This is a genomic window from Streptomyces sp. NPDC012637 (assembly GCF_042954805.1).
Taxonomy (GTDB): domain Bacteria; phylum Actinomycetota; class Actinomycetes; order Streptomycetales; family Streptomycetaceae; genus Streptomyces.
In genome coordinates, this window is the sequence record NZ_JBIBDS010000001.1 from 1,752,305 (window position 1) to 1,807,896 (window position 55,592).

Annotated in this window: 45 protein-coding genes (1 of these 45 cut by a window edge); 18 read left to right on the forward strand and 27 right to left on the reverse strand. The window is 74.6% G+C overall.

The window, feature by feature from the left end:
- The 11 genes in view from ACFY8W_RS07830 to ACFY8W_RS07880 are tightly spaced (at most 53 nt apart) and all read right to left on the reverse strand, a layout consistent with a single transcriptional unit that may run on beyond the window.
- Positions 1 to 277: the 5' end (the start) of an amino acid adenylation domain-containing protein gene (locus ACFY8W_RS07830; protein WP_391101508.1), read on the reverse strand. It extends 1,352 nt beyond the left edge of the window; the window shows 277 of its 1,629 coding nt (coding positions 1–277); it begins with the start codon at positions 275 to 277; its stop codon lies off the left edge, out of view.
- Positions 270 to 1,373, reverse strand: a complete 1,104-nt coding sequence (locus ACFY8W_RS07835) for an HAD-IIIC family phosphatase (RefSeq protein WP_391101511.1) — start codon at positions 1,371 to 1,373, stop codon at positions 270 to 272. Before ACFY8W_RS07835 ends, ACFY8W_RS07830 begins: the two co-directional genes overlap by 8 nt.
- A 2-nt stretch (positions 1,374 to 1,375) precedes the next feature.
- Positions 1,376 to 2,365 carry a 3-oxoacyl-ACP synthase gene (locus ACFY8W_RS07840; protein ID WP_391101513.1) on the reverse strand — a complete coding sequence of 330 codons (990 nt, stop codon included), beginning with the start codon at positions 2,363 to 2,365 and terminating at the stop codon, positions 1,376 to 1,378.
- Positions 2,362 to 3,489 (reverse strand): acyl-CoA dehydrogenase family protein, encoded by a 1,128-nt coding sequence (locus ACFY8W_RS07845; RefSeq protein ID WP_391101516.1) that lies wholly within the window; start codon positions 3,487 to 3,489, stop codon positions 2,362 to 2,364. The genes ACFY8W_RS07840 and ACFY8W_RS07845 overlap by 4 nt, the downstream gene beginning before the upstream one ends.
- Positions 3,482 to 3,754 (reverse strand): phosphopantetheine-binding protein, encoded by a 273-nt coding sequence (locus ACFY8W_RS07850; protein WP_391101518.1) that lies wholly within the window; start codon positions 3,752 to 3,754, stop codon positions 3,482 to 3,484. The genes ACFY8W_RS07845 and ACFY8W_RS07850 overlap by 8 nt, the downstream gene beginning before the upstream one ends.
- Positions 3,751 to 4,644, reverse strand: a complete 894-nt coding sequence (locus tag ACFY8W_RS07855; RefSeq protein ID WP_391101521.1) for a 3-hydroxyacyl-CoA dehydrogenase NAD-binding domain-containing protein — start codon at positions 4,642 to 4,644, stop codon at positions 3,751 to 3,753. The genes ACFY8W_RS07850 and ACFY8W_RS07855 overlap by 4 nt, the downstream gene beginning before the upstream one ends.
- Positions 4,641 to 8,114 carry a thioester reductase domain-containing protein gene (locus ACFY8W_RS07860; protein ID WP_391101524.1) on the reverse strand — a complete coding sequence of 1,158 codons (3,474 nt, stop codon included), beginning with the start codon at positions 8,112 to 8,114 and terminating at the stop codon, positions 4,641 to 4,643. Before ACFY8W_RS07860 ends, ACFY8W_RS07855 begins: the two co-directional genes overlap by 4 nt.
- Before the next feature lie 17 nt (positions 8,115 to 8,131).
- Positions 8,132 to 8,482, reverse strand: coding sequence for a phosphopantetheine-binding protein (locus tag ACFY8W_RS07865; RefSeq protein ID WP_391101525.1), 351 nt, complete (start codon positions 8,480 to 8,482; stop codon positions 8,132 to 8,134).
- On the reverse strand, positions 8,479 to 11,535 hold the full coding sequence (locus ACFY8W_RS07870; RefSeq protein WP_391101527.1) for a condensation domain-containing protein: 3,057 nt from the start codon (positions 11,533 to 11,535) through the stop codon (positions 8,479 to 8,481). The genes ACFY8W_RS07865 and ACFY8W_RS07870 overlap by 4 nt, the downstream gene beginning before the upstream one ends.
- Positions 11,532 to 13,385: an amino acid adenylation domain-containing protein gene (locus tag ACFY8W_RS07875; protein WP_391101530.1), complete on the reverse strand. Its 1,854-nt coding sequence runs from the start codon at positions 13,383 to 13,385 to the stop codon at positions 11,532 to 11,534. The genes ACFY8W_RS07870 and ACFY8W_RS07875 overlap by 4 nt, the downstream gene beginning before the upstream one ends.
- 53 nt (positions 13,386 to 13,438) lie before the next feature.
- Positions 13,439 to 13,564, reverse strand: a complete 126-nt coding sequence (locus ACFY8W_RS07880; RefSeq protein ID WP_391101533.1) for a hypothetical protein — start codon at positions 13,562 to 13,564, stop codon at positions 13,439 to 13,441.
- Between the two features lie 379 nt (positions 13,565 to 13,943).
- Between ACFY8W_RS07880 and ACFY8W_RS07885 the strand changes: the two genes are divergently transcribed.
- The 9 genes from ACFY8W_RS07885 (at position 13,944) to ACFY8W_RS07925 (ending at position 25,220) form a co-directional block, all read left to right on the forward strand.
- The gene (locus ACFY8W_RS07885; RefSeq protein WP_391101535.1) at positions 13,944 to 14,501 is read left to right on the forward strand and encodes a GNAT family N-acetyltransferase; all 558 of its coding nucleotides are present in this window, start codon (positions 13,944 to 13,946) and stop codon (positions 14,499 to 14,501) included.
- Between the two features lie 417 nt (positions 14,502 to 14,918).
- Positions 14,919 to 17,216, forward strand: coding sequence for an RNA polymerase recycling motor ATPase HelR (helR, locus tag ACFY8W_RS07890; protein ID WP_391101537.1), 2,298 nt, complete (start codon positions 14,919 to 14,921; stop codon positions 17,214 to 17,216).
- Positions 17,217 to 17,517: 301 nt separating this feature from the next.
- Entirely contained in the window at positions 17,518 to 18,558 is a 1,041-nt protein-coding gene (locus ACFY8W_RS07895; protein WP_391101539.1) for a questin oxidase family protein, read from the forward strand.
- Positions 18,559 to 18,646: 88 nt separating this feature from the next.
- Entirely contained in the window at positions 18,647 to 19,894 is a 1,248-nt protein-coding gene (locus tag ACFY8W_RS07900) for a GNAT family N-acetyltransferase (RefSeq protein ID WP_391101541.1), read from the forward strand.
- 84 nt (positions 19,895 to 19,978) lie between these two features.
- On the forward strand, positions 19,979 to 20,395 hold the full coding sequence (locus ACFY8W_RS07905) for an STAS domain-containing protein (RefSeq protein WP_391101544.1): 417 nt from the start codon (positions 19,979 to 19,981) through the stop codon (positions 20,393 to 20,395).
- A gap of 73 nt (positions 20,396 to 20,468) precedes the next feature.
- Positions 20,469 to 20,861: an anti-sigma factor antagonist gene (locus ACFY8W_RS07910; RefSeq protein WP_391101546.1), complete on the forward strand. Its 393-nt coding sequence runs from the start codon at positions 20,469 to 20,471 to the stop codon at positions 20,859 to 20,861.
- Entirely contained in the window at positions 20,858 to 21,487 is a 630-nt protein-coding gene (locus ACFY8W_RS07915) for an ATP-binding protein (protein ID WP_391101548.1), read from the forward strand. The genes ACFY8W_RS07910 and ACFY8W_RS07915 overlap by 4 nt, the downstream gene beginning before the upstream one ends.
- A 90-nt stretch (positions 21,488 to 21,577) precedes the next feature.
- Positions 21,578 to 22,057, forward strand: coding sequence for an ATP-binding protein (locus ACFY8W_RS07920; protein WP_391101550.1), 480 nt, complete (start codon positions 21,578 to 21,580; stop codon positions 22,055 to 22,057).
- 40 nt (positions 22,058 to 22,097) lie between these two features.
- Positions 22,098 to 25,220, forward strand: coding sequence for a HAMP domain-containing protein (locus tag ACFY8W_RS07925; protein WP_391101553.1), 3,123 nt, complete (start codon positions 22,098 to 22,100; stop codon positions 25,218 to 25,220).
- A gap of 154 nt (positions 25,221 to 25,374) precedes the next feature.
- On the opposite strand, the gene ACFY8W_RS07930 is transcribed toward ACFY8W_RS07925, so the two are convergent.
- Both ACFY8W_RS07930 and ACFY8W_RS07935 read right to left on the reverse strand, forming a co-directional pair.
- Positions 25,375 to 27,795: a SpoIIE family protein phosphatase gene (locus ACFY8W_RS07930; protein WP_391101555.1), complete on the reverse strand. Its 2,421-nt coding sequence runs from the start codon at positions 27,793 to 27,795 to the stop codon at positions 25,375 to 25,377.
- Between the two features lie 290 nt (positions 27,796 to 28,085).
- Positions 28,086 to 30,884, reverse strand: coding sequence for a LuxR C-terminal-related transcriptional regulator (locus ACFY8W_RS07935; protein ID WP_391101557.1), 2,799 nt, complete (start codon positions 30,882 to 30,884; stop codon positions 28,086 to 28,088).
- A 159-nt stretch (positions 30,885 to 31,043) separates the two neighbouring features.
- Here ACFY8W_RS07935 and ACFY8W_RS07940 point away from each other — a divergent pair, with 159 nt between their 5' ends.
- Together ACFY8W_RS07940 and ACFY8W_RS07945 are read left to right on the forward strand one after the other, a co-directional pair.
- Positions 31,044 to 31,373 carry a VOC family protein gene (locus tag ACFY8W_RS07940; RefSeq protein WP_391101799.1) on the forward strand — a complete coding sequence of 110 codons (330 nt, stop codon included), beginning with the start codon at positions 31,044 to 31,046 and terminating at the stop codon, positions 31,371 to 31,373.
- Positions 31,373 to 31,825, forward strand: coding sequence for a pyridoxamine 5'-phosphate oxidase family protein (locus ACFY8W_RS07945; RefSeq protein ID WP_391101559.1), 453 nt, complete (start codon positions 31,373 to 31,375; stop codon positions 31,823 to 31,825). The genes ACFY8W_RS07940 and ACFY8W_RS07945 overlap by 1 nt, the downstream gene beginning before the upstream one ends.
- 49 nt (positions 31,826 to 31,874) lie before the next feature.
- On the opposite strand, the gene ACFY8W_RS07950 is transcribed toward ACFY8W_RS07945, so the two are convergent.
- The 3 genes from ACFY8W_RS07950 to ACFY8W_RS07960 form a co-directional block, all read right to left on the reverse strand.
- The gene (locus ACFY8W_RS07950) at positions 31,875 to 32,582 is read right to left on the reverse strand and encodes an alpha/beta fold hydrolase (RefSeq protein ID WP_391101561.1); all 708 of its coding nucleotides are present in this window, start codon (positions 32,580 to 32,582) and stop codon (positions 31,875 to 31,877) included.
- A gap of 364 nt (positions 32,583 to 32,946) precedes the next feature.
- On the reverse strand, positions 32,947 to 33,564 hold the full coding sequence (locus ACFY8W_RS07955) for a phosphoribosylanthranilate isomerase (protein WP_391101563.1): 618 nt from the start codon (positions 33,562 to 33,564) through the stop codon (positions 32,947 to 32,949).
- 144 nt (positions 33,565 to 33,708) lie between these two features.
- Complete coding sequence (locus ACFY8W_RS07960) at positions 33,709 to 34,815, reverse strand: hypothetical protein (RefSeq protein WP_391101565.1); 1,107 nt, start codon at positions 34,813 to 34,815, stop codon at positions 33,709 to 33,711.
- Positions 34,816 to 35,218: 403 nt separating this feature from the next.
- Between ACFY8W_RS07960 and ACFY8W_RS07965 the strand changes: the two genes are divergently transcribed.
- The 3 genes from ACFY8W_RS07965 to ACFY8W_RS07975 all read left to right on the forward strand — a co-directional run bounded on the left by ACFY8W_RS07965 (position 35,219) and on the right by ACFY8W_RS07975 (position 38,125).
- Positions 35,219 to 35,632, forward strand: a complete 414-nt coding sequence (locus ACFY8W_RS07965) for an SAV_915 family protein (protein ID WP_391101568.1) — start codon at positions 35,219 to 35,221, stop codon at positions 35,630 to 35,632.
- Between the two features lie 14 nt (positions 35,633 to 35,646).
- Positions 35,647 to 37,053 (forward strand): diaminopimelate decarboxylase, encoded by a 1,407-nt coding sequence (lysA, locus tag ACFY8W_RS07970; protein ID WP_391101570.1) that lies wholly within the window; start codon positions 35,647 to 35,649, stop codon positions 37,051 to 37,053.
- A gap of 97 nt (positions 37,054 to 37,150) precedes the next feature.
- The gene (locus ACFY8W_RS07975) at positions 37,151 to 38,125 is read left to right on the forward strand and encodes a PhzF family phenazine biosynthesis protein (protein WP_391101572.1); all 975 of its coding nucleotides are present in this window, start codon (positions 37,151 to 37,153) and stop codon (positions 38,123 to 38,125) included.
- A 65-nt stretch (positions 38,126 to 38,190) separates the two neighbouring features.
- Here the strand turns inward: ACFY8W_RS07975 and ACFY8W_RS07980 are convergent, their stop codons facing one another.
- Positions 38,191 to 38,901, reverse strand: coding sequence for an esterase/lipase family protein (locus tag ACFY8W_RS07980; RefSeq protein ID WP_391101575.1), 711 nt, complete (start codon positions 38,899 to 38,901; stop codon positions 38,191 to 38,193).
- 193 nt (positions 38,902 to 39,094) lie between these two features.
- Between ACFY8W_RS07980 and ACFY8W_RS07985 the strand changes: the two genes are divergently transcribed.
- Both ACFY8W_RS07985 and ACFY8W_RS07990 read left to right on the forward strand, forming a co-directional pair.
- The gene (locus ACFY8W_RS07985; protein WP_391101578.1) at positions 39,095 to 40,549 is read left to right on the forward strand and encodes a glyceraldehyde-3-phosphate dehydrogenase; all 1,455 of its coding nucleotides are present in this window, start codon (positions 39,095 to 39,097) and stop codon (positions 40,547 to 40,549) included.
- Positions 40,550 to 40,671: 122 nt separating this feature from the next.
- Entirely contained in the window at positions 40,672 to 41,052 is a 381-nt protein-coding gene (locus ACFY8W_RS07990; RefSeq protein ID WP_391101581.1) for a hypothetical protein, read from the forward strand.
- 296 nt (positions 41,053 to 41,348) lie between these two features.
- Here ACFY8W_RS07990 and ACFY8W_RS07995 read toward each other — a convergent pair whose 3' ends face one another.
- Positions 41,349 to 42,365, reverse strand: a complete 1,017-nt coding sequence (locus ACFY8W_RS07995) for a LysR family transcriptional regulator (RefSeq protein WP_391101583.1) — start codon at positions 42,363 to 42,365, stop codon at positions 41,349 to 41,351.
- Between the two features lie 143 nt (positions 42,366 to 42,508).
- Positions 42,509 to 43,057, reverse strand: a complete 549-nt coding sequence (locus ACFY8W_RS08000; protein WP_391101585.1) for a carboxymuconolactone decarboxylase family protein — start codon at positions 43,055 to 43,057, stop codon at positions 42,509 to 42,511.
- A gap of 130 nt (positions 43,058 to 43,187) precedes the next feature.
- Here ACFY8W_RS08000 and ACFY8W_RS08005 point away from each other — a divergent pair, with 130 nt between their 5' ends.
- Positions 43,188 to 43,778 (forward strand): TetR family transcriptional regulator, encoded by a 591-nt coding sequence (locus ACFY8W_RS08005; protein WP_391101588.1) that lies wholly within the window; start codon positions 43,188 to 43,190, stop codon positions 43,776 to 43,778.
- A 79-nt stretch (positions 43,779 to 43,857) separates the two neighbouring features.
- On the opposite strand, the gene ACFY8W_RS08010 is transcribed toward ACFY8W_RS08005, so the two are convergent.
- The 7 genes from ACFY8W_RS08010 to ACFY8W_RS08040 form a co-directional block, all read right to left on the reverse strand.
- Positions 43,858 to 45,564, reverse strand: a complete 1,707-nt coding sequence (locus ACFY8W_RS08010) for an AMP-binding protein (RefSeq protein ID WP_391101590.1) — start codon at positions 45,562 to 45,564, stop codon at positions 43,858 to 43,860.
- Positions 45,561 to 48,833 (reverse strand): FAD/NAD(P)-binding protein, encoded by a 3,273-nt coding sequence (locus ACFY8W_RS08015; protein ID WP_391101593.1) that lies wholly within the window; start codon positions 48,831 to 48,833, stop codon positions 45,561 to 45,563. Before ACFY8W_RS08015 ends, ACFY8W_RS08010 begins: the two co-directional genes overlap by 4 nt.
- A complete protein-coding gene (locus tag ACFY8W_RS08020; RefSeq protein WP_391101595.1) occupies positions 48,830 to 49,300 on the reverse strand; it encodes a cobalamin-dependent protein in 471 nt (156 codons plus the stop codon). The genes ACFY8W_RS08015 and ACFY8W_RS08020 overlap by 4 nt, the downstream gene beginning before the upstream one ends.
- Before the next feature lie 613 nt (positions 49,301 to 49,913).
- Entirely contained in the window at positions 49,914 to 50,330 is a 417-nt protein-coding gene (locus ACFY8W_RS08025) for a cupin domain-containing protein (RefSeq protein ID WP_391101597.1), read from the reverse strand.
- A complete protein-coding gene (locus ACFY8W_RS08030; RefSeq protein ID WP_391101600.1) occupies positions 50,323 to 51,249 on the reverse strand; it encodes a rhodanese-like domain-containing protein in 927 nt (308 codons plus the stop codon). Before ACFY8W_RS08030 ends, ACFY8W_RS08025 begins: the two co-directional genes overlap by 8 nt.
- Positions 51,250 to 51,254: 5 nt before the next feature.
- Positions 51,255 to 51,833: an HPP family protein gene (locus ACFY8W_RS08035; protein WP_391101601.1), complete on the reverse strand. Its 579-nt coding sequence runs from the start codon at positions 51,831 to 51,833 to the stop codon at positions 51,255 to 51,257.
- Positions 51,834 to 51,844: 11 nt separating this feature from the next.
- The gene (locus ACFY8W_RS08040; protein ID WP_391101604.1) at positions 51,845 to 53,389 is read right to left on the reverse strand and encodes a DUF6851 domain-containing protein; all 1,545 of its coding nucleotides are present in this window, start codon (positions 53,387 to 53,389) and stop codon (positions 51,845 to 51,847) included.
- 720 nt (positions 53,390 to 54,109) lie between these two features.
- On the opposite strand from ACFY8W_RS08040, the gene ACFY8W_RS08045 reads away from it, so the two are divergent.
- On the forward strand, positions 54,110 to 54,589 hold the full coding sequence (locus ACFY8W_RS08045; RefSeq protein WP_391101606.1) for a hypothetical protein: 480 nt from the start codon (positions 54,110 to 54,112) through the stop codon (positions 54,587 to 54,589).
- Positions 54,590 to 54,603: 14 nt separating this feature from the next.
- On the opposite strand, the gene ACFY8W_RS08050 is transcribed toward ACFY8W_RS08045, so the two are convergent.
- Entirely contained in the window at positions 54,604 to 55,386 is a 783-nt protein-coding gene (locus tag ACFY8W_RS08050; RefSeq protein ID WP_391101609.1) for a hypothetical protein, read from the reverse strand.
- Positions 55,387 to 55,592 lie beyond the last annotated feature (206 nt).

Genomic DNA, 55,592 nt, shown 5'->3' on the forward strand with positions numbered 1-55,592 from the left:
GGAAGGCCGGGTTGACCGGGGTGACGGTCGCGCCGAGCCGCTGGCCCGCCAGATAGGCGGCGAGGACCGCGACGGAGCGGGTCGCCATGACGGAGATCCGGCGGGGCGCGGAGCCGTGCGCCGCCAGGATCCGGGCGGCGACGTGCTCGGCGGCGCGGCGCAGCTCGCGGTAGCTCAGGACGGCGCCGCCGGCCTCCAGGGCGGGCTCGTCCGGGTGCCGCTCGGCGGTGCGGTCGAACCACTCGTACAGGGTGCCCGGGACCTGCGTGTCAGCCATGCGACACCTCGCCGGCGGGCACGGTCAGGTCGGGCGCGTCGAGCCGCATCGTGGTCGGCGGCTCCTGCCGTACGGGCTCGATGTGCAGCAGCTCGATGCCGTCCCGGTCCGGGCCGGTGACCGCCGCGGCGCACGGGCAGGCGTCGCCGGTGAAGCCGGCGAAGCGGTAGGCGACCTCCATCATCCGGTTGCGCTCGGTGCGCCGGAAGTCGGCGGCCAGGTGGACGCCCGCGGCGGCGGCACGGTCGGTGAGCCAGCGCAGGATGACGGCGCCGGCGCCGAAGGACACGACCCGGCAGGAGGTGGCGAGCAGCTTCAGGTGCCAGACGCCGGGGAGGCGTTCGAGCAGCACGATGCCGACGGCGCCGTGGTCGCCGAAGCGGTCGCGGAGCTCGATGACCAGCACCTCGTGGCCCGGGTCGGCGAGCAGGCCGCGCAGCTCGGCGTCGCCGTAGTGGACGCCGGTGGCGTTCATCTGGCTGGTGCGCAGGGTGAGTTCCTCGACCCGGGCCAGGTCCTCGTCGGCGGCCCGCCGGATCGTCATGACGAGGTCGAGGGTGCGCAGGAACTCCTCGTCGGCGCCGGGGAACTCCTGGCGGGCCGCCTCGCGGCGGAAGCCCGCCTGGTACATCTCGCGGCGCCGGCGCGAGTCGGCGGTGGTGACGGGGCTGAACTCGGGGCGTCCGGTGAGCTCCAGGACCTCCTCGGCTCGGTAGCAGCGCACCTCGGGGAGGTGGTGGGCGACCTCGGCGCGCTCGGCGGGCTGGTCGTCGACGAAGGCGATCGTCTTGAGCGCGAAGTTCAGCTGCTCGGCGATGTTCCGCACGGAGCCGGACTTGGCGCCCCAGCCGATGTGCGGGTGCACGAAGTACTCGGCGACGCCCAGCTGCTCCAGCCGCTCCCAGGCGTGGTCGTGGTCGTTCTTGCTGGCCACGGCCTGGAGGATGCCGCGCTCGTCGAGGGTGGTGATCACCTCGCGCACCTCGTCGGAGAGCACGACCTCGCCGTCCTCCAGCAGGGTGCCCTGCCACAGGGTGTTGTCGAGGTCCCACACCAGGCACTTGACGGTCGTGACGTCCTGCACGGTCTCCGTCATGATCACACCTCCCACAGGGTCACGGCCCAGGCCGCGACCGGACTGTTGTTGAGGACGAGCACGAGGTCGCCCGGGGCCAGTTCGCCGCTCGCGAGGAGCGCGTCGAGGTTGAGCACCACGTCCATGGCGCCCAGGTGGCCGTACGCGGCCAGGTGCTCGCCGCACACGGGGTGGACGGAGAGGCCGAGCAGGGTCTCGTAGAACTGGTACGCGCTCGCGGTGACGTTCTGCATGAGCGTCGTGGCGACGGCGCCCTTGTCGACGCCCGCGTCCGCGAGCACCTCGTCGACCATCCGGGAGAGCCGCATCCGGCTGTTCATGGCCAGCTCGAAGCGGTACCGGTCGGGCGAGGCGCACTCCTCGCGCCACTCGTAGTACGGCACCTGCTTGTAGTCGACCCGGAACAGGTCGTGGAAGGTGCCGTCGGTCTCCTGGCGGTGCGCCCGCAGGACCGGCCGGCCGCCGCGGACCAGGGTCATCGCGTAGGCGCCGTCGCCGATCACGGTGACCGGGTACCGGACCCGGTCGAGGCCGGTGGGCCGGCTGCCGTGGGCGATGAGGACGCTCTGCCGGGACGGGTCGGCGAGCAGCAGGTCACGGCCGAGGGCCCAGGCGGCGCTGGAGCCCGTGCAGCCGAGCCCGTCGAGGGTGAACGCGAACGTGCCGTCGAGCTTCGCCTCGGCCTGGACGCGGCAGGCGTCCGAGCCGAGCAGCACGTCGGGGGCGCGCGGTCCGACCAGCACCAGGGTGTCGGGGCGGGCGGAGCCGCCGGCCGCGTCCGGTCGGTCGAGCAGTCCGCGTACGGCCCGGGCGGCCAGGTCGCCGGCGGTGGTGTCCTCCAGGACGCCGACCGTCCCGATGCCGCTGCCGCGGGCGAACTCCGCCTCTTCCGGAGTGAGTCCGGCGAACTCGGGGAGCTCGTCGAGTGGCGTGCGGACGGTGGGCAGGACGGTGTGGACGGCGCCGATGCCGATGGTGGTGTCGTGGCTCATGACCACACCGCCAGGGCGTGCTTGCCGAGCAGCAGCTGGCTGATCTCGTTGCTGCCCTCGATGATCTCCATCAGCTTGGCGTCCCGGTAGGCGCGGGCCACCGGACCGCCGTCCTGGGCGCCGGCCGAGGCCAGGACCTGGACGGCGGCCGCCGCGCCGCGGGCGGCGTGCCCGGCGGCGAGGTGCTTGGCGGTGACGGCGGAGGTGACGAGCTCGGGGCTGTTCTCGTCCCAGCAGCGGCTGGCCTGCTCGCAGCAGCGGGCCGAGGCCTCCTGGGCGACGTGCAGTTCGGCCAGGTGCCGGGCGACCAGCTGGTGGTCGGCCAGCGGCGCGCCGAACTGCTGCCGGGTGGCGGCGTGGGAGGCGGCGGCCCGCAGGCAGGCCCGCAGGATGCCGACGCAGCCCCAGGCCACCGAGACCCGGCCGAAGGTGAGCGCGGAGGTCACCAGCCAGTCGACGGGGAGCCCGGCGCCGCCGAGGAGGCGGTCAGCGGGCAGCCGTACCCCGTCGAAGGTCACGTTGGCGTGGCCGGCGGCCCGGCAGCCCATGGGGTCGGCGACGCGCTCCACGGTCACGCCGGGCGCGTCCGTGGGGACGACCACCGCGCCCGCCCCGGCGCCGTGGCGGCCGAAGACGACGAGGAGGTCGGCGTAGGCGGCCACCGTGATCCAGGCCTTGTGGCCGTCGACGACGACCGTGTCGCCCTCGGTGCGGATCGTGGTGGTCATCGCGCCGAGGTCGCTGCCGGCGCCGGGCTCGCTGAACGCGACCCCGGCGAGCCGGCCGGAGGTGAGCTCGCCCAGGTGGACGGCCTTCTGCTCGTCGGTGCCGAGGCGCTCGATCGTCCAGGCGGCCATGCCCTGGGAGGTCATCACGCTGCGGACGGAGGAGCACAGGGCACCCACGTGGGCGGTGAGTTCGCCGTTGTCGGCACTGCTCAGACCGAGTCCGCCGTACGGGGCGGGGACCTGGGCGCACAGGACGCCCTTGCCGCCGAGTTCGCGCAGCAGCCCGAGCGGCAGCTCGCCCGCGCGGTCCCAGGCGTCGGCCCGGTCGCCGATCAGCTCGCCGGTCAGCTGCTCCGCCTCGGCGCGGGCGGAGAGCACCGTGGTCGGCTCACTCATCGCCGCCGCCTCGCAGGCGCAGTACCAGGGCGGTCATCGCGTCGACGCTGCGGAAGTTGTCGAGCGTGAGGTCGGACCCGCCGACCTGGACCCCGAAGGACTGCTCGACGTGCACGAGCAGCTCCATCGCGAACAGGGAGGTGACGAGGCCGGTGGAGAAGAGATCGACGTCGGCGGCGACCTCGGTCTTGGTGCGCTGCTCCAGGAACGCGGTCAGCGTCTCGCGGATGGCGGCGGTGTCCTGCTGGGTGGTGGGGGTGCTCATGACGTGCTTCCTCCGTATACGAAGAATCCGCGGCCGGTCTTGCGGCCGAAGTCGCCGGCGGCGACCTTTTCCAGGAGCAGGGCGCAGGGCTCGTAGCCCGCGTCTCCGGTGCGCTCGTGCAGGACGCGCAGGGAGTCGACCACGTTGTCGAGGCCGATGAGGTCGGCGGTGGCGAGCGGTCCTGTGGTGTGGCCGAGGCAGCCCTCGAAGGCGGCGTCGACGGACGCCGGGTCGGCCACGCCGTCGGCGACGATCCGGGCGGCCTCGTTGATCATGCGCTGCAGGATCCGGTTGATCACGAAGCCGGGTCCGTCGCCGACGACGACCCCGTGCTGGCCCAGGGCCTCCAGGAGCTCGCGGGCGGCGTCGACGGCGGCCTCGCCGCTGCGCGGCCCGCGGATCAGCTCCGAGGTGTGGATCAGGTAGGGCGGGTTCATGAAGTGGATGCCGACCAGGTCCTCGGGCCGGGCCACCGAGTCGGCCTGCTCGTCGATCGGCACGGCCGAGGTGTTGGAGATCAGCAGGGTGCCGGGAGCGACCACGGCCGAGGCCTCCGCGAGCACCTTCGCCTTGAGCGGGGCGAGTTCGGTGACGGCCTCGACGACGGCGGTCGCCCCGGCGATGTCCTCGATGCGGGTGGTGGTGACCAGTTCGCCGGTGGCGCCCTCGCGCGGCAGCTTGCCCATCATGCGGGCCAGGCGCAGCTGGCCGGTGGCCGCGGTCCGGGCCTTGGCGAGGATGTCCTCGGAGACGTCCACGAGGATCACGTCGATGCCGCGGCCCAGGGCCAGGGTGGTGATGCCGGTGCCCATGACGCCGGCGCCGATGATCGCGAGCCGGTGCCCGGCCGTGGTGGCCCCGTGGCCGGTGCGGGTCGGGTTGTCGCTCACTTCTCCCCCTCGTTGTCGCCGCGCGCGCCCTCGGCCGCCAGGGCCGGGAGCAGCGAGCCGATGTCGTCCGTGCGGTGGGCCAGGAAGGCCAGGCCGCTCCGCAGCTGCTCGCCGGTGACCAGCGGGGACAGTCCGGCCTTGCGCAGCCAGGGCTGCCAGGCGCGGGCCTGGACGCCGGCCTCGTCCAGCTCGTGTCCCTCCATCTCGTAGAGGGCGGTCGCGGAGAGCACCTTGCTGCCGGTCTGCTGCGCGCGCTCCGCGACGAGCCGCTGCCACTCGGTCAGGGGCACGGTGCGGGTGGGCAGGCCGGCCTCCTCCAGGGCCTCGAACAGGTCCTCCAGGCTCGGCGAGATCTCGTCGACCAGGTGGTAGGCGCGGCCCACCGACTTGCTGGACAGGGCGAGTTCGGCGACCGCGCGGGCCAGCACGTCGACCGGGGAGACCGGCATGCCGCGGTCGTCGACCGGGCGGGCGCCGACGACCAGGCCGCTGGCGAGCAGGAACCAGATGAGGTCCTTGTCGTTGCAGGCGCCGGTCTTGCTGGAGGCCATGATCAGGCCGGGGCGGAACACCCGTACCCGCATGCCGTCCTGGTCGGCGCGCTCCAGGATGCGCTCGCCGACCCACTTGCTGACGCCGTAGCCGCCGAGCTGCGGGTCGAGCGGCTGCTCGCGGGTCTCCATCAGCATCCCGTCGGTACCGGCGGGCGCGGTGGCGGCGACGGTGGAGATGAAGCTGATGTCGCGGATGCCGAGCGGGCGCATCCAGTTCAGCAGGCCGACCAGCGGCAGGATGTTGTCGTCGCGCAGCATGCGGTACGGCTCGGTGAAGACGACCTTGGCGGCACAGTGCAGGACGTGGCCGACGCGGGTGGCGAGCTCGCCGTCGCGGTAGGTCTCGCAGACCCGGGCGATGTCGCGCAGGTCGCCGGGGACGGCGTGGACCCGCTCCGGGTCGGGCTCGGCCAGACCGAACTTGGCGGCGGTGGCCTTGAGCCTGGCCATGCCCTCGGCCTCGTCGGCGGCGCGGACGACGCAGTAGACGCGGCCCTTCGACGCGCGGACGAGCTCGTCGAGGAGGAAGGCGCCGAGGTAGCCGGTGGCGCCGGTGAGCAGCACGTCCTTGCCGGGCGCGGTCTTCTTCGCGAGCGGCTCCAGGGCGATCTGGAGGTCGGCGTCGACGAGCGCGCCGTCGCCGTCGGCGGCCGGGTCGACCTCCTCGTCGCCGAGTCCGGCGCCGTTCAGGAGACCCTCGACGATGGTGGTGAGGCGGCGGACGGTGGCCTGGCTGCCGCCGGCCCGGTGGATGTTGACCAGCACGCCGAAGCGCTGCTGGATCTCCAGGACCAGCTGGACGGAGAGCAGCGAGGTGCCGCCGAGGGCGGCGAACTCGTCGTCGAGACCGATGGTCTCGTGCCCGAACAGGTCCTTCCAGAGCTGCACGAGGCCGGCCTCGACGCTGCCCTCGGCCGCGCTGGACGTCTCGCCGGTGCCGGTGGCGGCGGGCGCCGCGGCGACCGGGCCGTCGTAGGTGAGCCGGTCGAGGGCCCAGTGGCGCTTGCGGGTGAAGGGGTACGTCGGCAGGGCGAGCCGGCGGCCGCTGCGGCCGGCGAGCGCGGACCAGTCCGTCTCGGCGCCGTGCAGCCAGGCGGTGGTCACCGCGTCGTCGAGGAGGTCGGCGAGGGTGTCCTCGTCGAGCGGGGCGGCGGGGTCGGGCAGCGCGACGACGTGGCGGTCCCGGGCGGGCTCGCCGTGGCCGACGTACAGCGGGAACCGGCCCTCGGGAAGGGTGTCCTGAGCCGTCAGCGGGTCGCCGAGCCCGGGCAGTGCGGCGCGCAGTGCGGCGAGCAGCGCGGCCGGCGGCTGCGGGGCGTCCGGGGCGGGCAGGACGAGCACGGGGCGGCGGCCCGCGGCGCGCTCGGTGCGCACGGCCGGCGGGCGCGGCATCCGCAGGGCGGCGGCGAGGCGCTCGCGGGGGGCGGTCACGACACGCCGCTCGTCGAAGGAGGCGCGGCCCACGCGCAGGGTGTGGGCGACGTCCTCGGCGGCGATGCCGCCCTCGTCGAGGGCGTCGGCGAGCCGGCGGCAGGCCTGGTCGAGCTCGGCGCGGGTGCGGGCCGAGAGCACGAGGCGTACGGTGGCGCGGCTCGGCGCGGCGGGGCGTACCGGCTCCGGCGGGGCGGCGAGCACGATGGCGGCGTTGGTGCCGCCGACGCCCATGGAGTTCACCAGGACGTGCCGGTCGGTGTCGGTGCAGTCCTCGCCCGTGGTGGTGACGAAGAACGGGCTCTCGTCGAGGATGCCCGGGTCGCGCGGCCGCTCGAAGGTCGGGTGCGGCGGGATCTTGCCGGTACGGGCGACGTGCACGGCCTTGATGAAGCCGGCGATGCCGGCGGCGGGGCCGGTGTGCCCGATGTTGGACATGACCGAGCCGAGCGCGCAGTAGGCGGTCTTGTCGGTGGTGGCGCGGAACGCCCGGTTGAGCGCGATGAGTTCGATGTTGTCGCCGACCGGGGTGGCGGTGCCGTGCGCCTCGACGTAGCGCAGCTTGTCGGCGCTGACGCCCGCGGTGCCGAGGGCGGCGGCCACGACGTCGGCGACGCCGCGCGGGCTGGGCGCGATGAAGCCGAGCCGGTCGCCGCCGTCGTTGCCGACGGCGCTGCCGCGGATCACGGCGAGCACGTTGTCGCCGTCGGCGAGGGCGTCGTCGAGGCGGCGCAGGGCGACGACCCCGACGCCGGAGCTGTAGGTGGTGCCGGTCGAACTGGCGTCGAAGGAGCGGCAGTAGCCGTCCTCGGAGAGCACGCCGCCGGGCTGGTGGCGGTAGCCGCGGAACGGTTCGAGGACCGTGGCCCCGCCGGCCAGGGCGATGTCGCACTCGCCGGAGAGCAGGCTGAGCGTGGCGTAGTGGACGCCGTACAGCGAGGAGGAGCAGCCGGTCTGGAGGCTGACGGCGGGGCCGCGCAGGCCCAGCTTGTAGGCGGCGCGGGAGGTCATGAAGTCGGCCTGTCCGCCGACGGTGAGCTCCAGGTCGTCGACGGCCGCGCGCAGCCCCTGCTCGCGGGCCTTCGCGGCGAGCAGGGCGGCGGAGTAGTTGCCGGCGGCGCTGCCGGCGAAGACGCCCACCACGGGCCCGTCCTTGCGGACGGGGTGTCCGGCGGTCTCGAGCGCCTCCCAGCAGGCCTCCAGGAAGATCCGCTGCTGCGGGTCGATGGTCTCGGCCTCGCGCGGCGGGTAGCCGAAGAACTCGGAGGCGAAGTCCTCGACGCCGGGCAGCGAGGTGGCGACGCGGACGAAGGCCGGGTCGGCCAGCATCTCGTCGGTGACGCCGGCGGCCTTGAGCTGCTCGGGCGACATCTCGCGCATGGAGACGACGCCGCGGTCGATGTTGCGCCAGAACTCCTCGGGAGTGGTGGCGTCGGGATAGCGAAGGCCGATGCCGATGACGGCGATGTCGGTGCTGTTGGTCATGGTGGGGGTTCCCTCGCTCACTCGGAGATCTGGTCGCGGCGGGCGCGGCCGATCAGGCCGCCGCGGTTGCGGGCGCCGAGCTCGGTCAGCTCCTCCTCGGCGCCCGAGGTGTCCGCGAGGAGGGCGACCTGGGCCTTGACGGTGCTGTGCTGGAACAGGTCGGAGACCTTGAGGGTGCGCTCCGTCAGCGGGTCCAGCTCCTCCCACAGCATGATCAGGAGCAGAGAACTGCCGCCCGCCTCCAGGAAGTTGACGTCGTCGGGCACCTGGTCGACGCCGTCCAGGTCGAGGGTGTCGGCCCAGGCCTGCCGGACCCGGGCGAGCAGCTCGGTCTCGGTGAGCGGGGTCGTGGCCACGGTGTTGTTCACGAAGTGCTCCTGGTGATGGGGTGGGAGTCGGGGTCGGCCGCGAGGTCTTCGGCGGCGGCGACCACGTCGGTGAGCAGGGCCTGGGCCGTGTCCCGGGTGAAGAGGTTGACGGCGTACGCCAGGCAGAGGTCCAGCCGGTCGTCCGCTGCCTCGGTGGCGACGAGTTCGAGCTCGTACTTGATGTGCAGCGGTTCCAGCGGAAGGAATCGGGCGGTGGTGTCGTCGGTCAGGACGGCGGGGCCGGTGGCGCCGCTCTGGGCGCTGAGGAACACCGGCGTGAGGGCGGGGCGGCTGAGGTCGCGGTCGCTGTGCAGCTCGTTGGCGAGGACGTCGAGCGCGACGTCGGCGTGGCGGTAGGAGACGGAACAGCTCTCCCTGACCCGGCCGAGCAGCTCGCGCCAGGTCGGTTCGCCGCGCAGGTCGATGCGGAGGATCAGGGTGTTCACGAACATCCCGATCGCCCCGGCCGCGGCCGGCTCCTCGCGCCCGGCCCACGGGAAGGCGAAGAGGAAGTCCCGCTGGCTGCCGCGCCGGGCCAGCGCCACCGCGAGCAGCGCCGCGGTGGTCATGAAGAGGGTGCATCCGACGACGTCGGCGGCGACGGCGCGCAACCGGGCGGCGGTCCCGGCGGGCAGCCGCTCGGTGAGCAGGGTCGCGTCGGTGGACTGGAGTTCGGCCCGCGGCCAGTCGTGGGGCAGCGCGATGTCGTTGGGCGCGCCGCGCAGGTGCTCCAGGAGGCCGGCGGCCCGCTCGGCCTCCTGCGCCGGGGTCACCGGCGTCGCGGGACCGAGCGCCGCGGGGTGGACGGGCTCTCCGAGGTCGGGGGCGGTGCCGTCGGACAGGGCGCGGTAGGCCGTGCCGATCTCGGCGAGCAGCAGGTCGCGGGACCAGCCGTCGGCGACGATGTGGTGGACGACCAGGGCGAGCACGGTCCGCTCGGGGCCGAGGGCGAGGATCTCCGCGCGGGCGGGGGCCTCCTGTCCGAGGTCCATGGGTGCCCAGCACAGCCGGGAGAGCCGGTTGCGCAGGGTGTCGGGGTGCCAGTCGGCGGCGTCGGTGACCTCGGCGGGTGCCGGGGTGGCGGTGGTGCGGTAGCACACGTGGCGCTTGCGCCGGTCGAGGCAGAACACCGAGGAGAGGGCGGGATGCCGGGAGAGGACCAGGTCCACTGCCCGGCGCAGCACGTCGTGGTCCACGGGCCCGCCGTACTCGACGAGCGTGGGGATCAGGTACGCGGCGCGCAGCGACGGCAGCCGGTCCAGGAACCAGAAGCGCTGCTGCACCGGGGAGGCCGGGTGGGCCTCCGCGTCGGCGGCGGGCACCGGGGCGGGCCGCTCGGGCGCGTCCGGCGCTGCCTCGGCGTCCTCGGCGGCGGCCCGCGCCTCGGTGAGGAGGCGGGCGAGACCGGCGACCGTCGGGTCCGGCAGGAAGACGCGCGGCGAGACGACGAGTCCGTGCCGGCGCTTGGCCTCGGCGAGCATGGTGACCGCGAGCAGCGAGTGACCGCCGAGCGCGAAGAAGTCGGAGCCGGGGGCGAGTTCGGCCGCTGCGGGGGCGGGGCCGAGCCCGCCGCGCTGGGCGAGGGCGGAGACGAAGAGCTCCGCGGCCTCGGCCTCGGGGCCGGTGAGCGGCGCGCCGGCCGCGGCGGGAGTGCCCGTGGCCTGGACGGCGGCCCGCGCGGCGGGCGGCGCGGGCTCGGGCGGCAGGTCACCGGCGGCCGGCTGGCCGGGCAGCTCCGGCAGCTCGGCCAGCGGCGCGTCCGGGTCCCCGACGGCGGCGTCGAGCAGGGCGGCCAGGCCCCCGGCGAGGTCCCGCGCGGTGGCGGCGGCGTACAGCTCGGTGTCGTACTCGATCGTGACGGCGAGGCCCTCGGGGCCGTCCTCCAGGATCAGCAGCAGGTCGAACTTCGCGGTGCCGGTGCCGAGGACCGCGGGCGCGGTCCAGCCGGTGCGGCCGGCCCGGGGCACCGGCGCGTTCTGGTACACGAAGCCGACGTCGACCAGCGGCCTGCGGCCGGTGCCGTGCGCGGCGCCGACGGCGGCGGTCAGCCGGTCGAAGGGCACGCGCTGGTACGACAGCGAGCGGAAGGCCTCCTTGCGGGTGGCCGCGCACAGGTCGCGGAAGGAGCCCGCGGTGTCGACCCGGCAGTGCAGCGGCACGTTGTTGACGAAGAAGCCGACCGCCTCCTCCAGGCCGGGGTGGTCCCGGTTGGCGGTCATCGTGCCGAGCAGGAAGTCGCTCCGGCCCGACCAGCGCCGCAGCACGGCCTGGACGGCGGCGGTGAGCACGACGTACGGCGTGACGCGCAGCGAGCGGGCGAGTTCGGTGATCCCGGCGCGGACCGGCGGCGGGACGGTGAGGGTGTGCTGGGCGCCGGACCGGCTGCCGTCCGGCGCGGCCGGCCGGTCGGCGCGGCCCGCCAGGTGGAGGCCGGGGGCGACGCGCAGCAGCTCGGCGACCCGCTGGTCCAGGCTCCGTACGGCCGCGGGGTCGTTCTCCGCGCCGCGCTCGAGGGCCGCGAAGTCGGCGTAACGGGTGGGGAGTCCGGGCAGCTCCGCCGGGTCGCCGGCGACCGCCGCCTCGTAGGCGCGGGCCAGGTCGTCGAAGAGCGGGGCCAGCGACCAGCCGTCCACCGCGATGTGGTGGATGGCGAGCAGCACCGCGTCGCCGTCGGGCAGGCCCTGCCACAGCGTGCAGCGGAGCAACGGGCCGGCCGTGAGGTCGAAGGGCGCGCGGCCGCGCTCCGCGGCCTCCCGCTCGGCGCGGGCGGCCGCGCCGGGCGCGCCGGTGAGGTCGACGACCTCGACGGGCACCGGCTCGGCGGGGAGGACCTCCTGCACCGGGCCGCCGTCGGCCAGCCGGTAGACGGTGCGCAGCGGCTCGTGCCGTGCGGTGACCGCCTCCAGGGCGAGGGAGAGGGCCTTGGGGTCGAGCGGTCCCCGGGCGCGGAAGAACAGCGGGACGTTGTAGGTCGGGTTGCCGGGCGCGGCGGCGTCGGCGAACCAGAGCCGCTCCTGCGCGAAGGAGAGCGGCGCGGGACGGTTTCCGGTCACGGGGCGGCCACCAGGGAGGTCGAGGCCACGTGGGCGGCCAGCTCTTCGAGGCTGTCGGTCAGCAGCACGGCACCGGCGTCGATGCGCACGTCGAGCCGCTGCTGCACGCGTACGGCGACCTGCATGGCGAGGATGGAGTTGCCGCCCAGGTCGATGAAGTTGGCGGAGGGGGCGACGGTCTCGGCGCCGAGCACGTCCTGCCAGACGGTCCGGAGCACGGCGATCACCGGGTCGTGGGCGGACCCGGCACCGGCGTCCGACCCGGCGTCGGCCCCGGACGGGGCGGGTTCCGCCGGGGTCGCGGCCGGCGCGTCGAGCAGCCGCAGCAGCTGGTTGCGGTCGGCCTTGCCGGTCGAGCCGAACGGCACCCGGTCGAGCACCAGCCACCGCGACGGGAGCATGTAGCTCGGCAGCGTCTCGCCGAGGCGCCGGTTGAGGGCGCCGGGCAGCTCCTCGCGGCTCAGCCCCGCGGCCCCCTCGGGCGAGGGCAGGACGAAGCCGACGAGCGAGGCGGCGGGGCCCTCGCCGGTCTTCTCGACGAAGGCGGCGTCGGCGAGGCCGCAGGCCATCGCGGTCCGCTCGATCTCCTCGAGTTCGATCCGGAAGCCGCGCAGCTTGACCTGCCGGTCGGTGCGCCCGAAGAGCTCGACGGCGCCGCTCGGCAGCAGTCGGCCGGTGTCTCCGGTGCGGTAGATCCGTTCGCCGGTCGCGGGCAGGGTGACGAAACGTTCCGCCGTGAGCTCGGGGCGGGCCAGGTAGCCGAGGGCGACACCCGGGCCGCCGACGCACAGCTCACCCGTCCCGCCCGCCGGCACCTCGCCGAGCTCGGCGTCCAGGAGGTGCAGGGAGGTCTCCTGGAGCGGGAAGCCGACCGGCACCCGGTCGAGCCCGGCCAGGCTCTCGTCCGTGCAGTCGAAGTACGCGGCGAAGGTCGTCGTCTCCGTCGGGCCGTAGCCGTTGACCAGCCGGCCGGGCGGTTCCGCCGCCAGGACCCGGCGCACCGCGGCCAGTTCCAGCTGCTCGCCGCCGACCACGACGGTCCCGACGGTGCCGAAGGCGTCGGCGCTCTCGCGCGCCACGGTGTGGAAGAGGGAGGTGGTGAGGAACATGTGGTCGATCCGCTCGGTGCGGATCAGCGCGGCCCACTCGTCCATGGCCAGCTCGGTCACGGACGGGAAGACCACGACGGTCGCACCGCCGCACAGCGCGTTCCACAGCTCGAAGGTGGTGGCGTCGAAGGCCGGGTTGGCGGAGCTCGCCACCCGGTCGCCCGCCTCCACGGTGCAGAACAGCGCGTTGAGGGCGAGCCGCAGCACGGCCCGGTGGGGCACGACGACGCCCTTGGGGCGCCCGGTGGACCCCGAGGTGAAGTTCACGTACGCCGGGGCCTCGCGGTCCCCGGACACCTCGGGAACGGGCAGACCGGGGTCGCGCCCGGGCAGGTCGAGCGGTGTGACGCCCTCGGGCAGCCAGGCCGGCAGTCCGGCCCAGCGGCCCGGGGCGGCCCCGGCCGCACCCGGGGCGCGGACGATCACTCCCGAGCCGGACTCGGCGACGATGTCGGCGAGCCGGCTGGTGGGGGCGAGACCGTCCAGGGGGAGGTAGGCGGCGCCGCAGCGCAGGATGCCGAGGAAGGTGACGACCAGGTCGAACGAGCGGTCCTGGGCGACCGGCACGAGATCGCCCGGACGGACCCCGCGGTGCGCCAGCTCGGCGGCCAGCCAGCCGGCGCGCTGCCACAGCTCCCGGTACGAGAGCTCCCGACCCTCCGCCGGATCGCGTACGGCACAGGCTTCAGGCTGTCGCTCGACCCACCGTGCCACGACCTCGTGCACGCTGACTGCCGCCATTTCCTACCCCTCCTCTGAATTCGAAATGAACTGCGCGTAAAGCGGGGACCGGCTCATCCCCAGCCGTGGTCGCCGGTTCCGGCGGCGAGGACGACGAGGCCGTCCGAAGATGCGGACCCGGTGCCGGCGCTCCGGCCCCAGCCGTGGTCCGCCGCGATCCGTCCGTTCGTTTCCGCCACGGAAGCGGCGCCTGCCAGGAGTTCACCCGAAACGACCGGAGCGGCCGCGAGGAGAATGGCCGAAAACGCCATTCCGGCAGACTTGACGAACCGCTTGGTAAGCATCTTTCTCCGTTTCGGTCGACGGCCGTCGAGGTTTGTCGGCCGTGTTCGCTTTCAGACATCCACATCGTGTGGCGAGCGGGTAGCGGAGATCAACAAAGCGTGATCGCATGCCTGTGCGGCGCATGTTCATGCGGACCGATGAAACGGACATCCCGGACTCGCCCGCTGGGCGCGTCCGTTGGCGCTCGCCTATCGTTGGCCGCGTTCACCAGGGGTGCGCGCAGTCGTCATCGGCCCGCCGCACGGCCTGGATCCGACCCCGAGGGAGGCTTGCGTGACGCTCTTCGGCCACGACCTGACAGACTCCGCCCAACTACGCCCGCTGGAGCCGTGGCAGGCGCAAGAATTCGCCACGTACGTCGACCGGGTACGGCCGCATCTCGCGCCGTGGCTGCCGTGGGCGCACTTCATCGTGGACGCCGACTCCGCATGTCAATTCCTCCAGCGGTACGCCGACACGCAGAGTCAGGACGGCGGCCGCATTTTCGGCATCTGGGTCGACGGCGAACTGGAGGGCGGGGCACTGTTCCGCATCTTCGACGTGCCGACCGGTGTCTGCGAAATGGGCGTCTGGCTGTCGCCCGACGCACAGGGGAAAGGCCTTGTCACGCGCGCGGCCCGGCATCTCGCGGACTGGGCGCTGCACGTACGCGGAATGCACCGCGTCGAATGGCGCGTGACTCCGGCGAATACCCGCAGCATCGCCGTCGCAAAGCGTCTCGGAATGCAGCACGAGGGAACGCTGCGTGAGGTATTCGCCTTCAACGGCGTCCGCCAGGACCTGGAGATCTGGGCCCTGCTCGCGGAGGACCCCGCGGGAGACCCCGCGTAGAAGAGCGCACCGACGGACCGTGCGACCGGATCGAGCAGTCGGATCGAGCGGTCGGACCGTACGGTCGCCGTAAGGTCGCCGTACGGTCTCGACCGGGGGTCATCCTTCGGCGGGGGTCATCCGACCGGTGGCCGTCCCTCGACCGGTGGCCGTTCGTCGGCTGGTGGCCGTCCTTCGGCCGGTGGTCATTCGTCGGCCGGTGGCCGTCCTTCGGCCGGTGGTCATTCGTCGGCCGGTGGTCGTTCGTCGGCCGGTGGCCGTCCGGCCTCGGCGGGCCCGGGAACGCGAAAAGCGAGGAGCACGCGCTCCTCGCCACTCTCAAGATATAGCGCATGGGGGGCCTTGCGGCAAGGCCCCCCTCGTGCCGCAGAATCGCTGGCCTGACGCCGGAACCTGCGGAAATGGGAGTTTCACGACGTGCGTACCACTACGTCCGCGTTCAATCTGTCCGACCGCCTCTCCCCCAAGGCCGACCCGGCGCTGATCGCCGCCGACGAGCAGCACTTCGCGGCCGTCGCGCAGAGCCTGGAGCACACGGTCACCGAACTGTCCGAACGCCTCGACGCGCTGCGCAAGGCGCCTGGCGGCACGGGCCGGGAGGCCATGGAGCGGGACGCCGAGATCCACCGGCTGACCGCACGACTGCGCACCTTCAACCGCTTCGGCCTCGACCTGTGTCTGGGACGGATCGTTCCTGCGGGCACCGGTCCGGGACCGGACGCCGAGGCGGCCCCGGAAACGGACGCGGCCCCGGAAACGGATGCCGCCTCGGAAACGGACGCGGCCTCGGGCACGGACGCCGGGTCCGCCGAGCCCGTGTACATCGGCCGGCTCGGTCTCACCGACGCCACCGGCCGGCGGCTGCTGATCGACTGGCGCTCGCCCGCCGCCGAGCCGTTCTTCGCCGCCACCCACGCCCGGCCGATGGGCCTGGCCAGCCGCCGCCGCTACCAGTGGAGCGGCGGCCGGGTCGACGACTACTGGGACGAGGTCTTCACCGCCGACGGGCTCGAAGGGCACGCGGCGCTCGACGACCAGTCCGCGTTCGTCGCGAGCCTGGGCGGCAACCGCTCGGAGCGGATGCGGGACGTGCTCGCCACGATCCAGGCCGACCAGGACGCGATCATCCGGGCGGGCTCGCGCGGCGCGCTCGTCGTCGACGGCGGCCCGGGCACCGGCAAGACCGTCGTCGCCCTGCACCGCACCGCCCACCTGCTCTACTCCGACCCCCGCCTCGGCCACCGGCGCGGCGGCGTGCTCTTCGTCGGACCGCACCAGCCGTATCTGGCGTACGTCTCCGACGTCCTGCCCAGCCTCGGCGAGGAGGGCGTCAGGACCTGCACGGTGCGGGACCTCGTGCCCGAGGGCGCCACGGCGGTGCCGGAGGCCGATCCCGAGGTGGCGCGCCTCAAGTCGTCGGCGGAGATGGTGCGTTCCGTCGAGCTGGCCGTCCGGTTCTACGAGGAGCCGCCCGTGCGGGGCCTGACCGTGAGCACTCCCTGGGCGGACGTACGGCTGACCGCCGACGACTGGGCCGAGGCCTTCGAGGCCGCCGAAGGGACCCCGCACAACGAGGCGCGCGAGCTGATCTGGGAGGAGGTGGGCAACCTGCTCCTGGAGAAGCTCGACGGGGCCGAGATCCCCGAGGACCTGTTCCGGAAGTCCCTGCGCGCCGACCGCGAGCTGGCCGAGGCGCTGCACGGCGCGTGGCCGGTCCTCGACCCGGCCGACCTGGTCGGCGACCTGTGGTCCGTACCCGCGTACCTGCGCATGTGCGCGCCGTGGCTGTCCCGCGACGAGGTACGGCTGCTCCAGCGCGCGGACGCCCAGGCGTGGACGGTGTCCGACCTGCCGCTCCTGGACGCGGCCCGGCAGCGGCTCGGCGAGCCCGAGGCGGCGCTGCGCAGGCGCCGTTACGAGGAGGCGCTCGCCGCGCAGCGCAAGGAGATGTCCGCGGTCGTCGACAACCTCATCGCCGCCGCTGCCGACTCCGGCGCCGACGGCGACGAGGGCGAGGGCCTCGTGACGATGCTGCGCGGGGCGGACGCGAAGGTCAGCCTGGTCGACGAGAGCTCGCTCCCCGGCGCCGAACGCGACGTCCTGGCAGGCCCGTTCGCGCACATCGTGGTGGACGAGGCGCAGGAACTGACCGACGCGGAATGGCAGATGCTGCTGCTCCGCTGCCCGTCCCGGTCCTTCACCGTCGTCGGCGACCGCGCCCAGGCGCGGCACGGCTTCACGGAGTCGTGGCGGGAACGGCTCGAGCGGGTCGGCTTCGACCGGATCGAGCAGGCCTCGCTGAGCATCAACTACCGCACGCCGGAAGAGGTGATGGCGGAGGCCGAGCCCGCGATCCGAGCCGAGCTGCCCGACGCGAACGTGCCGACGTCCGTGCGCAGCAGCGGCGTCCCGGTCGTGCACGGTCCGGTCTCGGACCTGGACCGGATCCTGGAAGGGTGGCTCGCCGAGCACGCGGAGGGGACCGCGTGCGTCATCGGTGCCGGCATCGGGGACGACCACTTCCGGCCGGAGGAACGCGGCCGGGACAGGGACCGGGTGCGGTCGCTCACTCCGACGCTGTCCAAGGGGCTGGAGTTCGACCTGGTGGTGCTGGTGGACCCGGAGCGGTTCGGCACGGGCGTCGAAGGCGCCGTGGACCGCTACGTGGCGATGACCCGGGCGACCCGACAGCTCGTCGTCCTGACGAGCGCCTGAGCCGCCGGCCCCGCCGCGCCCTTCACGGCCCGCCTCGCCCTCAACGGCCCCGCGCTCCATGGCCCGCGCGCCCTCCACGGCCCGCCGCGATCAGTTCGGCGCGGCGACAACGGCCTGGGCGAACCTCTCGTCCAGGCCGCCCGGAGGGCGCGCCGGCCACGCCGATGCCTGCCATCGGGACGCGCCCGGCGGAGCGGGGCCGCCGGCGCGTCGTAGGACCGGCGGCGGAGGCCGGTGCCGGTCCCGGCCTAGGGCTCGCGACCGTTACGCCGCCCCGGGGGCGGCACCTAGTGTCCCCGCCATGGAGACGACAGGCACGGACACGACCGGGATCCTCGACGAGGCCCTGCAGCGGCTGCACGGTTCCGGACCCGAGCGGCTCGGCCGGCTCACCAACCACGCGCCGATGGCCGTCGAGGCGCTCGCCGCGCACGGCAGGGCCCGGGCCGTGCACCGCTGGCTCGACAGGTACGCGCCGAAGCTGGAGGAGTTCCCGTCCCGTGTCGCGCCGGTCACCGCCTCGGACTGGCGCTCCGCACTCGGCGACCCGCGCCGGGCCGCCGACTGGATCGACCACTTCGGCCGCGAACTCGCCGAGCGGCCCTGGCGGGACGTGCTCGCCGAGTGGTGGCCCCGGCTGCTGCCCGGCATGTACGGCGGCTCGGCCCACCCGGTGATCCGCGTCGGCCACGCCGTACGCACCCTGCTGGCCGGCGAGCACACCGGACCGCGGCTGACCGAGCTGGCCCACGGGCTCGGTTACTGGGCCGCCCGCCACCGCCCGGTCACCGGGCTCGCCCCGCTGCCGGGCGCCGACAGCGCGGCTGCCGCCCTCGACGCCGTACCGGCCATCGCCGTGCAGGAGGGCGGCTTCCCCGACCGGCTCGGGCGGGTCGAGCGGCTGCCGGTGTGGGCGCTCTCGGTCACCGAGCCCGAGGCCGCGTACGAGCGCCTGACCGAACTCGTCCGGGCGGCCACCCACCGCTACGCCACCCACGGCCACGGAGAGGAGACCATGCTGGTCCACGCCGCCACGGCTCCCAACGCCGTGCTGCGCGCCCTGCCCGCGCTCCCCCGCGCCCTGTGGGTGCCGAGCCTCCACGCCGCCTGGACGGCTTCGGCGGCCGTGACCGCGATGTACGCCCCCGCCGACCCGGTCGTCCCGGCCTCACCGGGCACCCTCACCGCGGAGGAGGTCATGGAACGCGCCCTCGCCCACGGCGACGAGCACGTCATCAAACTGACCGACACCGCACTGGACTTCGCCGACGAGCTCTCCCTCTCGGCGGCACTGCGCGCCGTCGAACTCAGCACACCGCTGGAGGAGGACCCCGGACCGTAAATCGTTTGACCCCGCCCCCGGGTGAGGCTGCACTGTCGCGTGGCACCACGCGCCGTGGTGCCGCCATCCCGGGGAGGCAGCGGCAGCAATGGACATCCGTACCACCAGCGACCAGGACCACGACGTCTTCGTCGACACCCTCCACGCCGCGTTCGGGCGCTTCCCGGAGACCCCGGCCGAGGACGGCAGCGGGGTCTGGTGGGCGGCGCTCGAGATGGACCGCGGCCTGCTCGCCGTGACGCCCGACGGGCGGCCCGTCGGCACCGCCGCCGCCTACTCGTTCGAGCTCACCCTGCCCGGTGAGGTGCTCGCCCCGGCCGCCGGTGTGACCGCCGTCGGCGTCCTGCCCTCGCACCGCCGCCAGGGCGTGCTCAGCGCGATGATGCGGCACCAGCTCTCCGAGCTGCGGGCCCGCGGCGAGTTCCTCTCCGTGCTGCTGGCCTCGGAGGCCCTGATCTACCGCAGGTTCGGCTACGGACCGGCGACCTACACCCAGCGGCTGACGGTGCCGCGCCACCAGGGCGCCCTCGCTGTTCCCCGGGCGAACGGCACGGCCGGCGGCCCGTTCGGCGGCCCGGTGGGCGACGGGGACGACGGCTCGGTCGAGCTGCTGCGGCGGGCCGACTGCGGCGAGGTCCTGGAGGAGGTCTACGACCGCTACCGCCGCGCCCAGCCCGGCGCGCTGTCCCGGCCGCCCCGCTGGTGGGCCAAGGGCGCGGGGCAGCCGCCGGTCGCCCCGGCGGCGCGCTACGTCGCCGTGCACCGCGACGCCGACGGCGTCCCCGACGGCTACGCCAGCTACTCGATCGGCGATCCCGACACCCTGACGGTCGACGAGACCGTCGCCGCCGACGACGCGGTCTTCACGGCCCTGGCCCGGTTCGTCCTCGGGCACGACCTGGTCGGCCGGGTCGTGTTCAAGCACTTCCCGCCCGAGCACCCGCTGCGCTGGCAGTTCGCGGACTTCCGGGCCGGCGAGGTGAGCAACCACACCGACTGGCTCTGGGTGCGGATCCTCGACGTCCCGCGTGCGCTGACCACGCGCGGCTGGTCCGGCGACGGCGAGCTCGTCCTCGACGTCGACGACCCGTTCCTCGGCGAGCGCGGCCGCCACCTGCTGACCGTGCGGGACGGCAAGGCCGTGTGCGTCCCCACGGACCGGGAGCCCGACCTGTCCCTGGACGTGAGCGACCTGGGCTCGGTCTACCTCGGCGGCACGTCCCCGAGCACGCTCGTGCGTGCCGGGCACATCCGGGCCCACCGCCCGGGCGCGGCTGCCCTCGCCGACGCCCTCTTCCGCGCGGAGCGCCCCCCGCACTGCCTGCACTGGTTCTGACCGGCGGGCCGACCGGAGGATTCCGGCCTCCGGCCGTGCATGCGGGAGCCCGGATCGGGGCAGTCGCACGTCGGAGGTGCCGCCATGGTCCTCGTAGAGTTCGTGCCGCCACCCGGCAGGGATCCGGAGCCCGCCACCGCGGAGCCGCGTACCTACCGCGCTCCGGCGGGCACCGCGTGGGTCGTGCGCGAGCCTTCCCCAGGGCCCGGGATCGTCGTGCTGTCGGCGACCGGCGAGTTCGACGTCGACTCGGTCGGCTGTCTGCGCCGTGCGCTCGTCGAGGCCCGGCACTCCGACGCCCGGCAGACGGTCCTCGACGTCTCGCGGATCGGGTCCGGGGACTCCGCGTTCCTGCACGAGCTGGTCGCCGCGCACTTCGCGAGCGGTCGCTTCGTGCTCGCCGGGCCGGTACCGCGCCGACTGTGCCGGCTGTTCACGGTGACGGGGACGCTGCGGATGTTCAGGATCGTCAAGGATCGCGCGGCGCTGGGCTTCGCCTGATCATGGTGAGACCGGCCACGGCCGGCAGGACGGACCGTTCACACGGTTCAGGACGGAAGGAGGCCGCGTCCGCATGGGAGGCATGGAACAGGCGGCGGAGGACTTCACCGGGCGCCTCGGCGTACGGATACGTGACGGGCACCGCCCCGGGACCTTCGTCCTGGCCGTCACGGGCGAGCTCGACCACGACACCGCGGCCCCGCTGAAGGAGGCCCTGGCGACGCACGTGACGGCCGAGCGGATCGTCGTCGACTGCTCGGAGCTGCGGTTCTGCGACTCCACGGGGCTGAACGTGCTGCTCAGGACCCGGCTGCGGATGGCCGAGGGCGGCGGCAGGCTCGACCTGGCCGGGCTGCGGCCACCGGTGGACCGGATGTTCGAGATCACCGGGGCACGGTCGGTGTTCCGGGTGTACGCGGACGCCGCGGCCGCGCTCGCGGACGCCCCGGCGGCGGAGGAAGCATGACGAGCGGGGGCACCCGGAGCGGCGGTGACGAGGGCCCGGCCGGTGCCGGGAGCGCCGGCGCGCCCGCAGACGGGCGGCAGCAGGACGGGCAGCCGCGCGGGCACGACGGGCAGCGGGACAGTCGGCAGGGCGGCCGGCCGCGCGGGCAGCAGGACGAGGAGCGCGAGGGGCAGCGCGACCGGCAGCAGCAGGTCAGGCGGCTGCTGCTGAGCGGCGCCGCGGGGGCGGTGACCCGGTGCCGCGACTTCACGGCCGAGGCGCTCGCCGACTGGGGCTGGCTGCCGGCCGTCGCACCGGAGGACCGGGAGCGGGCGGAGGACGTGCTGCTGCTGGTCTCGGAGGTCGTGACCAACGCCTGCCTGCACGCGGGCGGACCCGAGGAACTGGTGCTGCGCCACTCCGGCGGACGGCTGCGGGTGGAGGTGTACGACGGGAACCCGGCGCACCCGCGCGCCCACGGCCCGCGCTCGCCCGCGCTGCCCGGCGGGCACGGACTGATGGTGCTCGACCGGCTGGCCGGCGCCTGGGGCTCCGCGGCGAAGCAGGACGGCGCCCCGGGGAAGGTGGTGTGGCTGGAGGTGCACCGCCCCTCGCCCCCGCCGTGGCTGCGCGGTCGCCACGACTGACGTACGGCACTCGGCGCCCGGCCCCCGCGGCCGGGCGTTCCGCCCGTGGCGGACCGTTTGCCCGGCCACGTACCGGGAAACCCGCCGTTCATGGCCAGTGGGAAGCAGATCCCGGCCGTCGACCGCTCGCTGCGGTACGACCTGACGGAAGGATCACACGAAGCAGGCGTGGTGGCGCGGTGCCGCGACCTCACGCAGGGGGCGCTTCGGGAATGGTTCGGTTCCGCGGGGTCGCCCGACCGACCGGCCGCGGCGGACGCTCTGCTGCTGGTCTCCGAGGTCGTCACCAACGCCCGCACGCACGGCGGCGACGTGAGCGAGCTGCGGCTCGAAGGGACGGACCGGGCTCTGTGGGTGCAGGTGAGCGACAGCTGCCCGACGCGCCCGCGTCCGCACGGGCCGCACCGGGCCGACCGTTCCTCGGGTCACGGCCTCTACCTGCTCGAACGGCTCGCCACGCGGTGGGGCTGGGTGCCCCGGGGCCCGGCCGGGAAGACGGTGTGGTTCGAGGTGGAGGTGCTCCCGGAGGCTCCGCAGGTTCCGGAGGCTCCCGGCGCCACGCGGTCCTAGAGTGGATGAGCGGGGCGTCCGACCCCGCCGGGCAGGCCTCATGGCACAGCGCAGACAGACACCTCATGGCACGCACGACCGCCAGGGAACGCACGGCGACCACGGCGGTCCGGACGACGACGGCCTGCGTCAGCCGGACGACGGCCTGCGACAGCCGGGCGACGACGGCCTGCGACGGCTCCTCGCCGGCCTGACCGCCGTCCGGGACGGCGATCTCTCCGTACGACTCCCCGAGGGGCCCGACGGCGTGCTGGGCGAGATCGCGACGGTCTACAACGACATGGTCGACCGGCTCTCCCTGCTCACGTCCGAGGTCACCCGGGTGGCCGGCGAGGTGGGCGGGCAGGGCCTGCTGGGCGGACGGGTGCGCGAGCCGCGGGCGAGCGGCGTGTGGCGGGAGCTGACCACCGGCGTGAACACGATGGCCGACAACCTCACCTCACAGGTGCGTTCCATCGCGCAGGTCGCCACCGCCGTGGCCCGCGGCGACCTCACGCAGAAGATCCGGGTGGACGCGCGCGGCGAGATCCTGGAGCTCAAGGAGACCATCAACACCATGGTCGACCGGCTGTCCTCCTTCGCCGAGGAGGTCACCCGGGTGGCCCGCGAGGTCGGCACCGAGGGGAAGCTCGGCGGTCAGGCCCGGGTGGGCGGGGTCTCCGGCACCTGGAAGGACCTCACCGACAACGTCAACTCGATGGCGGACAACCTGACGAACCAGGTGCGCAACATCGCCCAGGTGACGACCTCGGTCGCCCAGGGCGACCTGACCAGCCGCATCGACGTGTCGGCCCGGGGCGAGATCCTGGAGCTCAAGACCACGATCAACACGATGGTCGACCAGCTGTCGTCGTTCGCGGCCGAGGTGACCCGGGTGGCGCGCGAGGTCGGCACCGAGGGAAAGCTGGGCGGCCAGGCGGAGGTCGAGGGCGTCTCCGGCACCTGGATGCGGCTCACCGAGAACGTCAACGGACTGGCCGGCAACCTGACCCGCCAGGTGCGGGCGATCGCCGAGGTCACCAGCGCGGTCGCCGAGGGCGACCTGACGCGGTCGATCACGGTCGACGCGCCGGGCGAGGTCGGCGAGCTGCGCGACAACATCAACGCGATGGTCGAGTCGCTGCGGGCCACCACCCGGGCCAACGAGGAGCAGGACTGGCTGCAGACCAACCTGGCCAGGACCACGGCGCTGCTCCAGGGCACCCGCAGGTTGCCGGAGATCGCCGAACTGATCATGACGGAGGTTCCTCCGCTGGTCTCGGCCCAGTACGGGGCCTTCTTCCTCACCGCGGAGCCGGAAGAGGCCCAGGAGGTCCGGGAGGCCCGGGAGACCGAGCAGGAACGGCAGGAGCGGCAGGACTCGCAGGACCGTCAGGACCGTCAGGACCGTCAGGACCAGGAGGGCGGGACGGCCGGGCCCGATCTGGTGCTCGCCGCCTCGTACGGTCTGCCGGTCGCCCCGGGCGGTCCGCCGCGCCGCTTCCGGCTGGGCGAGGGGCTGGTGGGGCAGGCGGCGCGGGACCGGCGCACCCTGCTCGTCGAGCCGGTGCCCGAGGGCTACGCCACCATCAGCTCCGCCGTCGGCACCGGGGAGCCCGCCGCGCTGATCATCCTGCCGATCGTGGTGGAGGACCAGGTGCTCGGCGCGGTCGAACTCGCCTCGCTGCGGCCCTTCAGCGCCCTCCAGCGTGACTTCCTCGACCGCTTCGTGGTGAGCGCGGGCGCCGTCCTCAGCTCGCTGGTGGCCAACCTGCGCACCGACGAGCTGCTGGCCCAGTTCCGTGGCCTCGCCGACGAACTGCGCCTGCGCACGCAGGAGTTGCAGGCTCGGCAGCGTGAACTCCAGCGCTCCAACGAGGAGCTGCAGGAGCAGGCGGAGCTGCTCGCCGAGCGGAACGAGGACATCGAGTCGAAGAACCGGGTCATCGAGCAGGCCCGGCAGGAACTGGAGGCCCGCGCCCAGCAGTTGTCCCGCACCTCCATGTACAAGTCCGAGTTCCTGGCCAACATGAGCCACGAGCTGCGGACCCCGCTGAACAGCCTGCTCATCCTCGCCCGGCTGCTCGCGCAGAACCCCGAGGGCAACCTGACGGAGAAGCAGGTCGACTACGCGGAGGTCATCCACTCGGCGGGCTCCGACCTGCTCCAGCTGATCAACGACATCCTCGACCTGTCGAAGGTGGAGGCGGGCAAGATGGAGGTGCGGCGCGAGCCGTTCGCCCTGTCCCAGCTCCTGGAGTACCTGGAGGCCACCTTCGGGCCGGTCGCCGACGAACGGGGCCTCGACTTCACCGTGACCGTCGCCCCGGACGTACCGGCGTATGTGACGACCGACGAGGGACGGGTGCGGCAGGTGCTGCGCAACCTGCTGTCCAACGCGCTGAAGTTCACCGACGTGGGCCAGGTGTCGCTGACCGTCGAGCACACCCCGCCCGACGAGATACCGGCCGTGCTGCGGGACGAACAGCCGGTCCTCGCCTTCCGGGTCGAGGACACCGGCATCGGCATTCCCGCCGACCGGCTGCGGAACATCTTCGAGGCCTTCCAGCAGGGCGACGGCACCACCGTGCGCGAATACGGCGGGACCGGGCTCGGCCTGTCGATCAGCCGGGAGGTGGCCACGCTGGTCGGCGGCACCATCGAGGTCGAGAGCACACCGGGCCACGGCAGCCGCTTCACCTTCCACCTGCCCGAGCGGGCCTCGTCCCACCCGACCGCGATCGGTCCCGGGACGGCGGCGGTCGCCGAGCCGGCCACGGGCTCCGCGCCCGGCGCCGTGGCGGGCCAGGAGCCGGGTCCCACCGTCCTCCTCGTGGACGACGACGTCCGGAACGTCTTCGCGCTCACCCAGGTCCTGGAGGCGCACGGCTTGCGGGTGCTGACCGCCGACGGGGGCCGGCGGGCCATCGAGCTGCTCGGCCTGCACGAGGAGGTCCGGCTGGTCCTGATGGACGTGATGATGGCCGGAATGGACGGCTACCAGGCCATCGAGGAGATCCGGCGCATGCCGGGCCGCGCCGACGTGCCGATCATCGTCGTCACCGCGAAGGCGATGCCGGGCGACCGGGTCCACGCCTTGGAGGCGGGCGCCGACGACTACCTGGCGAAGCCCGTCGACGAGAAGGAACTCCTGGTCAAGATCCGTCACCGCCTGGAGGTCTGAGCCCGCGTCCGGGCCCCGCCCGCACACCGCCGGTCGGGCGGCCGTTCAGCCGACGGGCAACGGGCGGCAGGCGGCGTGCGGCAGGCGGCAGGCGGCTGGCGGTGCGCAAGTCCCGCGCTTCCGGTGCCTCGTGCTGCCGTCCCGCGTCCTCCGGTCACGCGCCCGGCGGTCCCGCGCCCTCCGGTGCGACTTCGCCGGGGCGGCGGAGCCGTACCGCGACGACGCTCGTGTCGTCGTCCGTGTCGCCGAGCGCCGTGCCGAGCAGCGCGTCCACCAGCAGCTCCGGGCTCTCCCGGTCGGCCAGCCGCCCGGCGACCGCGAGGAGCCGGGCGAGGCCGGGCCCCAGTCCTTCGTGGCGCCGCTCCACCAGGCCGTCGGTGTAGAAGAGCAGGGTGTCCCCCGGCTCCAGCTCGGTGCGCCGTTCCTCGTACGCGTACGAGGGCACCGCCCCGAGCAGGATGTCCTGGGGCGGTTCGAGGAGCCGCGCGTGGCCGGCGCGGATCAGCAGCAGCGGAAGGTGCCCGGCGCTGGACCAGACGAGGCCGCCGTCCTCGGGGTCGTACAGCGCGCAGACGGCCGTGGCGGTGGACCCGCCGCCGGTGCGCAGGGTGACCTCGTTGAGCCAGCCCATCAGCCGCCCGGGCGTCCGGCCGGTGAAGGCGAGGGCGCGCTGGGCGTTGCGCAGGGCGACCATGCCGGTGACGGAGTCGATGCCGTGCCCGGCGATGTCGCCGACGGCCAGCAGGACCTTGCCGGTCGGCAGCGCGAGCACGTCGTACCAGTCGCCGCCCACCTGGTACTCCTCGGCCGCGGGCCGGTAGCGGGCCGCCACGGTGAGGCCGCCGGGCAGCTCGCGCAGGGCGGTGGCCTCCGGGACGATCGCCTGCTGGAGCTGGAGGGCGAGCTGGTGGCGCAGCTCCGCCTGGCTGCGGACCGCGTTGAGGTGGTCGAAGGTCGCGGTGAGGGCGAGCTCGGTGCGCCGGGTCGCCGACACGTCCTGGTAGACGCCGACGAAGCCGGTGACGGCGTTCCCGTCGAGCAGCGGCTCGGCCGCGACCCGGACGTGGCGCACGGAGCCCTCGGGCAGCACGACCCGCAGCACCGTCTGGGCGCCCGAACGGCGCTCCGTGAGCGTCTTGAGCAGGACGGTCAGTGCCTCGCCGTCCTCCTGGTGGACCCGCGCGCGCAGCGCGAGCAGCGGTAGCGGCGGCTCGTCGCGGTGCATCCCGAAGATCCCGTACGCCTGCTCGGACCACACCGTGTCGCCGCCGGTCAGGCTGTCCTGGAAGGTGGCGACGCTCTGCAGCCGGGCGACGGCCCGGCCGACGGCCAGGCCCGGGTCGCCCGCGGTGTGCCAGAGGAGCACGCACCGGTCGGTTCCGGCCGGGAGGACGCGGACGTCGAGCAGCGCGTGCTGTTCTTCCGGCACGCGTTGTTCCGGTGCGGCCCCTTCCGGTGCCTCGCCGGTAGGACCGACGAGGGGCAGGTGGGCGGCGTGCTGGGTACGGCGGGTGTGGCGGGCGCGCCGGGCCAGCCGGTCGAGAGCGGCGTGGCCGTACGGGAAGACCCGGGTCAGGGTCCGGTCGTCGGTCTGGAGGCTGTTGCCGAGGGCGGTGGCGGCGGCTTCGTTGGCGTGTTCCACGACCAGGACGTCGGCCGTGGTGCCGGTGTGCAGCAGGGCCGCCGGGTGGGTGAGGGCGTCGAGGAGGTCGACGAGCACCGGTGTGTCGGGCGCCTCGGCGTCGGGCCGGTCGAGGACCGTGACGATGACGTCCATCAGTCCGGCGACGGCCCGGCGCAGGGCCGGGTCGAAGTCCACGGGGCCGGGCCAGCCGACCAGGGCGATGCCGGCCGTCGAGCCGCGGCGGCGCAGCGGCAGCACGGCCTGGGCGGCGCCGGGCCGGGTACCGGGGAGGACGTACACGTCGCCGCAGCCGTCGGCCAGCCACACCGGGGAGTTCCCGTCGAGGGCGGCGCGGATCGGCTCGGGGGCGGCGGGCGGGATCCACCCCCAGGCCACCGCCTCGGTGGCGCCGACGCCGGCGTGCCCGGCGAGCCGCAGGCAGCCGGCCTCGGCGAACCTCCACAGCCACAGACCGTCCGCGCCGAGCGGCCCGAGACCGCCCTCCAGCAGGGTGCGGGCGGCTTCGCCGACGTCGTCCGCCGTCTCGGCGGCGGCGGCCGTACGGCGCAGCCGGCGCGCGAGCGCGATCGACGCCTCGCCGCCCGTGCCGCCGGGGGCGGCGTCCTGGATGTCGCTCCGGGCATGGGTCCGGCCCTCGGGCCGTGCGGACCCGGAGGTGCCGGTGGGGGCGCCGAGGGCGTTGACGACGTCCGCCGCCAGGTCCTCGGCGGACAGCCCGGTGGCGGCGGCGAGGGCGGAGAGGTGCTCGGCCGCGTCGACGGTGGAGACGCCCAGCTGGGCGGCGAGGACGCCGGTGGCGAGGTCGGTCAGATGGCGGCTGGCACGCTCGGACCGGAGCCGCCGGATCTCCGCGGCCAGGCCCGCGAAGCCGGGCTCACCGTGGTCGGCAGCCCCTGGGGACGTGCCCTCGGGCTCCGCGGAACGGGTCAAGACGACCTCCGGAGCAGGCGCTCGTACCTCCTCGGAGTCTACTCGCGCGGACGCTGCCGGACCCCGTGCACCACCCTTGCGGACACCCCTCGGCCGACCGCCCACCGGGGGCCTCGTCGCGCTGTCCACGGTCCTCGAGCCCGCTGCGGGCGTGTCGGCACGATGACGGGGGCTGCGCCGTACGGGTGACGGTGCGGGGCGGGGGCAGGCGCCGGAGGGCCGCCGGGGCGCGCCCGAACGGCGAACGCGGCGCGGCCGGCGGGCCCGGCGGCGGCCGGGGTGAGGACGGCCTAGCGGACGGTCATGGGCGCGAGTCCGAGGCCGGCCAGTGCGGACGCGCCGGTCGCGGCGTGCGCGCCCCCGGCGAGCAGGAGCGTGCGCGCCCACTGGTAGCGGCAGCCGGCCGCCTCGAACGCCGGCGCGGTGGCGAGCACGTGGGGCAGATCGCCGTCGAGCAGTGCCTCCGCCCGGTCCACCAGGGCGGAGGCCACCGGGTTCCCGGCGACGACGGCCCGGGCGGCGGCGATCCGGCCCCGGGCGTCCGGGTGGCCGGCGAGGACCGCCGCCTCGGCCCGGAGCGCGCCGTACCAGTGCAGCCAGACCCAGCAGACCCACTTCCACACCTGCTCCGGCTCGGGCGCGGTGCGCTCCAGGGCCGCGTGCGCGTCGCCGTGGTGGAGCAGGACCATGGCGTCGAAGACGGCGCCGTGGCCGTAGTGGTTGTCCTCCTCGCCGCCCGCCCGGTCGGTGATGGTGAGCCAGGTCGCCCGGGCCTCGTCGTCGCCTCGCAGGCCGTGGATCATCGCGACGGACGCGGCGGCCGGACCGAGGGAGAACGACCGTTGCCGGCCGGACTGCTCCCACGCGTCGAGGAAGCGCACGCTGCTGGTGAGCACCGCGTCGGCATCGCCCGCGAACGCGTCCGCGACCAGCAGCCAGGACGTGGCGTGGTCGCCCACCTCGGCCAGCTGCGGCCGGTCCGCGAGCCGGCCGCCCCACTCGCGCGCCGCGGACAGCTCGCCCGTGCCGACGGCGGTCGCGGCGGCCATGGCGAGGGCGTCGATCAGCTCGTGTGTCCGGGCGGGCGCGCTCGGCGCGGAGGTCAGGATGTCGATCCGGGCCCGGGCGGCGGCCGCGGCGGCGAAGCTCTCGCCGGCCCAGCTCCGGGCGCCGGAGAGCGCGTCGAGGGCGGCGGACCGTGCCACCGGGTCGCCGGCGCGCCGGGCGAGTTCGACGGCCCGTTCGGCGCAGGCGACGGTGTCCGGTGCGGTGTTGTCCGGGGCGCCCTGGACCGCACCGAAGGCGTCCGCGACCACCGCGGCCTCGGCAAGCGCGAGAGCCGCCTCGGTGGCCGGGTGGCCGTCCTCGGTCAGCTCGCGCGCCGCCGAGAGCAGGCCGGTCACCTCGTCGGCGGGCGGAACCCGGCCGGCGAACGTGCTGGAGAAGCGGTACGCGGCGGTGGCGGCGGCCGCCAGGTCGCGGGCGGCCCCGGCGGTGTCCCCGGCCCGGCGGGCGGCCTCGGCGGCGGCCCGGTGCAGGCGGTACATGTCGTCACCGAGCCTGCGGCACCCGGCCACCCCGGCGGCCTGCCGCAACGCGGCCGCGGCGTCGGTGCCTTCGGCGAGCAGGGCCGCCTGCTCGTACCGCTGTTGGGCCTCGCCCAGCAGGTTGCGGGTGAAGGCCAGCTCGGCCATGGCCAGGGCGAGGCGGCGCGCGTCCGCGCGCCGCTCGGGCCGGCCCGCGCCCCAGGCCAACGCGGCCCGCAGGTCCTCCGCGACCGCGTCGAACCGGGCTCGCCAGTCCGGGCCGTCGTCTTCCCGGAGGCCGGCCGCACCGGCCAGGGACCATGCCAGGTGGCGCGACCGGACGTCGTCGAGCTCGCCGGCGTCGGCGAGCCGCTCCGTGCCGTACTGACGGAGGGTCTCCAGGGCCTGGTAGCGGGTTCCGGTGTCGGACGGCGCCACGGCGAGCAGGCTCTGCTCGGCGAGCCTGCCGAGCCCGTCGGCGACCGCGGCCGCCTCCAGCGGGGCGAATCCGGCCACGTCGGCGGCCGCCTCGGCGGTGAACGGGGCGACGAACGCGGACACCCGCCGCAGCAGCGCCCGGTCCTTCGCTTCGAGCAGGTCGTGGCTCCAGTCGAGGACGGCCCGCACCGACCGGTGCCTGCCGTCGGCACGGGGGCCGCCGGCGAGGATCCGGAGCTGGTCGGAGAGGCCGGCCGTCAGGCCGTCCAGACCGAGCGTGGACCACCGCGCCGCCGCCAGTTCGATGGCCAGCGCCATGCCGTCGAGCCGTTCGCACAGCGCCGCGATCCGGTCGCGTTCCGCCGGAGCAGGGGCCCTGCCGACCGCCGCCGCCCGCTCCAGGAACAGGGCCACCGCCTCCGACGCGCCGCCGCCGACGCGGGACAGGGGCGGAACGGGGAAGACCCACTCGAACGGCACCATCAGCCGGGCCCGGCTGGTCGCGAGCACCCGTATCCCCGGGCAGGCCACGAGGAGCCGTTCCAGGAACGGCGCCACTCCCTCGCGCACCTGCTCGCAGTTGTCGAGCACCAGCAGTGCCCGACGGTCCGTCAACGCGGCCACGAGCACGTCGTCGATGCCGCGGCCGGGCTGCTCGCCCACGCCCATGGCCGCGGCGACCGCCGCGCCCACCCGCCCGGGATCGGTGACCGGCACCAGGTCGACGAAGCACACCCCGTCGGCGAACTCGCCCGCCACGTCGGCCGCCACCGCCAGCGCGAGCCGCGTCTTCCCCACTCCGCCCAGGCCCACGGCCGTCACCAGCCGACGCTCCGTCACCTCGGCGGCCAGTTCGGCGCGTTCGCGTGCCCGGCCGACGAACGCCGTCAGCGGTGCCGGAAGCACGGGCGCCGGGCGGGCCTGCTCGGCAGGCGCCCGTCCGGGCGCGCGCCGGGACAGCGCCCGCCGGTCCGGTACCTCCAACTTCCGCAGCAGCGAGGAGACATGCGACTCGACCGTGCGTACGGAGATGAACAGCCGCGCGGCTATCTCCGCGTTGCTCAGGTGCTCCCCGAGCAGCGTGAGCACGTCGGCTTCCCGGGCGGAGATCACTGGAGTGGACACCGGGTCATTATCCGTAGTGCTTTCCGTGGTCACCACGGAGGCGGCCCGTACCCCGTCCGGGCGAAGCTGTGATCACAGGGAACGAGCCGCCGGGCCCGCACCGGGCCGACCGGTTCCACGACGACAGGAGTGACCGTGACCAGCTTCCCCACCCACGGGATGAAGACCGTGCTGCACCCCGTGTCCGACCTCGCCCAGGCCAAGGCGGTGTACACCGCCCTGCTCGGTGTCGCCCCGCAGACCGACGGGCCCTACTACGTCGGCTTCGAGGTCGCCGGCCAGCACGTCGGCCTCCTCCCGGGCGGCGGACCGCAGGGCCTGACCTCCTCGCTGGCCTACTGGCACGTGCCGGACATCGAGGCGAAGACCGCCGAACTGACCGCCGCGGGCGCCACCGTGAAGGAGTCCGCGCACGATGTCGGCGGCGGCCGTCTGGTGGCCACCGTCGTCGACCCCGACGGCAACCTCATCGGGCTGGTGCAGGACTGATGAGCAACCCGCCCCGCTCCCGCGCACAGCGCCGTCACGACACCGAGCACCGGCTCGGCCACGACGTCGACGTCTGGGTGGCCAGCGCCTCCACGGACGGCGTCCCCCACCTGGTGCCGCTTTCCTTCGACTGGGACGGGCAGGCGCTCCTGGCGGCCACCCCTGCGGAAAGCCCCACCGGCCGGAACCTGGCCGCCACCCGGACCGCCCGGCTCGCCCTCGGCCACACCCGCGACGTCGCCATGATCGAGGGCCACGTCGAGGTCCTCTCCATCGACGCACTGCCGCCGCACCTGGGTGACCGGTTCGCCGCACGCACCGGCTTCGACCCGCGCTCCCTGACCACTCCGTACCGCTGGTTCCGCATCACGCCGCACCGCATCCAGGCCTGGCGGGAGGAGAACGAGCTGTCCGGCCGTGAGCTGATGCGCGACGGCCGCTGGCTGGCCTGACGCCCCTCCCGGCCCCTCCTCCCTCGTCGCCTCCCGCTCCGGCCCTGCGTCAGGCGCCCCTCCGGGCTTCGGCGCGGGAGTCCGCGACGTCGGCCAGGAGGCGGGCGAGTTCACGGGGGCGGGTGGTCATCGGCCAGTGCCCCGAGTCCAGGTCGACGTAGTCGACGTGCGCGGCCCTGGCGAGCTCCGGGCTCTCGCCTGCGGCGATCCACTCGCGGGCCTGCGCCGGGGTGAACTCCGGGCACACGAGGGTCACGGGCACCTCGAAGCGCCGCTCGTCGCCGAGCCGTACGACTCCCCTGACGACCGCCTCGGGAACGGGCAGCGCAGCGGCCGCGAAGCGCTTCCGGGCGTCGTCGTCCAGGTCGGCGGCGTCCGGGCCGTCGAACGGCTCCCAGCCGGGGAAGGGCATCCCGCCGTCGTGGACCGGGAAGAAGTCGGCGTAGGCCCGCCCGTCTTCGGCGGGAAAGCCACCCACCAGGGCGACGCCGGCCACCTTCTCCGGCCGTGCGTCGGCCGCGATCCAGGCGAGGCTCGTGGCGGCGGAGTGCCCCACGACGAGCGGCTTTCCGGGCGCCGCGTCGACGGCCGCCAGGACCGCCGCCACCTGGTCGTCGAGCGAGGCGGAGGCGGCGCCGTCGCCCGCGCCGGGAAGCGTGAGCGGCACGGCCCGGTGGCCGCGGGCGGCGAGTTCGGGCACGACGTCGTCCCACGCCGATCCGTCCAGCCACAGTCCGGCGATGAGCAGGATGTCCATGAGCGGTCCTCCGAGAGAGAGTGCGGTACCGGCCGTTCGCACGCTAACGGGAGGGTCTGACAACGGCCCGGGGGCCAGCGGCCCGCTCCACGCCCGGTCGCACCGCCCGCTGCCGGTGGGCGCAGCCCACGGTCGCGCGGCTCGACGAGCGGTCGTGGAGCCCAGCCCGGCCGTTGGGGGCTCCGCCGCGGGTTTCCGGGCTCAGGCCGCGGTCGTGGGGGGCAGGCCAGGTTCGTGGAGCTCAGGCCAGGGTCGTGGGGGGGGCAGGCCAGGTTCGTGGAGCTCAGGCCAGGGTCGTGGGGGCACAGGCCGGGGTCGTGGGCCTCAGCCCCCGCTCCTGGAGCCCGTCCCCCGGTTGTCGGGCTCAGCCCGCCGACTTCGCCGCGGCGACGAACGCGCGGATGCGGTCGTGGTCCTTCACGCCCGGCGACGACTCGACGCCGCTGGAGACGTCCACGCCCCAAGGGCGGGCCGCCTCGATCGCCTCGGCGACGTTCTCGGGAGCGAGACCGCCGGCGAGGAGCCAGCTGCCCTCGGGGCGGGCCTCGTCCAGGAGGGAGAGGTCCCAGCGGGCGCCGGAGCCGGCGCGGGGCGAGTCGAGCAGCAGGACCTCCTCGCCATAGGCGCCGACACGGGTGTCGGGCCGCTCCTTGAGGGAGGTGGCGCGCCACAGCCGGGGGAAGACGGCAGCCGCCGCGGCGAAGTCGGCCTCGCCGTACGGGCCGTGCAACTGCAGGGCGTCGACGTCCAGTTCGCGGGCGAGCGCCGCGGCCTCGGCGGCGGGAGTGTCGTTGACGACGAGGACGGAGAGGACCCCGGCGGGCGTGTGGGCCCGGGCGTGGGCCGCGAGCGCCGCGGCCGTGTCGCGCGTCAGGCCGCGGACGCTGGTCCCGCTGATCACCAGGCCGACCGCGTCGGCCCCCGCCGCGACGGCCACGTCGACGTCCGCGGTCGTGGCGAGTCCGCACACCTTGACGAACACTGTCTCTCCTCCGCTGCCCACGCCGGGCCCTCCCGGCGGTCCGCCCGAGCCTACCCGCGCGGCATCGGCACATCACGGCCGTCGCCCGGCCTCGCCCGGTCGCCGAGCCGCGACAGCTGCGCCCTGACCGGCCGGCGTCCGGTCTCAGGCGCCCTCGGTCTCCTCCGCCGGCTCGCCCTCGTCGGAGGAGTCCGCGGCGTACGGGTGGACGTAACGGTCCTCGCCGAACGGCGTGAACCAGGTGCCGAAGCCCAGGACCGGCGGTTCGGGACCCGGGTCCGCGCCGATGCCGGCCTCCTCGCGGACATGGGTGTGGAACCGCTCGAGGGCCGCCACGACGTCGTCGTCCAGGAGGCCGTACAGATCGAGGGCGGCGCGGGCCTGTTCCAGGAGGAACCTCAGGACCAGCTCCTCGGCGAGGCAGCCGAGCCGGCGGAAGCCACCGTCGGTGAAGCGGGTCGTGAGGGCGACGGCGGTGACCAGGAAGCGGCGCGCGAAGGGCTCGTCGTAGCGTGCCGCGTGCCGGGGCGGCAGCCGGTCGAGGTGCCAGAGGTGTCCCTGGCAGCCGGCGACGTCGGTGTCCTCGTCGGCGAGGGCCTGCACGTCGTCGTACAGCTCGTCGATGAGCACCTCGGCAGCGTGGACCAGGGCGCCCGCGGCCAGTTCCGCGGTGTCGGGACTGGCTCCGAAGACGGCGGGTCCGAAGGAGCGGAGCCGTACGGCCGCGGCCCGGATCCCGGTCTCCGGGTCGGGCGCGTCCTCCACGACGTCCGACCACACGCCGTCCTCGTCGTCGCCGTGCCCGCCCGCGCCGTCGTGGCCCGGCGGGCCGCCCCGCCCGGCGGCGTGCCGGGCCCTGCGGGCCGCCGGGTCGCTGGGCGGGGCGTCCGGCCCGTCGGCCGCCGCCAGGCTCTCCCGGGCGCGGTCGGTGTGCAGCCGCACCTCGCTGCTCACCACCAGCCACCCGGCGAGCGGTTCCGCCCGGTCCAGGACCTCCTGGGCCACGGCCCCCACCGCGTCCTCGGCGACCTCCAGGGACGGCGCGAGGGCGGTCACCGTCAGCTCGGCGCCGCGCGCGTGGGGCGCCACGGTCACGTCGAGGACGTCCACCTCCACACCGCCCGGCCCCTCGGCGCCGGCCACGGAGCCGAAGCCGCGTTCGAGCAGGACGGCGGCCCCGAACCGGCCGAGCTCGTCGAGGTCGGAGGTGTCGTCCGGTATGCACGTATCCACGGTCACGACGTACGTCACGACGCAAGCCTGCCAGGCCGGGCGGGACGGTTTCGAAGGGATTCCGGAATCCGGTCGGCTCCCCGTCCGGACCCGGCCATTCCCCTGCGCCGCGCCGACCGCCGCGCCGGACCCCGTCGGGTCGCCGGCGGATCACCGGCGGTCGCCGTCAGTCGCCGCCGACAGCCGCTCCGGTCGCCATCCGCCGTCGTCGGTCGTCCTCGGCCGCCCCGTCCGTTGCGCTCGGTCGCCGTCGGCCGCCCTCCGGTCGCCGCGTCGGTCGTCATCCGTCACCGCGTGCATCGCGTCAAGTACCCGTCAGAGACGTGTCAGTGCTCCTCCCGGGCCGGGCGGGAGCGGGCATAGCTTCGGGGTGCGGCCCCGGCGCGACGGGCGCGGGGCGCCCGACCCCGGGAGGGACACCATGACCCACGCGTCGTACGGAGACGACCCCGAGCCTGCCGAACAGGTGCCGGCCGGACGGCTCTGCGTACCCGTCCGGCCGGTCACCCACGGCTGCGCCGCCCGCCTCTTCCGTACCCCGTTGGGCGGCCGTACCGCCGTCGCCTTCACCACGCCCGGAGGGCTGCGGGCCGTCCTCGGCCCCGACCAGTCCTGGATCGCGCTGGCCGAGCCCGCGGTGAGGGCGCTGGTCCGGCCGCTGGGCGTCGAGGCACTGACCGTCGATCCCATGCTGATGGCCACACCGAGCGACGTAGGAAGCCCTGCCCCTGCCCCTGCCGTACCGGGCAGCGCCGCACCGGTCGCCGCACCCGCCACCACCCGTTCGCGCCCGCGCCGACCCGCGCTCGCGTCCGCGTCCGCGCTCGTGCGCTGAGGGGAGCCGTCGCCATGACCATCGCACCGCTTCCCGACGTCGACGCCTCCGCCTCGGCGTCCGTCCCTGGACCCGGATCCGGATCCAGGTCCGGGTCCAGTTCCAGGTCCGGGTCCGAATCCGCCGGTGAGCTGTCCGTCTGGCCCGCCTCGGCCGTCGTACGCCCACACGGGCGGCTGCTGGTCGGCGGGGTCGCCCTCGACGAGATCGCCGGGAGCCACGGCACGCCCGTCTACGTATTGGACGAGGACGAGGTCCGCGAGCGCTGCCGCACCTACCTCGGCGCCTTTCCCGAGGCCGAGGTGCACTACGCCGCCAAGGCGTTCCTGTGCCGCGCCCTCGCCCGCTGGGTCGAAGAAGAAGGACTGGGGCTCGACGTGTGCTCCGCCGGGGAGCTGGAGCTGGCCGTGACCACCGGCTTCCCGCCCGAGCGGATCCTGCTGCACGGGAACGCCAAGTCGCCGGAGGACCTGCGGACGGCGCTGCGGCTCGGGGTCGGCCGGATCGTCATCGACAGCCCGGCGGAGATCGCCCGGATCGCCGCGGCCGTCGGCCCGCACGGCCACCAGAAGGTGCTGCTGCGGGTCACTCCCGGCATCGGCGCGGGCGGCCACGCCAAGATCCGCACCGGAACGGACGACCAGAAGTTCGGCCTCTCGCTGCGCGACGGGCACGCCTCGCACGCGATCGCCCGCATCCTCGACCAGCCCCGGCTGGAACTCACCGGGCTGCACTGCCACCTCGGCTCGCAGATCACGGACGTCAAGCCGTATCTCGTCGCGGTGCGCCGCCTGGTCGGGCTGATGGCCAGGACGCGCGACGCGCACGGCGTGGTGCTGCCCGAGCTCGACCTGGGCGGCGGCCACGGCATCGCGTACCGGCCCGGCGACCCGCTCCTCGACCTGACCGCGCTCGCCCGCAAAGTGCGCGCGGAGCTGGTCGAGAGCTGCGCGGGCGCGGGGCTGCCCGTGCCGCGGCTGATCCTCGAGCCGGGCCGGGCGATCGTCGGACCGGCCGGTGTCGCCGTGTACCGGGTCCTCGCCGTGAAGAGCACGCCGGAGCGGGTGTTCGTGGCCGTCGACGGCGGCATGAGCGACAACCCGCGTCCCGCGCTGTACGGGGTGCGCTACGCGCCCCGGCTGATCGGCCGCCACTCCACGGCGGAGCCGGTGCGGGCGTCGGTGGTGGGGCGCCACTGCGAGGCCGGCGACGTGCTCGCCGAGGACGTCCCGCTCCCCGCCGACGTCCACCCGGGCGACCTCCTCGCCCTGCCGGTGGCCGGCGCCTACCACCTGTCCATGGCCTCCACGTACAACCTCGTCGGCCGCCCTCCGGTGGTCGCCGTCTCCGCCGGTACGAGCCGTCTCCTCGTCCGCCGCGAGACGCTGACCGACCTGCGTGCGAGGGACGTCGGCCTCTGAACCGTGCGCCGGACCGCGGGACCTCCGGACCGCCCCGCGGCCCATGGCCCGCGGAGTGGCGTGGGCGGGGCTTTCGTGAGGAGCGGAAGGGGCGGACGTGGACGTGGTGGTCGTACGGGCGTGTCTGCGGGGCGGGAGCGGCGGGAGCCCCACGGCCGTGGTGGTCGAGCACGGGCAAGGGCACGGGTACGGGTCCGGACCGGGCACGGGCGCGGGTGCGCTCGACGACGGCCGTCGGCGACGGGTGCCGGCCGACCACGGCACCTCCCACGCCGTCTTCGTGCGGCGGGAGCCCGACGGCGTCGTCGGACTCCGCTTCTTCACCTCGGCCGGGGAACTGCCCGCGTGCGGGCACGGCACCGTCGCCGCGCTCGCGCTCCTCGCCTCCCGCGAGGGTCCGGGCCGGGTCGCCCTGCGCGCCCGGGGGCGGGTCTTCGCCGGGCGGGCGGAGCGGGCCGCCGGGGCCGGGGGACGGTTCACCGCCGCGTTCGACCCGGGGCGTGTGAAGCTGCGCGAGCCGAGGGCCGAGGAACGGGGGCTCGTGCTTGCGGCTCTCGGTCACGCAGCCTGCGAGGCCGGACCTGACGTCCTCGTCGCCGGGGTGGGCCGGGAGCGGATGCTCGTTCCCGTCCGCTCCCGTGCCGCGCTCGCCGCGCTGGTCCCGGACCTCGGCCGGCTCCGGGCGGCCTGTGACCGGCTCGGTCTGCTCGGCGCGTACGTCCACTCGGCGCCGTCCGCCGAGGGCGCGCTCGCGGCCCGGATGTTCGCGCCGTCGATTCCCCGAGGACATCGCCAACGCCAACAGCACGGCCTGTCTCGCCGCGCATCTGGCGCGGCGCGGTGTCGCCTCGATCGCCGTCGACATGGGCGACCCGCTCGGGAGTCCGGCCACGATCACGGCGGCGGCCCGCCCGGACGGGACCGTGGAGCTCGGCGGCACCGCCGAGCTCCCGTCCTGACCCGGCCCCGCACCCGTTGCGCCACCGGTCGTCGCGGACCCGGCCCCGGGTCGGGGCGTGCCTCCGGCCCAGGCCCGGACCGGGTCGTGGGCCGGTCGGCCCGTCGGCCCTGATCCGTCGGCCATCGGCCGTCGGCCGCGCCCCCGTCCGTCGGCCATCGGCCGTCAGCGATCTGCCCTCAGCCGTCGGCCGTCAGCGCGCCCAGCACGCCCCCTCCCACCGCCTCGTCGCCCAGCAGCGCGTTGTGGTCCAGGCAGCCCGCCGGGTGGTTGGCCGCGCCGCTCAGGGGGACGCTGTCGTCGGGGTTGATCACCTCGTCGCAGTTCGACCAGAACGTGGCGTACGCGACCGTGCCCGGGGTCTCGTCGCCCTCGGCGAGCTTCTTCTGGACCCAGCTGCCTGGGGTCATGTCCCGGCAGGCCTGGTCCCACAGGGCGCAGGCCCAGGCGACGCCCGTTCCGTGGTTGGGTCCGGCCAGGGAGATCCAGTGGGCGACGGTGGCGGTGCCGCCGCCGTACTTCACGTACCAGCGGGTGGGCAGGCTGCCGAAGGAGTGGGCGACGACGTCGACCCGGTCGGCGCCGGTCTGCCGCCGCACCTCGTCGACGTACGCGGCGAAGCGGCCGGCCAGCACCTCGTTGACCGACTGGTGGGTGTCGTAGCCCCAGCGGAAGATCTGCCCGTCGCCGTATCCCGCGGCCCTGAGCCGGGCGTCGAGGCTCCCCCACACTCCCGTGTCGGCGTTGTAGCCGTGGACGAGGATCACTGGGCGGGGCGCCGCGGCGGCGCGGGTGTGGGCCTCGGCCGGGGCGGCGGGGCCCGTGAGGACGGCGGCGAGCACGGCGAGCAGGACGGACAGGGCGGGCAGCGGAGCGGCAGGGCGGCGCATCGACGGGCCTCCTGGGGCTGATGTGCTGGCGGATGCCCCGTCAGGTGACGGGGTGTCAGACCTGTGCGGCCGTGATGTTACCGCCGGAAACTCGCCACCGCAGCCCCGTGGCCAGAACCACACGGGGGCCCCCTGACGCACATCCGATCGGGCGGGTTAGCATATGAGCACTCCCTAGCTCGAAAGATGCACTGTGACTGTCAACGAGGACTCGTTCACAAACTGGAAGAACCGCGAGGAGATCGCGGAGTCCATGATTCCGATCATCGGGAAGCTGCACCGAGAGCAGGACGTCACGGTCCTCGTTCACAGCCGCTCCCTGGTGAACAAGTCGGTGGTCAGCATTCTCAAGACCCACCGATTCGCGCGCCAGATCGACGGCGAGGAGCTCTCGGTCACCGAGACGCTGCCGTTCCTGGAGACGCTGACCACGCTCGACCTGGGCCCGTCCCAGATCGACATCGGCATGCTCGCCGCCGAGTACAAGGCCGATGACCGCGGTCTGTCGGTCGCGGAGTTCACCGCCGAGGCCGTGGCGGGTGCCACCGGCGCCAACAAGATCGAGCGGCGTGACGGCCGCGACGTCGTCCTGTACGGCTTCGGCCGCATCGGCCGGCTCGTCGCCCGCCTGCTCATCGAGAAGGCCGGTTCCGGCAACGGCCTGCGCCTGCGCGCCATCGTCGTGCGCGGCGGCGGCGACCGGGCCGCCGAGGACATCGTCAAGCGCGCCTCCCTGCTGCGCCGTGACTCCATCCACGGCCAGTTCCAGGGCACCATCACCGTCGACGAGGCCAACGGCACGATCGTCGCCAACGGCAACACGATCAAGGTGATCTACGCCAACGACCCGTCCGAGGTCGACTACACGGCGTACGGCATCGAGAACGCCATCCTCATCGACAACACCGGCAAGTGGCGCGACCGCGAGGGCCTGTCGAAGCACCTGCGTCCGGGCATCGACAAGGTCGTCCTCACCGCCCCGGGCAAGGGCGACGTCCCGAACATCGTGCACGGCGTCAACCACGACACGATCAAGCCGGACGAGAAGGTCCTGTCCTGCGCGTCCTGCACCACGAACGCGATCGTGCCGCCGCTGAAGGCGATGGACGACGAGTTCGGCGTGCTGCGCGGTCACGTGGAGACCGTCCACTCGTTCACGAACGACCAGAACCTGCTGGACAACTACCACAAGGCGGACCGCCGCGGCCGTTCCGCGCCGCTGAACATGGTCATCACGGAGACGGGTGCCGCCTCCGCCGTGGCCAAGGCGCTGCCCGACCTGAAGGCGCCGATCACCGGCAGCTCGATCCGCGTCCCCGTGCCGGACGTCTCGATCGCGATCCTGAGCCTGCGCCTGGGCCGCGAGACCACCCGCGAGGAGGTCCTCGAGTACCTCCGCGACGTCTCGCTGCACTCGCCGCTGAAGCGACAGATCGACTTCACCACGGCCCCCGACGCCGTCTCGATGGACTTCGTCGGTTCGCGCCACGCCTCGATCGTCGACGCCGGCGCGACCAAGGTCGACGGCGACAACGCGATCCTGTACCTGTGGTACGACAACGAGTTCGGCTACTCCTGCCAGGTCATCCGGGTCGTCCAGCACGTCTCCGGTGTCGAGTACCCGACCTTCCCGGCCCCGGCGGCCTGATCCGCCGCACGGCCTGAGCGCACACCGGACGGCGGTGGGGCAGTAGCCCCGCCGCCGTCCGGCGTTTCCGGGGGCTGCCAGACTGGCGGTCCCCTTGCCCGACGCCCACCTGGAGGAGCGAAGTGACGAAGCACCACCTGAAGGTCGGTCAGGTACTGCGCGCCGAGCGCACGGTGACCGACGAGTCGATCGCGGCCTTCGCCGAACTCGCCGGGGACCGCGGCCGGCACCATCAGCCCGATCAGGGAAGGGCGATGGCGCACGGCCTGTTCACCGCGTCCCTCGCCACCGAGATCGGCGGGGAGCTCGACTTCATCGCACGCCGGATGAGTTGGGAGCTCCTGCGGCCGGTCTGGTCGGGCGACACCATCACCGCGGCGGTGACGGTGCGCGCGCTGAGCGAGGTCCGGTCCGGTACGGGCCTCGAGCTGGAGGTGGAGATCACCAACCAGGACGGTGAGACCGTGCTGCGCGGGGAGAGCACGGGAGTCATCCGTCACTGAGGCCCCGACGCGCTCGGAGCACCGAAGCTCCGAAGCAGCACCGCGTGACGGGCGGACGTGCCGACGTATCACGTGCGGGCGTGCGGGCCTGCTGGCGTCCTGGCCGGCGGGCGGGCCGACCTGCTGAAGCACTGAAGGTGCCACGGCGCACCCACGGTCTCTTGGGCCCGGTCGGGGGTGTGGGTCCGGGGAGACGCGGATGTGCCGTGGCACCGGTTCGTGGGCGCGAGCCGTCCCGTACGGGCGGAACGGCCGCGGGCGAAGCGCCGGCGGGCGCGACGCCTGTGGGCGGAACGTCAGCTCGCGAGGCCCGGGTCGGGGCCGAGGGCGGACACGGCGGCCGTGCCCTCCGGCTCCTCGCCCGGCGGGACCGCGCAGGCCAGGGCGGTGGCCTGGCGCAGGGTCTCGGCCAGGTTCTCCCAGTCGAGCGCGGGCCGGTCGTCGCCGCGGGCGGAGACCAGGGAGGCGTTCCAGCGCATCCGGGGCACGCCCGGCAGCGGGCGGAGTCCGCCGGCCTCGCGCGGGGAGGCGGCCAGGGCCATCGGGAGCATGGCGCAGCCGAGCCCGGACTGGGCGGCCGCGCGGACCCCGGCCATGGAGCCGAGTTCGTGGATCTCGGGCGGCCCGTCGGAGCGGAGCCGGAGGAATTCGGGCAGCCAGCGCTGCGAGGGACAGTCAGGATCGGCGATGACGACCTGGCGGCCGGCGGCGGCCGGGCCCCGGCTCCGCGCGGCGACGCCGACGACGGGCGCGAACTCGACTTCCTGGAGGCGCACTTCCGTCAGGTCGTCGGGCCGTTCGGTGCGTAACGGGTCGGCGAGGGCGCCGGGCAGCGCGGCCAGGTGGTCGTCGGCGTCGGCGACGGTGAGCACGAGGGCGCCGTCGATGGTGCCGGCCCGGAACGCGTCGTGGATCTCTCCGGTGCCCATGACCCGCAGGGCGAGCTGGACTCCGGAAAGCCGTCTGCGGCCGATGTCGGTGAGCCGGGCGAGCTGCTGTCCGTAGGCGAGCGCGGGCACGACGCCGACGGTCATCCGCGGCGGGTGGGCCGCGGGCCTGCGCAGTGCGGCCTCCATCTCGCCGACGAGCGTGAGGATCCGGCGGGCGTAGTCGCAGAGCACGGTCCCGGTGCGGGTGAGCCGTACGCCGCTGGGCAGCCGTTCGAAGACGGGTTCGCCCACCTGTCGCTCCAGGGCGCGCATCTGCGCCGTGACGCTGGACTGCGAGTACCCGAGGCGGCGGGCCGCCTGGGTGAAGGACCCGGTCAAGGTCACCTCGCGGAAGGTTCTCAGGGTTCTTGCGTCGATGTCCACGTGTTCAACCCCCTTGCCGCCCCCCGGCGGCAGCTGGCACTCGGGTGGCCGGTCACGCCACCCGTTCGATCGCCCCAGTCGTTACACCACAGGGGTGCCGGTCGCTCCTGCGCGTCCGGCACCCCTGTCGGCCGCGAAGGACTCTACTCGGCGAGCTGCGCCGGGACCAACGGAAAGTCCAACTCCGGTTGCGCAACGTGATTGAAGAAGTTCGACAGCACGTTGAGCGCCACGTGGCCGACGATCTCGGCCAGTTCGGCGTCGGTGACGCCGGCGGCGCGGGCTTCGGCGAGGGCCGCGTCGTCGACCCGGCCGCCGCTCTCCATGATGGCGCCGGTGATCCGCAGCACCTGGTCCATGTGCGGGTCGCCGGCGTCCTGGCCGCGGCGGGTGGCCAGCAGGTCCTGCTCGCTCAGGCCGACCTTGCCGCCGCGCAGGGTGTGCGCGGAGACGCAGTAGGTGCAGTCGTTGCGCTGGGCGATGTAGAGCGCGAGCTGCTCGCGCTGCCGGGCGCTGAAGCTGCCGCCGACCAGGGCGTCGCGCATGGCGAGGTAACCGCGCAGCGCGGCGGGGCCGTTGGCGAGGGCGGCGTACAGGTTGGGCAGCTTGCCGAGCTGCTTGAGGGTGCCTTCGAGCAGCTCGCGCTGCTCCTCGTTGGCGGTCTCGACGGTCAGTTGGGGAAGGCGGGGCATGGAGCTCTCCTTGAGCCGGACCAAGACGGAACTGATCGGTACCATCCTGACGGTACCGATCGGTTCCGTTCGACGCAACGGGAGGCGGGCACTCCGTTCCGACTTTCGGAACCGAGTGGTACCGTTTGGTATGGCCACGAACGCGAAAGAACGGCTCCTCAGCGCCGCGGAGCGTCTTTTCTACGAAGAGGGCATCCGGGCGGTCGGAATCGAGCGGATCCTGTCCGAGTCCGGAGTGGGCCGCGCCTCCTTCTACCGGCACTTCCCCAGCAAGGACGACGTCGTCGTCGAGGTGCTGCGGCGCCGCGACGGCATGTGGCGGGCCTGGCTCGACGGCCGGATCGAGGCGAGCGGACGCGGACCCGAGGAACTGCCCCTCGCCCTCTTCGACGGACTCGCCGAGCGCTTCGCCGCGGCGGACTTCCGCGGCTGCGCCTTCATCAACACCATGGTCGAGACCGCCGATCCGGAGAGCCCGGCCCACCACGTGGCCGCCGAGCACAAGGAGAAGGTCATCGCCCGGCTCGACCGGCTGCTCACCGACGGCGGCTACCGCGACCACGAGAACCTGGCCCGCCAGCTCGCCCTGCTCGGCGACGGCGCCATCGTCACCGCCCTGCGCGAGGGCACGACCGAGGCGGCCGTCCGCGCCCGCGCGGTCGCGACGGTGCTCCTCCGCACCGCCGAACGCACGCCGGTCCCGGCCGCCGGCGCGGCTTGAGAAGACACGGGGCGGCACGCCCCCAGACCCTGTCCAGCGGCGGATCAGGGCCTGTCCGGCGGATCAGGCCGGACAGGCCTCAGGGCGTACGGGGCCGCAGCTCGCCCCGGCGGACCTTGCCCGAGCGGGTGCGGGGCAGGGCGGCGACCACGCAGACGCCCTTCGGGACGAACACCGGGGCCAGACTGCGGGCCGCGAGCGCGGTCAACTCCCGCTCCAGAACGCCCGCTTCGACCTCCTCACGGGTCTCCACCACCGCGTACGGGGCGAGTCCGCCGCGCTTGTCCGGGCACGGGACCACGGCCGCGTCCACGACCGCCGGGTGGGTGCGCAGGACCGCCTCGATCTCCATCGGCGAGACGCGGTGCCCGTAGGACTTGAAGACCTCGTCCATCCGGCCGAGCAGCCGGATCGAGCCGTCCGGGCAGCGCTCGCCCCGGTCGCCCGTCCGGTACAGGCCGTCCGCGAACGCCTCCGCCGTGCGGTCGGGGCGGTCGGCGTAGCCGCGCATCAGGCCGGGCGGACGGTCCGTCAGGTCGACGCACACCTCCCCTGATTCGCCCCGCCGGCCGGTCTCCGGGTCCCGCAGCACGATCCGGTAGCCCGGCAGCGGATGGCCCAGCGGGGACAGCGGTGGCGGAGTGTCCGGGGCCCGGCCGATCAGGGCCGTCGCCTCCGTCTGCCCGTAGCCGTCCCTGACGCGTACGCCCCAGGCCGCCTCGATGCGGTCGGTCACCTCGGCGGTGAGCGGCTCGCCCGCCGCCGTCGCCTCGCGCAGCCGGAGTGCGCCCCGGCCCTCCGTCAGATGCGGCAGCACCGCCCGCCACGCGCTCGGCGGCGCGCACAGACTGCTGATCCGCAGGGCGGCGAGCACGCCGGGCAGCGCGGCCGGCGGCAGCCCGCCGTCGGGTGGTGCGACGACGGTGGCGCCGGCCGTCCACGGCACGAAGAAGCTCGACCAGGAGTGCTTCGCCCAGCCCGGCGCCGACAGGTTGAGGTGCCGGTCGCCCGGCCTCAGCCCGCTCCAGTACAGGCTGGACAGGTGGCCGACGGCGTATCCGGCGTGGGAGTGCTCGACCAGCTTCGGCAGCGAGGTGGTGCCCGAGGTGAAGTAGCAGAAGGACGGGTCGGCGGCGGCCGTCGGCCCGTCGGGCACGAAGGGGCGGCGCCGGTCCGGGTCGCGGGTGTCGGGGTACGGGAGCCAGCCGGGCAGGCCCGCGGCTCCGGGCGCCATCCGGATTCCCGGCACCGGCAACCCGCCCGTCATGTGGATGAGTTCGGGCGCGCAGACCACGTGCCGGATGCCGCCGCGGGCGATCCGGTCGGCGGCCTCGTCGCGGGTGAGGTCCTGGTAGCCGGGCACCACGACCGCGCCGAGCTTGATGCAGCCGAGCAGGGTCTCCCACAGCTCCGCACGGGTGCCCAGCAGGACCAGCACCCGGTCGCCGCGCACCACGCCGGCCTCCGCCAGCGTCACCGCCAGCTCGTCGGAGCGGGCGGACAGTTCGGCGAAGCCGACCCGGTCGACGACGGGCACCGAGCCGTCCGCCGCGGGCGTGCCCAGGATCTCCAGGGCGGTCCGCGGATTGCCCTCGGCGACCACGTCGAACCATTCCAGCGCCCAGTTGAAGTGCCGGGCCCGCGGCCACCGGAACGCGGCCGTGGCCGCCTCCCGGTCGCCGCGCAGCCGCAGCAGCAGGTCCCTGGCGGCCCGGTACTCCTCGTGCGCGGCGGTCCTGCGGTACTCCGCGCGGCCCTCGGCCCCCGGCCCGGCGGGCGCCGTCATCCGGCCGCCCCCGCCAGGGCCTCGGCGATGGCGTCGGCGTCGCGCGTGAACGAGCCCCAGCGGCCGGGCCGGCCGCTGCCCACCTGGGTGAACCAGCGGGTGTGCTCGCTCGGGATGCCGATCACGTGGACCGCCGGGTCCGGCGTCCCGTCGGCGCCGACCGGGTGGAACGGCGCGGCCGTGCAGTCGACGCCGCCGGTCCTGAACTCCCCGGCCCGGCCGGCGTTTCCGGCCGTGTTGACGAAGGGGCGCACCACGCCGTCCGAGAGCAGTCCGCGGATCAGCGGGTCGCGGTCCGCCGCGAGGTCCGTCGTCGGCAGCCGCGCGTCCACCAGGACGTCGAGCGCCGCCCAGGAGTTCTCCACCTGCGCCGACTCCACCGTGAACCGGCCCACTTCGGGGTCGGTGCCGAACCGGACGCCCGGGCCCACCGGTTCGAGCACCCCGGCGGCGAGCAGCGCGAGGAACTGCTCGGAACGCAGCTGCGGCGGGCCCGTCGACACCATGGCCGCCACCGGGCCGAACTCGGCGAGGAACCAGCGGTGCGACGCGGGCGTGAGCCCGCCGAAGTCGACCACGTCGCGAATGGTCTGCCGGACGTCCCGCAGCACGTCCGCCGCGGCCTTCATCGGCCCGTCCGCGTTGCCGAGGCGCGCGTCGCCGAGGTCGGCGCGCAGCCATTCGGTCAGCACCTTGTGGAACTCGGCGGGCGAGCCGAACCGCCGCCCGTGGAACGGGCGGGCCAGGGCCTCGAGTCCGGCCAGGGGCCGCGGGTCGATCCGGTACCCGGCCGCGAGCCCCTGGAGCACGTCACCCGCGCGAGGCGCGTCCGGGGCCGTGGCCGGGACCGGGCCCGGCTCGTGGCCCGCGCTCAGTGCCTCCTCGGCCCGCTCGCCGAACTCCCGTGCCGCGTCCGGTCCGTGGGCCTGACGGATCCGGGTGGCGAGCAGCACCAGGTTCACCTCGGCGAGCAGCCAGGGCAGCACCGACCGCTCGAAGTCGAGCGGGGCGTGCTCGGCGCGCAGCCGGGCCATCCGCTCGGGCGTGAACAGGACCGGACGGTAGCGGTGTTCGGGCCGCTTCTGGTTGACGCCCCGGGTCAACAGCGGCACCCCGGCGCGCGAGCCGGTGAGGATCCTCGGCTCCTTCCCGCTCGGCAGGTAGAGCAGTCCGTCGCCGCCCTCCGTGAAGCTGCCGCCGCGGCCGAGGGTCAGCTCGGACAGCACGTCGTAGAAGGTGAGGCCCATCCCGATCACTCCGACGCTCGCGCCGGCCGGGATGTCCGCGAGCGGCATCTCGCTCGCCGAGCCGCCCGCGACGTACCGGAGCGGCCGGGCGGGGGTCGTGTGGTCGCGGGCGAAGCGCCGCCACTCCCGCTGCTCCCGGTCGGGCTCGTTCACCGGGTGGCCGGTGGCGAGGACCAGCCGGTCCGCGGTGAGCACGTCGCCGCGGTCCAGGCGCAGCCGGAACGGTTCCTCGGCCCCGGGGCCGCCGCGGTCCGCGCAGATCACCCGCGCGGCCACCTGGTGCACGGTGAGGCACGGCGGCAGCGTCTCCTCGATCCGCCGCATCACATAGGTGAGGTAGCGGCCGTAGACCGCGCGCGGCGCGTAGCCCTGCGGCTCGGCGCGCGCCGGATCGTGCTCCACCCACCACTCGCCGAGCGACGGTCCGGCGCCCGGCCGGTGCGGTCCCTCGTCCGCCGGCCCGGAGAACATGGTGACCTCCTGCGCCGGCGTGTTCATCAGGAACCACGGCGACTGGTCCGTGCGCCAGATCCGCCCGGCCCCCGCCTCGTGCGGATCGACCGCGAACACCTCGACACGGCGCGCGGGCGGCCGCTCGGCGCAGCGGGCCGCGAGCCGCTCCAGGACGGAGAGCCCGCGCGGACCCATGCCGACGATCGCGATCCGCAGCGGTTCGGCGACCGGGTCGGCGAGGCAGCGCGGGGTGGCCGGCGGGGCGGGCTCGGGCGGCGGCGCGGTCTCGGCCGCCAGGTCGTGCTCGCGGGAGACCCGGCCGAGCATCCCGGAGAGCTGACGCGAGGTCATCGGTGAGGTCCTCCGGCTGGTGGTGAGCAGCGGCAGGGCACCCAAGTCGGTCCACTGGAGCCGGCCGTCCGGCGCGACCGCGGAACGGACCTCGCCCCGGTTGTCCGGGTGGAGGCAGAAGGGCACGTCGAGCAGGCCTCGGTCGAAGGCCTTCAGGAGCGCGACGCCCAGGTCGTCAGAGAGCCCGAGGACCGCGCCGACCAGGGCCCTGGCCTCGGCCAGGATCTCCTCCGTGTCGCTCCCGGAGTGCGCGCCCGCGGGCCGCGGCCTGGCGCGGGCGGCGCGGGCCGCGTCGGCGGCGACCGAGAGGGCGGTCAGGTTCTCCGCGACCGTCGGGATGCGGTGCGCCTCCGTCTCGGTCTTCACGATCAGCCGCTGCGCCCCGCCGCGTACGGCGAGGTCGGCGCTGCGGCGCAGCAGCAGGCGGGCGCCGGGCACGGTGCGCGGGTAGACGCCCATGTACGTGTAGAGCACGATGTGCCGGTCCACGGACGGTGGCAGCAGCTCGTCGGCGAGCAGCCGCAGCGCGGCGAGCGCGCCCGCGTCCTGGGCGGCGTGGGTCTGCTGCGCGTAGGACAGGGAGACGCTGGTGGCGCCGTTCCGTACGAAGAACAGGCACTCCAGGACGGACACGGCGACCAGCATCGACGGCGGGCACAGCTGCCCGAGCAGACAGCCGCCGAAGGACTCCAGGTGGGCGCGGCGGCCCGCCGCACGGCTCTCCTCGGCGAGGAACTGCACGGAGTCCCGCCAGGCGGCGACGGACTCGGCGAGCGGGGTACGGCCGTAGGGCAGGCAGTACGAGACGGGGCCGCCCTCGCTGGCGGAGAGCCCGGCGGCGGCCATGGTGCGGAAGATGGCCATCGGGTCGGCGGAACCGTGCCGGACCTGGACCGGCGTGCGGCGCCCGGCGGCCGCGGCCGTGCGGGCGGCGGTCCTGGGCCCGTGGCTGACGATCGGGAAGCCGTTCAGGGGCCGGCCGGTGCGCAGGGCGGCGGTGGCGGCGGCGTGGTCGCCGACGCGGGTGTAGCTGTCGATGGTGAGGGTCGCGACGGTCCGCTCGGGGAGCGCCGCGACGGCGGCGACGCCGGCGGCCATCTCGTCCGGGGAGACCATGCCCATTCGCGGCTGCACCACGAGTTCGCCGGCCGCGGCGGCCTCCTGGACGAAGGCACCGAGATCGGAGTGCGGGTGCGGTGGCTGTCCGGAGAGGGTCACGCCGCGGCCCGCCCGGTACACGCGCCTCTCGGCTCGCGCTCGCCGAGTCCGCCGAGGTGCCGCAGCAGCGCGGTCGGCTCGGTCCCGTCCGCGTAGACCGCGTCGTACCCGGCCGCGAGCAGCTCGGCGGTGCGCTCCTCCGCCCCGTCGGGCGAGATCCCGAGCAGCCCGCCGATCACCATGGGGATCCGGCGGGTCTCCTCGTCGTCCCGCAGCGCCCGCGCGGCGCGCAGACCGTCCTGGTGACCGTGTCCGTTGACGGACGACAGGACGACCAGGTCGGGGCTGGTCATCCGCGCGGTGTCCACGAGCAGTTGCTCGGGGACGCACGGTCCCAGGTTGAGCACGGAGTGCCCGTGCTCCTCCAGGAACAGCTGAAGGTGCACCAGGTTCCAGGTGTGCGCGTCCGACGACCCGGTGGTGAGCAGCACCCGACGGGACGGCTCGGGACTGTGCAGACTTTGCATGGCGTGTCTCCAGTGACGGTGCGGATGCGGATGGGTCCGGGGAGGAGCGGCGGCTGAGCCCTGCCCGCCGGGGACGGGGGCTCGGGCCGCCTCCGGTCGTGCGCGTGGTGCGGCGGGGAGCCGCGCGTCGGCGCGGCGTACGGCCGTGGCGGACGAGCGACCGGGCCCGGCCGGGAGCGGATCGGCCGGACGGCGGGCGGGTCGGTCCGGGCCTGAGGCCCGTGGCTTCGACGCGCGGACACCGGGCCTCACGACGCCTGTGCCGCGGAGGGCGGCAGGCGTAAGGACGACGGCGGGGACGCCGACAGCGGTGCGGGGTACGGGGAGCCCCGCACCGCTGTCCGTCCGGACCGCAGGGGTGGTGCGGCGGGTACGGGTGTCGCGGTTGGTACGAGTGTTACGGGTACTGCGGTTGGTGCGGGTACTGCGAGTGCTGCGAGTACGGCGGGTCCTACGGGTACTGCGGTTCGTGCGGTGCTACGGGTGGCAGCGCCCGGGCCTGGGCCGGCCGCGCCCTCGGGAAGGGCGACCGGCCGGACCGGGGCCGGGTCCACCGGGCCTTCGCCGGGCCCGCGCCGGCCCGCGCGACTTCCGCGCCGGGCCCGCGTGGGCCTCAGGCGCCCGCGCCCACGCCCGTCGTGATCTCGCCGGCCTGCGGGGTGCGCGGGGAGGCGGGGCGGGCGCGGACCGCCAGGACGGTGCAGCCGGTCGCGCTGGACATCTGGTGACGCGTGCCCGGCTCCTCGATCACCAGGTCGCCGCGCTCGAAGCGGCGCCCGTCGCTGTGGTCGAGCGTGCCGTCGAGGACCAGCATCAGCTCGTGCCCGAGGTGCTCGTGGAAGTCGCCGTGCGCGCCCGGCGGGAAGCGGAGGAGCAGGCTCGCGGAGTCCTCCTCGCCGGCGTGGCCGGGACCCCAGAGGACCACGTACTCGACGCCCTCGCGGCCGGGTTCGGTCCAGGGGACCCAGGGCAGGTCGGTCTGGGCGAAGCCGTCGCGCAGCACGTCGCGGTAGACGGTGACGTCAGGCACGGGCGGTGACCTCCGATGCGGCGGTGCGCTGGGGCACGACGGACGGGATGGGATCGGGGCCCCACTGCCGCGGGCCCTTGACGATCGGCGCGCCGATGAGGGAGCCGAACTCCCGCCAGGCGCCGTCGTAGTTGCGGACGTCCGTCATGCCGAGCAGCTCGTGCAGGACGAACCAGCTGTGCGCGGAGCGCCAGCCGACCCGGCAGTAGACGACCGTCGGGACGTCGCTGCGCAGCTCGCCGTAGGCGGCCCGCAGCTCCTCCTCGCCGCGGAAGGTGCCGTCCGCGCCGACGGCGGTGTGCCAGGGGATGTGTTCGGCGGACAGCGCGTGTCCGCAGCGCACGCCGATGTCGTCGGGGACGCCGGGCGGGGTGTTGGTGTGGCCGAGGTACTCCTCGAGGGAGCGGACGTCCAGGAGGGTCCGGCGCCCGATGTGGTCGAGCATGTCCTCGCGCCGGGCCCGGATCGTCTCGTCGGCGCCCGCCGGCACGGGATAGCGGCTCGCGGTCCTGGCCGGCGCCTCGGTGGTGAGCGGCCCGCCGACGGCCTCCCAGCGGGCGCGCCCGCCGTCGAGGAGGCGCAGTTCCCGGTGCCCGTACAGACGGAACTGCCAGTAGCCCGCCGCGGCCCACCAGTTGTTGTTGCCGCTGTAGAAGACGACGGTGTCGTCCGCGGCGATGCCGTGCCGGCCGAGCAGCGCCGCGAAGGCCTCGGGGCCGATGAGGTCACGCCGTACCGGGTCCTGGAGGTCGCCGGTCCAGTCGAGGCGTACGGCGCCGGGGATGCGGCCGGGCCGGCCGCCGCCGTCGTTGCCGCCGTCGGTGATCTCGACGAGCACGAGTCCGGCGACGGGGTTCCGCAGGTGCTCCTGTATCCGTTCGGCGCTGACGAGCAGGCCGTCTCGGTTCTTCGCGGTCATCGCGTTCACCACCAGTACGTCGGGTATTTGGCGATCACGCCGGCCTTGGAGGCGATCAGGCCGAGCAGGACGAGCAGGACGCTGCCCACGGCGAGCAGGACCAGGAAGCTCACGGGCCTCGGGTCCTGCAGGACGGCGAGGACGGCGGTCGCGGCGGCCGGGGCGTGCACGGCGCGCAGCAGCAGCATGAGTCCGACGCTGAGGCCCGCGGCGACGGCGGCGGCCCACAGGGATCGGCCGAAGAGGGCCACGGCCACCAGGCCGAGGGCCCCGGAGCCGAGCTGGCCGAGGACCACGCCGCGGGGCTGTGCGGGCGGCAGCGCCGGGGTGGAGCAGATGATCATCGCGGTGGCGGCGAGCGGGGCGATCATCAGCAGGTGGCCGGTGGCCTCGCCGAGCGCCACGAGGACGACGAGGGAGGCGACGGTGGCGAGGGTGCCGAGGAGGGCGGGTTTCGCCCCGGGGAACGGCGGTGCTCCGCTGCCGCCCTTCGGCGCGGCGGCCGGCGCCGGCGCCGCGGGTGCCGGTGACGGGCCCGGCGACGTGCCCGGTGCCGGCGTCTGGGTCGGGGTCTGGTTGCTCACGGGTTCGCTCCTCAGTGGGCGCCGTTGAAGTAGCACACGGCCCGGCGGTGGACGACCTTGCCGATCTGGTGGCCCATCTCGATGCCGGGCTCGTTGTCGAAGCTCCAGTGCATGCCGCCGTACACGCGGGAGATGCCGGCCTGCCGGGCGGCCTCGCTGAAGGTGGGCCAGGTCAGGACGACGTCGGTGCGCGGCGTGAGGCCGGGCTCGACGGTGGAGGTGCCGGCCTTGAAGCGGAAGGAGTCGCCGAAGGCGTCGGTGCCGGTGAAGCGGCGCAGGAACTCGGCGGCGGCGCCGGAGAAGGTGCTGTGCCCGGAGACGGTGGCGGGGAACGGCGGCACCGCCACGTACGCCTGCCAGTCGACGCCGTCCATGGTGACGGTGCCGAGGCCCGGTCCGCCCCAGGAGCTGATCCGCCGGCCGCGGCGGTCGTACGGCACGAGGGTGGACGGGCGGGCGAAGTCGTACCGGAGCTTGACCGCCCAGGAACCGATGGCGGCGTCGCACTCGGCCATGTTGAGGCCGAAGAACAGCTTGGCGTCCTCGTCGACGTCGTAGCCGTCGCGGGCGGACACGAAGCGGCCCCACATCTGCTGGGCGCCGGGCGGCGTGACGTCGTCGTTGAGCCAGAACTCGGCTATGCACTTCTGCTCGTCCGTCAGGTTCGCGCTGATGTCGAGGACCTCCTCGATCGCGGCGGTCATCCGCACGGAGGGGTACGCGGGCGGGGCCGGGACCGTGAACTGGTCGGGGCTGCTGAGCGCGAACGGCTCCATGACGGCGAACTGCGGCGTGAGGTACTTCTGCAGCTTGCCGCCGACGAGCAGCGGGGCCCAGTGCTCGGGCGCGACGACGATCGACGGGTCGTAGGCGCCGGCGGTCTGCGGCGGGTTCCTCGGCTGGTAGCCGGTGGTGTCGGCGTACGGCGGGGTGCCGAGCTGGTTGGCGCCGTCGCCGTGCCGGAAGTCGAGGACGGCCTGCGCGGTACGGCGGCCGATCCACGCGGGGCTGTGGCGGCGCGGCGCGGTGAGGCCGGGGTCGTAACCGAGGCTGCGCAGCATCGAGTCGATGGCGACCCTGTACTCCGGGAAGAACTCCAGGAGAGCGAGGTGCGCGGCGTAGCTGACGGCCTCGTTCTTGTTGTCGGGGGTGCGCTCGGCACGGGGCCGGCGCAGCGAGCCGCCGAAGCGGGTGCCGGAGGCGACTCTGTCGTAACAGGACCAGGCGTCGTAGATGCAGTTGTGGACGATCGCGAGGATGCGGGCGTTGACCGTCGCGGGGCCGAAGCGGTTGCCGGTGGCCTGGTAGCGGCCGAGGATCGCGTCCATGGTGGCCTGGTTCCAGCGCACCACCACGCTGGGCTCGGCGACGGCCCCGGGCGCCCGGCGGCCGGTGCGGGTCTCCGCCTCGAAGCGCGTGGCGGGCGCGGCGGCGTGCGCCGTGCCGCCGGCGGCGAGCGCGAAGGCGCCGGCCGCGGCGGCGGAGGCGGTGAGGACCCGGCGCCGGGTGAGCGGCGCCGGGACGGTGCGGGCGGTGGAGGCGGGTCGCTGAGACATCCCTGGGTTCCTTCGCGTGCGGTGCGTGGCGGGAGCGGATCAAACACGAGCTCGATCTGTCCTCAGGCTGGCGAGATGTGATCGCGCGGGGCAACGGCCTATCGGCTTCTTCCATCGGAGGCATGCAAGGAAGCGATGGGCGGGTGCCGCGGCCCCGCCGAGTGGCTAGCGTGAGACGACGCCAGGCACTGTCGGCCCCGGCGAACGGGTACGCCGTGCCACGACGACACGGCACTCGGTCCCGGGGGGCAAGCGGCTTCCCGAGGGCGAGCACCGGTTTCCGGGCGCGGTACTCGGTCCCGGGGCGGGCTCTCGTCCGGACCCGTACCGGTTCCCGGGGCGGCGGCACGTCCCCGGGGGCCGGGGCGCGTGCGCCGGTCCGTCGGGCCTTCCGTGCCGCCCGCGCCATCCGTACCGCCCGGGCCCGACACCTCTGGCGTCCGTGACACCCCGCGGCCCGTACCCCGTCGCCCGCACCGCCGGGCGGGGCCGCGACCGGCGAGCCCTGCGACGCGGCAGCGCCGCACCGCAGGACACCCTCGCGCACCGCCGACCCGAGCCTCGGGTCCGCCCGGTCATCCCGGCCACCCCGGTCGCCCCCGGTTCTCGGGCGGGCGCCGCGGGCCGCCGGCCGCCGGACCGGTGATCGCATCCGTCGACCACCAAGACGTCCGCCAGGACCTCACCGATCCCGCACCGATCCGTTTGGAGTGGCCGCGCATGACCGTTTCCTCGCAGCTCAGACCGACGCGTACGACACCACGCCCCGCCGCGCCGCGGCCGGCACGGCTCTTCGACCGGCTGGCGCCCCGGCTGCACCACTACGGCCTCGTGCTGCTCCGGGGCGGGCTCGGCGGTGTCTTCGTGTGGTTCGGCGTCCTGAAGGTGATCGGGCTGAGCCCGGCCGCGCGGCTGGTCGTCGACGTGGTCCCGTTCGAGACCGGCGACTGGTTCGTCCCGGCCCTCGGCTGGGCGGAGATCGCCCTCGGCGTGTGGCTGCTCACCGGCCGCGCCCAGGCCGTCCTGCTCCCCGTCCTCGGCGGCCACCTCCTCGGCACCTTCGCCGTACTGCTCCTCACCCCGCACGTCGCCTTCGAGCACGCCAACCCGGTGCTCCTGACGCTGGTGGGCGAGTTCGTGGTGAAGAACGTGGTCCTCCTGGCCGCCGCGATCGTCCTGACGACCCGCCCGCGGACCTGACGGAGGCTCCTCCCCTATTCCGCGGCGTTCCAGTCCGCCGGCAGCGTGGCCCCGCACGCGGCGCACGCGTACAGCCCGTCGCGTACGACGTTGAGCTGTGCGCAGTCGGGTGCGGGGCAACGGCGGAAGGTCACCGCGTGGGTGAAGGCGCCGGGGTGCGCCAGGCCCGCGGCTTCGAGGGCGGCGGCGACCGACGGCCAGCACTCGGGGTCGGGGGCGTAGCCCGTGGAGAGGTTGCTCACCTCGACCGCCGACCAGCCGCCGGCCGGGTCCGGAGCCCAGGTGATCTCGCCGGCGGCCCGCACGACGCCGCCGCCGGCGCAGGCCACGTGCTCGCTGCGGCGGGGCGCGAGCCGGAGCCGGCCCCGTGCGTCGACGACGTAGGTGAAGGGTTCGGCCAGGTCGGCGGCGGACTGTTCGGCCGTCCAGGCCGCGAAGTCGGCGGCGGTGCCGATCACCGGGCCGCCCGGGTGGTCCCAGCCCACGGCCCGCCGGATCTCGTGCGGGCCGGTGAACCCGTACTCGCGCGGTCCGGCGGTCCCGACCACCAGCGACGGGCGCAGCCCGGAGACGCCGGGGCCGGAGAACAGGACCCGGGCGGCGTGCGCGGCGTCGACGAAGTCGACGTCGAGGCGCCCGTACGCGTCGACGCGGTCGACGGTCAGGCGTCCGCCGTCGAGCCGGTCGCCCCGGCGGACCGCTCCCCCGACGCAGCGCACGACCCACCGCGTCCGGCCCGGCCCGTTCTCCGCCACCTCGTAGAGCTGGAGCCGCCCCTCGTCTCCCTGCGTGTCCATGTCGGCACCCTAGCCACTAGCATCGTGGCACTGAGTGTGTTTTGCTGAGGGTACTCAGTGCCACACATGCCACAAGCATTGTTAGGGGAGCCCCAGACCATGGCCAAGGACTTCGATCTGTATCGCCTGCCGGAGGAGCACGAGATGCTCCGGGAGTCGGTCCGTGCGCTGGCGGAGGCGAAGATCGCTCCGTTCGCGGCGGCGGT

Coding starts and splice junctions, on each gene's coding strand:
- ACFY8W_RS07835 (WP_391101511.1), bottom strand. CDS start 1,373: ATGACGGAGACCGTGCAGGACGTCACGACCGTCAAGTGCCTGGTGTGG.
- ACFY8W_RS07840 (WP_391101513.1), bottom strand. CDS start 2,365: ATGAGCCACGACACCACCATCGGCATCGGCGCCGTCCACACCGTCCTG.
- ACFY8W_RS07845 (WP_391101516.1), bottom strand. CDS start 3,489: ATGAGTGAGCCGACCACGGTGCTCTCCGCCCGCGCCGAGGCGGAGCAG.
- ACFY8W_RS07850 (WP_391101518.1), bottom strand. CDS start 3,754: ATGAGCACCCCCACCACCCAGCAGGACACCGCCGCCATCCGCGAGACG.
- ACFY8W_RS07860 (WP_391101524.1), bottom strand. CDS start 8,114: ATGACCAACAGCACCGACATCGCCGTCATCGGCATCGGCCTTCGCTAT.
- ACFY8W_RS07875 (WP_391101530.1), bottom strand. CDS start 13,385: ATGGCGGCAGTCAGCGTGCACGAGGTCGTGGCACGGTGGGTCGAGCGA.
- ACFY8W_RS07895 (WP_391101539.1), top strand. CDS start 17,518: ATGGAGACGACAGGCACGGACACGACCGGGATCCTCGACGAGGCCCTG.
- ACFY8W_RS07900 (WP_391101541.1), top strand. CDS start 18,647: ATGGACATCCGTACCACCAGCGACCAGGACCACGACGTCTTCGTCGAC.
- ACFY8W_RS07905 (WP_391101544.1), top strand. CDS start 19,979: ATGGTCCTCGTAGAGTTCGTGCCGCCACCCGGCAGGGATCCGGAGCCC.
- ACFY8W_RS07910 (WP_391101546.1), top strand. CDS start 20,469: ATGGGAGGCATGGAACAGGCGGCGGAGGACTTCACCGGGCGCCTCGGC.
- ACFY8W_RS07915 (WP_391101548.1), top strand. CDS start 20,858: ATGACGAGCGGGGGCACCCGGAGCGGCGGTGACGAGGGCCCGGCCGGT.
- ACFY8W_RS07920 (WP_391101550.1), top strand. CDS start 21,578: ATGGCCAGTGGGAAGCAGATCCCGGCCGTCGACCGCTCGCTGCGGTAC.
- ACFY8W_RS07925 (WP_391101553.1), top strand. CDS start 22,098: ATGGCACAGCGCAGACAGACACCTCATGGCACGCACGACCGCCAGGGA.
- ACFY8W_RS07940 (WP_391101799.1), top strand. CDS start 31,044: ATGAAGACCGTGCTGCACCCCGTGTCCGACCTCGCCCAGGCCAAGGCG.
- ACFY8W_RS07945 (WP_391101559.1), top strand. CDS start 31,373: ATGAGCAACCCGCCCCGCTCCCGCGCACAGCGCCGTCACGACACCGAG.
- ACFY8W_RS07950 (WP_391101561.1), bottom strand. CDS start 32,582: ATGGACATCCTGCTCATCGCCGGACTGTGGCTGGACGGATCGGCGTGG.
- ACFY8W_RS07965 (WP_391101568.1), top strand. CDS start 35,219: ATGACCCACGCGTCGTACGGAGACGACCCCGAGCCTGCCGAACAGGTG.
- lysA (WP_391101570.1), top strand. CDS start 35,647: ATGACCATCGCACCGCTTCCCGACGTCGACGCCTCCGCCTCGGCGTCC.
- ACFY8W_RS07980 (WP_391101575.1), bottom strand. CDS start 38,901: ATGCGCCGCCCTGCCGCTCCGCTGCCCGCCCTGTCCGTCCTGCTCGCC.
- ACFY8W_RS08000 (WP_391101585.1), bottom strand. CDS start 43,057: ATGCCCCGCCTTCCCCAACTGACCGTCGAGACCGCCAACGAGGAGCAG.
- ACFY8W_RS08005 (WP_391101588.1), top strand. CDS start 43,188: ATGGCCACGAACGCGAAAGAACGGCTCCTCAGCGCCGCGGAGCGTCTT.
- ACFY8W_RS08010 (WP_391101590.1), bottom strand. CDS start 45,564: ATGACGGCGCCCGCCGGGCCGGGGGCCGAGGGCCGCGCGGAGTACCGC.
- ACFY8W_RS08020 (WP_391101595.1), bottom strand. CDS start 49,300: ATGCAAAGTCTGCACAGTCCCGAGCCGTCCCGTCGGGTGCTGCTCACC.
- ACFY8W_RS08030 (WP_391101600.1), bottom strand. CDS start 51,249: ATGACCGCGAAGAACCGAGACGGCCTGCTCGTCAGCGCCGAACGGATA.
- ACFY8W_RS08040 (WP_391101604.1), bottom strand. CDS start 53,389: ATGTCTCAGCGACCCGCCTCCACCGCCCGCACCGTCCCGGCGCCGCTC.
- ACFY8W_RS08045 (WP_391101606.1), top strand. CDS start 54,110: ATGACCGTTTCCTCGCAGCTCAGACCGACGCGTACGACACCACGCCCC.
- ACFY8W_RS08050 (WP_391101609.1), bottom strand. CDS start 55,386: ATGGACACGCAGGGAGACGAGGGGCGGCTCCAGCTCTACGAGGTGGCG.